This window comes from Hyphomonas sp. CY54-11-8, assembly GCF_000682735.1.
Taxonomy (GTDB): domain Bacteria; phylum Pseudomonadota; class Alphaproteobacteria; order Caulobacterales; family Hyphomonadaceae; genus Hyphomonas.
In genome coordinates, this window is the sequence record NZ_AWFD01000001.1 from 108,857 (window position 1) to 164,403 (window position 55,547).

Annotated in this window: 58 protein-coding genes (2 of these 58 running past the window's edge); 39 read left to right on the plus strand and 19 right to left on the minus strand. The window is 63.1% G+C overall.

The genetic code is table 11. The annotated features are described in order from the left end of the window. The 3 genes in view from HY17_RS00610 to HY17_RS00620 are tightly spaced (at most 19 nt apart) and all read right to left on the minus strand, a layout consistent with a single transcriptional unit that may run on beyond the window. Window positions 1-134, minus strand: partial view of a hypothetical protein gene (locus HY17_RS00610; RefSeq protein ID WP_139068749.1) — the 5' end (the start) only. The gene continues 388 nt to the left of window position 1, outside the view; 134 of the gene's 522 nt are visible here — the first part of the coding sequence; its start codon is at window positions 132-134; its stop codon lies off the left edge, out of view. 19 nt (window positions 135-153) lie between these two features. After that, the gene (locus HY17_RS00615) at window positions 154-684 is read right to left on the minus strand and encodes a phosphoribosyltransferase (protein WP_034761078.1); all 531 of its coding nucleotides are present in this window, start codon (window positions 682-684) and stop codon (window positions 154-156) included. Continuing rightward, window positions 681-1,412, minus strand: coding sequence for an MJ0042-type zinc finger domain-containing protein (locus tag HY17_RS00620; RefSeq protein ID WP_034761079.1), 732 nt, complete (start codon window positions 1,410-1,412; stop codon window positions 681-683). Before HY17_RS00620 ends, HY17_RS00615 begins: the two co-directional genes overlap by 4 nt. Before the next feature lie 62 nt (window positions 1,413-1,474). On the opposite strand from HY17_RS00620, the gene ftsE reads away from it, so the two are divergent. The 13 genes from ftsE to HY17_RS00685 all read left to right on the plus strand — a co-directional run bounded on the left by ftsE (window position 1,475) and on the right by HY17_RS00685 (window position 12,520). Beyond that, window positions 1,475-2,233 (plus strand): cell division ATP-binding protein FtsE, encoded by a 759-nt coding sequence (ftsE, locus tag HY17_RS00625; RefSeq protein WP_051599598.1) that lies wholly within the window; start codon window positions 1,475-1,477, stop codon window positions 2,231-2,233. Next, on the plus strand, window positions 2,233-3,102 hold the full coding sequence (locus tag HY17_RS00630; RefSeq protein ID WP_034761081.1) for an ABC transporter permease: 870 nt from the start codon (window positions 2,233-2,235) through the stop codon (window positions 3,100-3,102). The genes ftsE and HY17_RS00630 overlap by 1 nt, the downstream gene beginning before the upstream one ends. Continuing rightward, on the plus strand, window positions 3,099-3,689 hold the full coding sequence (locus HY17_RS00635) for a YdcF family protein (RefSeq protein ID WP_146740275.1): 591 nt from the start codon (window positions 3,099-3,101) through the stop codon (window positions 3,687-3,689). Before HY17_RS00630 ends, HY17_RS00635 begins: the two co-directional genes overlap by 4 nt. A 28-nt stretch (window positions 3,690-3,717) precedes the next feature. Next, complete coding sequence (locus tag HY17_RS00640) at window positions 3,718-4,464, plus strand: 1-acyl-sn-glycerol-3-phosphate acyltransferase (RefSeq protein WP_034761083.1); 747 nt, start codon at window positions 3,718-3,720, stop codon at window positions 4,462-4,464. Between the two features lie 13 nt (window positions 4,465-4,477). Continuing rightward, window positions 4,478-5,497 (plus strand): DUF2125 domain-containing protein, encoded by a 1,020-nt coding sequence (locus tag HY17_RS00645; protein WP_034761085.1) that lies wholly within the window; start codon window positions 4,478-4,480, stop codon window positions 5,495-5,497. Beyond that, window positions 5,494-6,135 (plus strand): DNA-3-methyladenine glycosylase, encoded by a 642-nt coding sequence (locus HY17_RS00650; protein ID WP_034761089.1) that lies wholly within the window; start codon window positions 5,494-5,496, stop codon window positions 6,133-6,135. Before HY17_RS00645 ends, HY17_RS00650 begins: the two co-directional genes overlap by 4 nt. A gap of 141 nt (window positions 6,136-6,276) precedes the next feature. Next, window positions 6,277-6,840 (plus strand): HNH endonuclease, encoded by a 564-nt coding sequence (locus HY17_RS00655; RefSeq protein ID WP_034761091.1) that lies wholly within the window; start codon window positions 6,277-6,279, stop codon window positions 6,838-6,840. A gap of 84 nt (window positions 6,841-6,924) precedes the next feature. Beyond that, window positions 6,925-7,746, plus strand: coding sequence for a UDP-2,3-diacylglucosamine diphosphatase (locus HY17_RS00660; protein WP_051599474.1), 822 nt, complete (start codon window positions 6,925-6,927; stop codon window positions 7,744-7,746). A 97-nt stretch (window positions 7,747-7,843) separates the two neighbouring features. Beyond that, entirely contained in the window at window positions 7,844-10,585 is a 2,742-nt protein-coding gene (locus tag HY17_RS00665) for a helicase-related protein (RefSeq protein ID WP_034761094.1), read from the plus strand. An 8-nt stretch (window positions 10,586-10,593) separates the two neighbouring features. After that, on the plus strand, window positions 10,594-10,878 hold the full coding sequence (locus HY17_RS00670) for an RNA-binding S4 domain-containing protein (protein WP_051599475.1): 285 nt from the start codon (window positions 10,594-10,596) through the stop codon (window positions 10,876-10,878). Then, the gene (locus HY17_RS00675; protein ID WP_034761099.1) at window positions 10,875-11,312 is read left to right on the plus strand and encodes a TerB family tellurite resistance protein; all 438 of its coding nucleotides are present in this window, start codon (window positions 10,875-10,877) and stop codon (window positions 11,310-11,312) included. The genes HY17_RS00670 and HY17_RS00675 overlap by 4 nt, the downstream gene beginning before the upstream one ends. Before the next feature lie 93 nt (window positions 11,313-11,405). Then, the gene (fdxA, locus tag HY17_RS00680) at window positions 11,406-11,747 is read left to right on the plus strand and encodes a ferredoxin FdxA (RefSeq protein ID WP_034761102.1); all 342 of its coding nucleotides are present in this window, start codon (window positions 11,406-11,408) and stop codon (window positions 11,745-11,747) included. Between the two features lie 251 nt (window positions 11,748-11,998). Beyond that, window positions 11,999-12,520 (plus strand): CarD family transcriptional regulator, encoded by a 522-nt coding sequence (locus tag HY17_RS00685; protein WP_034761104.1) that lies wholly within the window; start codon window positions 11,999-12,001, stop codon window positions 12,518-12,520. 66 nt (window positions 12,521-12,586) lie between these two features. Here the strand turns inward: HY17_RS00685 and HY17_RS00690 are convergent, their stop codons facing one another. Continuing rightward, on the minus strand, window positions 12,587-13,159 hold the full coding sequence (locus HY17_RS00690; protein ID WP_034761108.1) for a hypothetical protein: 573 nt from the start codon (window positions 13,157-13,159) through the stop codon (window positions 12,587-12,589). A 289-nt stretch (window positions 13,160-13,448) separates the two neighbouring features. On the opposite strand from HY17_RS00690, the gene HY17_RS00695 reads away from it, so the two are divergent. Continuing rightward, on the plus strand, window positions 13,449-13,718 hold the full coding sequence (locus HY17_RS00695) for a hypothetical protein (RefSeq protein WP_034761109.1): 270 nt from the start codon (window positions 13,449-13,451) through the stop codon (window positions 13,716-13,718). A 263-nt stretch (window positions 13,719-13,981) separates the two neighbouring features. Here the strand turns inward: HY17_RS00695 and HY17_RS00700 are convergent, their stop codons facing one another. Then, a complete protein-coding gene (locus HY17_RS00700; RefSeq protein ID WP_034761110.1) occupies window positions 13,982-14,389 on the minus strand; it encodes a hypothetical protein in 408 nt (135 codons plus the stop codon). 325 nt (window positions 14,390-14,714) lie between these two features. Next, window positions 14,715-16,283, minus strand: a complete 1,569-nt coding sequence (locus tag HY17_RS00705) for a long-chain-fatty-acid--CoA ligase (RefSeq protein WP_034761111.1) — start codon at window positions 16,281-16,283, stop codon at window positions 14,715-14,717. Between the two features lie 129 nt (window positions 16,284-16,412). On the opposite strand from HY17_RS00705, the gene HY17_RS00710 reads away from it, so the two are divergent. The 17 genes from HY17_RS00710 (at window position 16,413) to HY17_RS00790 (ending at window position 31,991) form a co-directional block, all read left to right on the plus strand. After that, on the plus strand, window positions 16,413-17,699 hold the full coding sequence (locus HY17_RS00710) for a glutamate-5-semialdehyde dehydrogenase (RefSeq protein WP_081812943.1): 1,287 nt from the start codon (window positions 16,413-16,415) through the stop codon (window positions 17,697-17,699). Then, window positions 17,696-18,292, plus strand: coding sequence for a nicotinate-nucleotide adenylyltransferase (locus HY17_RS00715; RefSeq protein ID WP_034761112.1), 597 nt, complete (start codon window positions 17,696-17,698; stop codon window positions 18,290-18,292). The genes HY17_RS00710 and HY17_RS00715 overlap by 4 nt, the downstream gene beginning before the upstream one ends. Continuing rightward, on the plus strand, window positions 18,289-19,032 hold the full coding sequence (locus HY17_RS00720; protein ID WP_034761114.1) for a ThiF family adenylyltransferase: 744 nt from the start codon (window positions 18,289-18,291) through the stop codon (window positions 19,030-19,032). Before HY17_RS00715 ends, HY17_RS00720 begins: the two co-directional genes overlap by 4 nt. 82 nt (window positions 19,033-19,114) lie before the next feature. Further along, entirely contained in the window at window positions 19,115-20,110 is a 996-nt protein-coding gene (locus HY17_RS00725; protein WP_051599478.1) for an alpha/beta fold hydrolase, read from the plus strand. A 60-nt stretch (window positions 20,111-20,170) separates the two neighbouring features. Continuing rightward, complete coding sequence (locus HY17_RS00730) at window positions 20,171-20,725, plus strand: lipocalin family protein (protein WP_034761118.1); 555 nt, start codon at window positions 20,171-20,173, stop codon at window positions 20,723-20,725. Between the two features lie 31 nt (window positions 20,726-20,756). Further along, window positions 20,757-21,218 carry a YbgC/FadM family acyl-CoA thioesterase gene (locus HY17_RS00735; RefSeq protein ID WP_034761121.1) on the plus strand — a complete coding sequence of 154 codons (462 nt, stop codon included), beginning with the start codon at window positions 20,757-20,759 and terminating at the stop codon, window positions 21,216-21,218. Beyond that, complete coding sequence (locus HY17_RS00740; protein ID WP_034761123.1) at window positions 21,215-21,847, plus strand: outer membrane beta-barrel protein; 633 nt, start codon at window positions 21,215-21,217, stop codon at window positions 21,845-21,847. Before HY17_RS00735 ends, HY17_RS00740 begins: the two co-directional genes overlap by 4 nt. Window positions 21,848-22,059: 212 nt before the next feature. Further along, a complete protein-coding gene (tolQ, locus tag HY17_RS00745) occupies window positions 22,060-22,773 on the plus strand; it encodes a protein TolQ (RefSeq protein WP_034761126.1) in 714 nt (237 codons plus the stop codon). A 4-nt stretch (window positions 22,774-22,777) separates the two neighbouring features. Then, the gene (locus tag HY17_RS00750; RefSeq protein WP_034761129.1) at window positions 22,778-23,215 is read left to right on the plus strand and encodes a biopolymer transporter ExbD; all 438 of its coding nucleotides are present in this window, start codon (window positions 22,778-22,780) and stop codon (window positions 23,213-23,215) included. A 16-nt stretch (window positions 23,216-23,231) separates the two neighbouring features. Next, complete coding sequence (locus HY17_RS19055) at window positions 23,232-24,149, plus strand: cell envelope integrity protein TolA (protein ID WP_051599480.1); 918 nt, start codon at window positions 23,232-23,234, stop codon at window positions 24,147-24,149. 22 nt (window positions 24,150-24,171) lie between these two features. Beyond that, window positions 24,172-25,533, plus strand: a complete 1,362-nt coding sequence (tolB, locus tag HY17_RS00760) for a Tol-Pal system beta propeller repeat protein TolB (protein ID WP_034761134.1) — start codon at window positions 24,172-24,174, stop codon at window positions 25,531-25,533. A gap of 228 nt (window positions 25,534-25,761) precedes the next feature. Next, window positions 25,762-26,307 (plus strand): peptidoglycan-associated lipoprotein Pal, encoded by a 546-nt coding sequence (gene pal / locus HY17_RS00765; protein ID WP_034761138.1) that lies wholly within the window; start codon window positions 25,762-25,764, stop codon window positions 26,305-26,307. A gap of 119 nt (window positions 26,308-26,426) precedes the next feature. Continuing rightward, entirely contained in the window at window positions 26,427-26,945 is a 519-nt protein-coding gene (gene pal / locus HY17_RS00770) for a peptidoglycan-associated lipoprotein Pal (RefSeq protein ID WP_034762258.1), read from the plus strand. Between the two features lie 110 nt (window positions 26,946-27,055). After that, complete coding sequence (ybgF, locus tag HY17_RS19060) at window positions 27,056-28,108, plus strand: tol-pal system protein YbgF (RefSeq protein ID WP_051599484.1); 1,053 nt, start codon at window positions 27,056-27,058, stop codon at window positions 28,106-28,108. Beyond that, entirely contained in the window at window positions 28,096-29,151 is a 1,056-nt protein-coding gene (gene tilS, locus HY17_RS00780; protein WP_197020204.1) for a tRNA lysidine(34) synthetase TilS, read from the plus strand. The genes ybgF and tilS overlap by 13 nt, the downstream gene beginning before the upstream one ends. A 94-nt stretch (window positions 29,152-29,245) precedes the next feature. Continuing rightward, complete coding sequence (gene ftsH, locus HY17_RS00785; RefSeq protein WP_034761143.1) at window positions 29,246-31,174, plus strand: ATP-dependent zinc metalloprotease FtsH; 1,929 nt, start codon at window positions 29,246-29,248, stop codon at window positions 31,172-31,174. Between the two features lie 202 nt (window positions 31,175-31,376). Continuing rightward, on the plus strand, window positions 31,377-31,991 hold the full coding sequence (locus HY17_RS00790; RefSeq protein ID WP_051599488.1) for a GNAT family N-acetyltransferase: 615 nt from the start codon (window positions 31,377-31,379) through the stop codon (window positions 31,989-31,991). On the opposite strand, the gene HY17_RS00795 is transcribed toward HY17_RS00790, so the two are convergent. From HY17_RS00795 to sdhC, 4 genes are read right to left on the minus strand one after another with little or no spacing between them, the layout of a single operon-like run. After that, window positions 31,988-32,770 (minus strand): succinate dehydrogenase iron-sulfur subunit, encoded by a 783-nt coding sequence (locus tag HY17_RS00795; RefSeq protein ID WP_034761147.1) that lies wholly within the window; start codon window positions 32,768-32,770, stop codon window positions 31,988-31,990. The genes HY17_RS00790 and HY17_RS00795 overlap by 4 nt on opposite strands. A gap of 15 nt (window positions 32,771-32,785) precedes the next feature. Continuing rightward, window positions 32,786-34,573 carry a succinate dehydrogenase flavoprotein subunit gene (gene sdhA / locus HY17_RS00800; RefSeq protein WP_034761152.1) on the minus strand — a complete coding sequence of 596 codons (1,788 nt, stop codon included), beginning with the start codon at window positions 34,571-34,573 and terminating at the stop codon, window positions 32,786-32,788. A gap of 24 nt (window positions 34,574-34,597) precedes the next feature. Next, entirely contained in the window at window positions 34,598-34,993 is a 396-nt protein-coding gene (gene sdhD, locus HY17_RS00805) for a succinate dehydrogenase, hydrophobic membrane anchor protein (RefSeq protein WP_034761155.1), read from the minus strand. 13 nt (window positions 34,994-35,006) lie between these two features. Continuing rightward, window positions 35,007-35,405 (minus strand): succinate dehydrogenase, cytochrome b556 subunit, encoded by a 399-nt coding sequence (gene sdhC, locus HY17_RS00810; protein WP_034761160.1) that lies wholly within the window; start codon window positions 35,403-35,405, stop codon window positions 35,007-35,009. A gap of 109 nt (window positions 35,406-35,514) precedes the next feature. Between sdhC and HY17_RS00815 the strand changes: the two genes are divergently transcribed. The 4 genes from HY17_RS00815 to HY17_RS00830 all read left to right on the plus strand — a co-directional run bounded on the left by HY17_RS00815 (window position 35,515) and on the right by HY17_RS00830 (window position 41,523). After that, window positions 35,515-37,257: a DUF885 family protein gene (locus HY17_RS00815; protein WP_034762269.1), complete on the plus strand. Its 1,743-nt coding sequence runs from the start codon at window positions 35,515-35,517 to the stop codon at window positions 37,255-37,257. A 71-nt stretch (window positions 37,258-37,328) separates the two neighbouring features. Then, window positions 37,329-39,188 carry an ABC transporter ATP-binding protein gene (locus tag HY17_RS00820; RefSeq protein ID WP_034761164.1) on the plus strand — a complete coding sequence of 620 codons (1,860 nt, stop codon included), beginning with the start codon at window positions 37,329-37,331 and terminating at the stop codon, window positions 39,186-39,188. Between the two features lie 6 nt (window positions 39,189-39,194). Further along, window positions 39,195-39,914 carry a type 1 glutamine amidotransferase gene (locus HY17_RS00825; protein ID WP_034761168.1) on the plus strand — a complete coding sequence of 240 codons (720 nt, stop codon included), beginning with the start codon at window positions 39,195-39,197 and terminating at the stop codon, window positions 39,912-39,914. Between the two features lie 94 nt (window positions 39,915-40,008). Continuing rightward, window positions 40,009-41,523, plus strand: coding sequence for a phosphomannomutase/phosphoglucomutase (locus HY17_RS00830; RefSeq protein ID WP_034762271.1), 1,515 nt, complete (start codon window positions 40,009-40,011; stop codon window positions 41,521-41,523). 14 nt (window positions 41,524-41,537) lie between these two features. On the opposite strand, the gene HY17_RS00835 is transcribed toward HY17_RS00830, so the two are convergent. Then, the gene (locus tag HY17_RS00835; protein ID WP_034761171.1) at window positions 41,538-42,176 is read right to left on the minus strand and encodes a glutathione S-transferase family protein; all 639 of its coding nucleotides are present in this window, start codon (window positions 42,174-42,176) and stop codon (window positions 41,538-41,540) included. A gap of 170 nt (window positions 42,177-42,346) precedes the next feature. Here HY17_RS00835 and HY17_RS00840 point away from each other — a divergent pair, with 170 nt between their 5' ends. From HY17_RS00840 to HY17_RS00855, 4 genes are all read left to right on the plus strand, one after another. Next, window positions 42,347-43,657, plus strand: coding sequence for a UDP-glucose/GDP-mannose dehydrogenase family protein (locus HY17_RS00840; protein ID WP_034761173.1), 1,311 nt, complete (start codon window positions 42,347-42,349; stop codon window positions 43,655-43,657). A gap of 33 nt (window positions 43,658-43,690) precedes the next feature. Continuing rightward, window positions 43,691-44,341, plus strand: a complete 651-nt coding sequence (gene fsa, locus HY17_RS00845) for a fructose-6-phosphate aldolase (protein WP_034761176.1) — start codon at window positions 43,691-43,693, stop codon at window positions 44,339-44,341. 5 nt (window positions 44,342-44,346) lie between these two features. Further along, a complete protein-coding gene (gene thiD, locus HY17_RS00850) occupies window positions 44,347-45,165 on the plus strand; it encodes a bifunctional hydroxymethylpyrimidine kinase/phosphomethylpyrimidine kinase (protein ID WP_034761179.1) in 819 nt (272 codons plus the stop codon). An 85-nt stretch (window positions 45,166-45,250) separates the two neighbouring features. After that, complete coding sequence (locus tag HY17_RS00855; protein WP_034761182.1) at window positions 45,251-46,069, plus strand: PhzF family phenazine biosynthesis protein; 819 nt, start codon at window positions 45,251-45,253, stop codon at window positions 46,067-46,069. A 6-nt stretch (window positions 46,070-46,075) separates the two neighbouring features. Here the strand turns inward: HY17_RS00855 and HY17_RS00860 are convergent, their stop codons facing one another. The 8 genes from HY17_RS00860 to htpX form a co-directional block, all read right to left on the minus strand. Continuing rightward, complete coding sequence (locus HY17_RS00860; RefSeq protein ID WP_034761186.1) at window positions 46,076-46,651, minus strand: hypothetical protein; 576 nt, start codon at window positions 46,649-46,651, stop codon at window positions 46,076-46,078. 10 nt (window positions 46,652-46,661) lie between these two features. Further along, window positions 46,662-48,263 (minus strand): bifunctional phosphoribosylaminoimidazolecarboxamide formyltransferase/IMP cyclohydrolase, encoded by a 1,602-nt coding sequence (gene purH / locus HY17_RS00865; RefSeq protein WP_034761190.1) that lies wholly within the window; start codon window positions 48,261-48,263, stop codon window positions 46,662-46,664. A 60-nt stretch (window positions 48,264-48,323) separates the two neighbouring features. After that, the gene (locus HY17_RS00870; protein ID WP_081812904.1) at window positions 48,324-50,216 is read right to left on the minus strand and encodes a polysaccharide biosynthesis protein; all 1,893 of its coding nucleotides are present in this window, start codon (window positions 50,214-50,216) and stop codon (window positions 48,324-48,326) included. Next, window positions 50,213-51,943 carry a heparinase II/III family protein gene (locus tag HY17_RS00875; protein WP_034761194.1) on the minus strand — a complete coding sequence of 577 codons (1,731 nt, stop codon included), beginning with the start codon at window positions 51,941-51,943 and terminating at the stop codon, window positions 50,213-50,215. The genes HY17_RS00870 and HY17_RS00875 overlap by 4 nt, the downstream gene beginning before the upstream one ends. Window positions 51,944-51,961: 18 nt before the next feature. Continuing rightward, the gene (gene rpe / locus HY17_RS00880; protein WP_034761198.1) at window positions 51,962-52,630 is read right to left on the minus strand and encodes a ribulose-phosphate 3-epimerase; all 669 of its coding nucleotides are present in this window, start codon (window positions 52,628-52,630) and stop codon (window positions 51,962-51,964) included. A 79-nt stretch (window positions 52,631-52,709) separates the two neighbouring features. Further along, window positions 52,710-53,207: a glycine zipper 2TM domain-containing protein gene (locus HY17_RS00885; RefSeq protein WP_034761203.1), complete on the minus strand. Its 498-nt coding sequence runs from the start codon at window positions 53,205-53,207 to the stop codon at window positions 52,710-52,712. 91 nt (window positions 53,208-53,298) lie between these two features. Continuing rightward, the gene (locus tag HY17_RS00890; protein ID WP_034761206.1) at window positions 53,299-54,642 is read right to left on the minus strand and encodes an RsmB/NOP family class I SAM-dependent RNA methyltransferase; all 1,344 of its coding nucleotides are present in this window, start codon (window positions 54,640-54,642) and stop codon (window positions 53,299-53,301) included. Between the two features lie 18 nt (window positions 54,643-54,660). Then, a protein-coding gene (gene htpX / locus HY17_RS00895) for a zinc metalloprotease HtpX (RefSeq protein WP_034761210.1) crosses the window boundary here: on the minus strand, window positions 54,661-55,547 show its 3' portion. The gene runs 13 nt beyond the window's last position; the window shows 887 of its 900 coding nt (coding positions 14-900); its start codon lies beyond the right edge, outside the window; it ends in the stop codon at window positions 54,661-54,663.

Here is a 55,547-nt window from a genome sequence, read left to right on the forward strand (position 1 = left end):
TCCGTGGACAGAACGACCAGTTCATTGAAATAGGCCTTTCCTGATCCGTGTGCCGCCGCAGCCTCGGTGAGGACGGAAGGGGACTTGCGGTCGAAGGCGGCAAGCTGGTCTCTCAATCCGTCGCTATTTGCCATTGCGATACCGGATGTCCGATCAGTCCAGCGCGCCGATATAGGGCAGGCCGCGATATTTGCCGGCATCGTCCATCCCGTAGCCGACGAGGTAGCGGCCCGGCGAATCGAAGGCGCAGAAATCGACGCCGTTCTCTCCGCGGGGCGCCCACGGCTTTTGCGTCAGCGTGCAGGTAATGACCTCTTTCGCGCCCTTGGCCAGAAGGTGTTGCTTGGCGAATTCGAGGGTGCGGCCGGTGTCGAACACATCGTCCAGCAGCAGCACGCCGCGATCCTTCACCTGCCGCGACAGGTCCGCCCGGACGACCACCCGGCCGGAGCTTTCGCGCGCATCGCGATAGCTCTCCAGCCAGATGACATCCAGCATCGGGTGCACGCCGCGCCGGGCGAGCGCCTTCATAAGGTCAGACGTGAAAGGCGTCGCGCCGATCAGGATGGAAACAACCGTCCAGTCTCCGGTCAGGCGCGGGGCCAGCCGGTCGGCCAGTTCGTCGATCCGCGCCATCAGCTGGTCTTCCGGCACGAGCACTTCGATCTTCTGGGCGTCGCTCATTCCGTCTCGTCTCCGGCGGGCAATTCAGGCGCCGCCTCATCGTCCGGCGTTTCAGGCGCCGGGGGTGTCAGCGCGCTCTGGGACACACCGGCCTTGTCCACCAGGGAGAGTTCGATCTGGAAGCTCTCCATCGGGGCCTGCTCCAGCACGATCTGAAAACTGCCCTGAGACCCAGCGGGCAGGCGGGCCGGCGTGATCGAGCCATAGCGGGTGGCGACCGTGCGGCCGCGTTCGTCTTCCAGGTCCACTTTCACCAGCGGTGTATCGACGGTGGAGCGTGCCACGTTCACGGCATGGCCCGAAACGGTGACGACCGGTACGGTGTCGTTGAAGGTGCGGGAGCGTTCGATGTCGGCGAATTCGATGCCGAACCGGTTCACATTGAAGCCGGCCATCTTGTAAGCCCCGGCGGCGCGCGGGAAAACCTTCACCACATCATTGCGGAACATGATGGCGGCCACACCCAGCACAAAGAACAGGACGGCCGTGCCGATCCAGGAGAGGAGAGCGACCGTGCGGCTCTTGCGGCGGCGCTGTTCGCGCACCCGTTGGCGGTAGATTTCATGGGCGGCGGCTGGATGGGCGCCAGCCTTTTCCATTTCCAGCCCCGGCGGGCCCACAAACCAGGAATGCCCGCAGGCGGCGCACTTCACGGTGCGGCCGCTTTCACCGATTGTTGAGTCATCGGCGAAATACTGTGTCTCACAATTCGGGCAGGTGAGGATCATGCCTTGGTCTTTCCCGCAATTCGCCCCAATAATCCAGCCATCCGGGCCAATCGATGGAGCCGATGACCCTTTCGAGACTCGACCCTTTTGACGATATTGCTGTGCGTCTGGATAACGTGTCGTTACGCTACGACACTTCGGATGACGTTCTTAGCGGTATTGATCTCAGCCTGAAACAGGGATCTTTCACATTCCTGACAGGCGCGTCTGGCGCGGGAAAATCCAGCCTTCTCAAACTCTTGTACCTGGCGCTGAAGCCGTCGCTCGGCGAAGTCTCGCTGTTTGGCCGGCCGACCGGGCGCCTCGCGCGCGATCAGTTGTCGGCCATGCGCCGCCGGGTGGGCGTCGTGTTCCAGGAGTTCCGCCTGCTGGAACACCTCTCCGCCTATGAAAACGTGGCCCTGCCGCTGCGTGTGGTTGGCCGCAAGGACGCCGATTACAGGGGGGATGTGGAGGAGCTGCTGGCCTGGGTGGGCCTCGGCAAGCGCCTGCACGCAAAACCGCCGACCCTGTCGGGCGGGGAACAGCAGAGGGTCGCCATCGCCCGCGCCGTAGTGACCCAGCCGGACATCCTGATCGCCGATGAGCCGACCGGCAACGTCGACCCGGAAATGGGCTCGCGCCTGATGCGCCTGTTCCTGGAGCTGAACAAGCGCCGGGGCACGACCGTGATCATCGCCACGCACGATCTCGGCCTGGTGCGGCAGGTGGAGGCGCCGGTCTACCGGCTGAACAATGGCCTTCTGGTGCGCGATGTCGAGTTCGGCGGAGACGGCGCAGCGGGCCGCCGGCGGACCGACCCGGCAAAGGCGGAAGACTGATGGCACGTGAAACGCCCCTCCTGCCCGTTGAGGACGCCCGCGAGGCGGCGCTGTTCTTTGTCGTTGCAGCGCTCTGTTTTCTGGCGGCGCTCGCGGCCTTGTCGGCCAAGTCGACCTATGGCGCCGCGCGGGCCTGGACGGCGGAAGTGGAAGGCGAACTGACCGTTACGCTGCAGGATGTCGACCGGAGGGCGGCGGAGGACGCCCGCAAACTGATCGAATCGACGGACGGCGTGGCGTCTGCGCACCTGTTGTCGAAGGATGAGATCGACGAATTGCTGGAGCCCAATTTCGGCAATCGCGGCCTGCCGGACAGCCTGCCTCTCCCGCAGCTGATCGCGGTGACCGCCGACCCTCATGTGCCGGACATGGGTCCGACCCTGCAGCGCGTGCTGACGCAGGCGGGCTATAACAGTGCCGTGGACGAACATGCCGACTGGGCGGGCGATGTCCGCCGCGTGCTGGCGATCACGCGGCTGATTGCGCTGACGGCGGTGGCGTTATTGGCCTCGACCGCTGTGGCGGTGATTGCCTTTGCGACCCATGCCGCGCTGCTGGCCCGGCGGGACATTGTCGATGTGCTGCACCTGTCGGGCGCGCGCGACCGGTTCATTGCCAGCCTGTTCGAGCGGCGCTTCTGGGTCCTTGGCCTGCGGGCAGGGGCGGTGGGCGCCTTGCTGGCGCTCGGCGCCGCGGCCGCAGCGATCTTCGCCGCAAAGGCCCATGGCGGGCACGCCGGCCTGCTGCCGGAGCTGAGCCTTGATTACCTTGACCTTGTCGTCCTCGTTCTGACCCCGGTGATCGCCGGGCTTGCCGCCCGCATCGCGGCCCGCATCACAGTGATCCGCGCACTCAAGAGCATGATGTGAGCAAGAACGGCCGTCCCCGGCGTGGAAAATCCCGGCTCGGCACGATGGTGGTCGTGTTCGTGCTGGGCCTGCTTGGCATCGACTTCCTGCTATTTGCCCAGCGCGCAGCGAACATGAAACCGGACACGGGCGTGAAAGGCGATGCCATCGTGGCGCTGACCGGCGGATCTGGCATTCGCATCGCGGAAGGGGTGAAACTGGTTTCCGAAGGGCGGGGCGGGCACCTGCTGATTTCCGGCGTGCACCCGGACGTCACCATGGAAGACCTGATCAGCCTTGCGGGCGGCGACCCGGAAGTCTGGGCCTGCTGCGTCACCATCGGCCATGCGGCGGAGACCACGCTCGGCAATGCCGAAGAGACCGCCGCCTGGGCCTATGAGAATGGTTATGACGACCTGATCCTGGTCACGTCCGACTATCACATGGCGCGCAGCATGCTGGTGCTGCAGGACGCGATGCCGGACATCACGCTCGAGCCTTGGCCCGTGCGGACCGTGATCGACCCATCGCGCCTGTTGACGGATTACAAGTCCCTCAAGGGCGTATTCCTGGAATGGGCGAAGTGGCGGGTAACGACGCTGGAATGATCGCGCGCGATTGGCTAAGCCAGCGGGCATGAGAGTCTTCACTTCCCTCCTGTTCGTGATCTGGCTGTACCTGTGGATGGCCATTCTCGGCATCTTGTTCCTGCCGGCACTGATCCTGCCGCGCTGGGCGACGATTTTCGGCATCCGCACATATGCGCGCACCATCCGCCTCGGCCTGCGCCTGATCTGCGGCATCAGCACCGAAATCCGCGGGCGCGAGAACATGCCGGAAGGTCCTGTGATCTATGCGGGCAAGCACCAGTGCATGTACGACGTGTTCATTCCCTTCCTGGTGATGCGCGACCCCGCCATCATCATGAAGAAGGAACTGCTCTGGTATCCCTTCCTCGGCTGGTACGCGCTGAAAGCCGCGATGATCCCGATTGACCGGGCGGGTACGACCAAGACGCTGAAGGCCATGGTCGCCGAGGCGAAGAAACGGGCGGAAAACTACCGACAGATCGTCATCTTCCCGGAAGGCACGCGCAAGGCGCCGGGCGCCCCGCCGGATTATCATGCCGCAGGCATCTCCGCGCTGGCAAAGGCCATCGAGGCGCCGATCGTGCCGGTGGCGACCAATGCGGGCCTCTGTTGGCCAGGCAGGGGCCTCCTGCGGCGGCCCGGAAAGGTGGTCTACGAGATCCTGCCGCCAATACCGGGTGGCCTGCCGCGCAGGGACATGATGGCAAGGCTGCAGGGCGAACTGGAACCGGCGACGGATAAGCTGGTGAAGGAAGGCCTTGCCGTACAGGGCCGCGAACTGCCGGCCACTTAGAGGAATTCCGGATATGGTGTCGTCTTCCACGCCGAAGAAAAAACCCCGCTTCGGCCTCTTCCTGCCGTTTGTCTTGCTGCTGCTTGTCGTTGGTGCCTGGTCGGCCTGGTGGCATGTCGCCAGTGGCCGGATCGATCAGGCCGTGGACGAATGGATCTCGGAACAGGAGGCTCAAGGCGCGGCGTTCACCTATGCCGGCCGCCACATGGGAGGATATCCATTCCGCTTCGAACTCGTGTTCGACCAACCGGCGTATTCCGGCAGGCCCGGGGAAGCGTCCTGGGAAGGCGACCGGGCCGAATTCGTGATGCAGGCCTGGAATTTGACCCACATGATCGGACGCATGCCGGGTCATCACGTCATCACCGGTGCAAACGGCATCCGCAACAGCGTCGATTTCGACGGGCATGCCGCCTTCAGCCTGTCCTGGAACAAGGCGGGGCTGAACCGGTTGGGCTTCCAGTCCGGCGAGGCGCAGGCGCTGGTTGGCGGGCAGGTCTACGAGATCAGCAATCTGTCCCTGAACCTTGCCCCTCGCCCGAAGAGCCCGGACGATCTGATGATCGCGGCGCAGTGGGACAAGCTGGCGCTGGAGGCGGCGCCTGTGGCTGCGCCTTATCTGGGTACGGAGCTTGGGCCCTCCCGCCTGATCGGGGAAGTGCGCAGTTTCTTTCCGGCCTATGAGGCGGCTGGCCGCGAAGTGGGCGGCGTCTGGCCCATGCTTCTGGAAGATGGCGAGGTGGAAGTTGCACAGCTCTTGCTGGACTGGGGCCCGCTGGACCTTGGCGCGCAGGCCAATCTGACGCTGGCGAATGGCCGCTCGAACGGCGCGTTCAAGGTGCGGATCGAGAATGCCGATGCGCTGAAGCAGGCCATGATCGATACGGGTCATTGGAATCAGCAGGAGCAGATCGTGTTCGGTACGTTGGCGCCAGCCTCACGCGATGGCGGCTTCCTGACCCTACCGGTGATCAACGATACGGTCTTTGTCGGCCCGGTGCCGCTGGGCAAGCTGCCCGGCAGCCGATCGTGACTGCGCCTTCCAGAGCGACTATCCAGTCGGCCTGCGAGGCCTTGTCTGTCATCGATCCGGCGCTCGCCCGCGCCTATGACATTGTCGGCGTGCCGGACTGGCGGACGCATGCGCCGAGCTATGCGCTGCTGGCGCGGACGGTGGTCTACCAGCTGGTCTCCACGCGCGCAGCCGATGCGATCTGGGTCAGGGTGGAGGGCTTTCTGGGTGAGGTGACACCGGAGCGTGTGCTTTCCTGCGACCAGGACAAGCTGCGCGCCTGTGGCTTGTCGCGTCCGAAACTCTCCCACATGAACACAATCGCCGACGCCATCGCGGAGGGCGCGCTGGATCTCGCCCGCGTCGAGGCGGCAGATGTGGACGCGGCCCGCGCCGAATTGCTGGCGGTGAAGGGAATTGGTCCGTGGACGGCAGACCTTTACCTGCTCTATGCCGCCGGGAAGGTGGACGCATTCCCGCATGGCGACGCCGCCCTGATGGAAGCGCACCGGCGCCTCGGCGGCTATGAGCAGCGTATGGCGAACAAGGCATTTTCCATGCATGCAGAGCGTTGGCGCCCGTACCGGGGCGTTGCGGCGCATCTTCTCTGGGGTTGGGTAAACACGGAGCGGGCGAAAGCGGGCATTCCGCCAGCCTGAGTGCCGGGCATTGCAAAACACCGTTCCTGTCATATTCTCTTGATAAGAATCGCCTAGATGAACAGGCGAAACCAAGAGGAGCGCACGCTTTCAGTCGGTTCGAACAACAGATTTCCAGTCTCTGTCGCATGGGGGGTCACCATGGCTGAGATACTTACGGCGCCGCCCAGCGGGCGGCCTGCACTGGTTCTGAATGCCGATTACAGGCCGCTTTCCTATTATCCGCTCTCATTGTGGCCGTGGCAGGAAGTCGTGAAGGCGGTTTTCCTCGATCGTGTCGATATCATTGCAGAATACGACTATATCGTGCGCTCTCCGAGCACGGAATTCCGCCTGCCGAGCGTCATCGCGCTGCGCGATTTCGTGCGCCAGGACCGTCCTCCAGCCTTCACACGCTTCAACGTGTTCCTGCGCGACGGTTTCCAGTGCGCCTATTGCGGCACGCACGACCAGCTGACGTTCGATCATGTCGTCCCGCGCTCGAAGGGCGGACGCACGACGTGGGACAATATCGTCGCCGCCTGTTCGCCCTGTAACCTGCGCAAGGGCAACAAGCTGCTGAATCAGACGGATATGCACCTGCTGCGCCGGCCTTTCCGGCCCAACAATTACCAGCTGCAGGAAACCGGCCGCCGCTTCCCGCCCAACCATTTGCATGAGACGTGGATGGACTATCTCTATTGGGATGTGGAGCTGGAAAGCTGATTAACCATCAGAGCGCTGTATTTGTTACATATTCGCACCTGAACTGTCATAAAAACTGTATGAAATCGGGCTATCCGCCAACGGATGTCCTTCTCGCGCGCGCAGCCGAAGCCTGATTACAAGGCGATTTTCATCTCCGATGTGCATCTCGGCAGTGCCGGGTGCCAGGCCGATGCGCTGTGCGCATTCATGAAAACGCATACATCCGAACAGCTTTATCTCGTCGGTGACATCATTGATGGCTGGCGCATGCGGAAGAAATGGTTCTGGCCGCAGTCGCACACCAACGTCATCCGCCGCATCCTGACCGCTGCGAAGCGCGGCACGGAAGTCACCTATATCATCGGCAATCATGACGAGTTCCTGCGGGCCTTCCTGCAGTTTCGGCTCGCCTTCGGCGATATCCGCGTGAAGAACCGCGCCCTGCATGATGGCGAGGACGGCAAGCGCTACCTCGTTGTGCATGGCGACATGTTCGACGGCATGATGCGGGCCGACCGCAAATGGATCATGCATCTCGGCGACCATGCCTATAATTTCCTGCTGTGGACGAACACGAAGCTGAACGCGATCCGCCGCCGTCTCGGCATGCCTTACTGGTCGCTCTCGCAGGCCCTGAAGAAGCGCACCAAGCGGGCGCTGAACCATATCCACAATTTCGAAGGCCATGTGGCGGACTATTGCCGCCGCAAGGGCTATGACGGAGCGATCTGCGGCCACATCCATGTCGCCGAAATGCGCGACATCGACGGCATAACCTACATGAACGATGGCGACTGGGTGGAAAGCTGCACCGCGCTGGTCGAGCATCATGATGGCCGCTGGGAAATCCTCCACTTCCAGCCCCACGCCGTGAAAGCGGACGAACCGGTGGCAAAAGAGGCCCGCATCAGGGCAGTGGCGTAAGCCCGTCCTTCCTTGTCACCCCGTGAGGAAGGGCGGGTCACAAACGCTGCTAACCGCGCCGCTTGACTTCCCGCGCGTGCCCGGCCACCTGACACCGATGCAATCCACCCTGAAGGCCATTCTGGGCCCCACCAATACCGGCAAGACGCACTACGCGATTGAACGGATGACCGGCTTCGGCACCGGCATGATCGGCCTGCCGCTGCGCCTGCTGGCGCGCGAAGTCTATGACCGGGTCGTGGAGCGCAAGGGCGAAGCCGCTGCGGCGCTGATCACAGGTGAGGAGCGGATTGTTCCGTCCACGGCGCGATACTTCATCTGCACGGTCGAGGCGATGCCGGTGGAGATGCGCACGGACTTCGTGGCCATCGACGAGATCCAGCTCGCCCAGGACGAGGATCGCGGCCACATCTTCACCGACCGCATCCTCAATTTGCGCGGCAATCACGAGACGCTGCTGCTCGGCTCCGACACGATGCGCGGCCTTCTGCGAGAGCTGAAACTGCAGGCGGAGACCGAGCCGCGCGAGCGCTTCTCGGAATTGCGCTATATCGGCCATACCAAGATCACCAAGCTGCCGAAGCGCACGGCGATTGTCGGCTTCAGTGCTGAGGAGGTTTACGCCATTGCGGAGCTGCTGCGCCGGCAGAAGGGCGGGGCGGCGGTGGTGATGGGTGCGCTCAGCCCCCGCACCCGCAACGCGCAGGTCGAGATGTTCCAGTCCGGCGAGGTGGATTATATCGTCGCGACCGATGCCATCGGCATGGGTCTGAACCTCGATGTCGACCGGGTGGTCTTTTCCTCGCGCTCGAAATTCGACGGGCGGCGCCACCGCCCGCTGACACTGGCCGAATGCGGACAGATCGCCGGCCGGGCCGGGCGCTTCCGGCAAGACGGCGAATTCGGCGAGACGGCGGACTGTCCGCCTTTCGAAGAAGAACAATGGCGCGCCATTGAGGCCCACCGGTTCGATCCGGTGGACGCGATCCAGTGGCGCAATTCCGATCTCGACTTCTCGTCGCTGAAATCGCTGATCCGCAGCCTGGAAAAGCCGTCGGGCAATCCGGTGCTGATCCATACGCCGCATGCGCTGGACGAATGGGTGCTGCGTCGGATGGGGGAGGATGGCCATATCGGGCCGGATGTGTCCGGCGCCCGGCAAGTGCGCCGCCTTTGGGATCTCGCCCGCCTGCCGGACTTCCGAAAGCTGGGGCCCGAAGGCCATGGCCGGCTCGTGCTGGGTCTTGCCGAGACGCTGATGGATCCGGATGCGCGCCTGTCTAATGCCGGCATGGAGCGGCGGCTGGACGATCTGTCCTCCACCGAGGGCGATATCGCAAAATTGCAGCAGCGCCTTGCCAGCATCCGCACATGGACGTATGCGGCCAACCGCCCCGATTGGTTGGAGAACCCTGCTTATTGGCAGGAAAAGACCCGCACGATAGAAGACGCCTTGTCGGACGCGCTACACCAGGCGCTGACAGCAAGATTCGTGGACCGAAGAACAACAGCGCTGCTCGCCAGCCTGAAAAAGGAAGATGCACTCGTGACTGACCTGACGCCGGAAGGCGACGTGACCGTCGAAGGCCACATCGTCGGCCGCCTGAAAGGCCTGACCTTTGAACCGGTCCTGGACGCCCGAACCCTGGAAGGCAAGGCTGTGCGCGGCGCGGCCGCGGCTGCCATCCGCCCGATGCTGCTTCAACGCCTCGGCCAGATTGCGGGGGCGGCGTCGGATGCGTTCACGCTGGCTGATGATGGCTCGATCGTACATGGCGGCGCCGCTGTGGCGCGCCTGTCGAAAGGCGCAAGCTGGATGACCCCGCGTGTCGACCTGGTCGGCGCGACCGAGACAGAACCACACGACCGCGAACCGGCCCGTGCCCGGATCGAGGAATGGCTACGCAGCGAAATCGCGCGCGTCCTGCCGGTCCACTGGAAACTCTCCGAGGAGAAATCCGGCGAGACGCTGGATGGCCTGCCGCGCGGCCTCGCTTTCCGTGTGCTCGAAAGCGGCGCGGCGGTGGACCTGCGGGGTGACGACCAGTCCGTCCGCCTGACCCCGGAACAGCGCGAAGCCCTGAAAGGCATCGGCATCCGCGCCGGCCGTGTCGCCGCCCATGTGCCGGATGCGCAAAAGCCTGCTGCCCAGCGCATGATCGCCATCCTGCGCGCCGTGTTTGCCGACGAAGCCTTCCCGCTCGCGCCGGAAGGGGCTGGATCGTTTGCGCTGGACGGCACCTGGCCGGAAGAGGCGCTCGCCGCCAACGGCTATCTCCGCTTCGGCAAACGCGCCGTGCGGGCAGATCTCGCCGAGCGTCTCGGCTGGGAACTGTCCAAACGCCGCCGTGAGGCCGGCAAGAACGCATTCGCCATCCCGATCGATCTGGCATCCGTCGTGTCCTGTCCGGCCGATGACTGGCCGGCCGTGCTGAAAGGCTTCGGCCTTGCCCCGGCTGAGAAGGACCCGGAAACCGGTGCCGTGACGCTCTGGCGCTATGGCGCCCGCTCGCGCCCTGAAGAGGGCGGTGGCCGCCCGCCGCGCCGTGAAGGCGGGCATGGGCAAGGTAAACGCTCGGACAATCGTGGCGGCGGAAAAGGCGGTCCCCGCCCGGGCGGCAAGGGCGGTTCACCGCGCCGGTCTGCCCCGCAAAGCCGCCAGCCGGATCCGAACAGCCCCTTCGCTGCGCTGGCCGCCCTGTTGCCGCCGGAACCGCCGCCGAAAAAGAAGCGCAAGCCCAAGAAAAAGGGCGGCGCGAAACAGGGATCTGCCGGTGGACCGGCTGGAAATGACGCTGCTGGATCAAAAGGCGGTTTCACTTACACGCCGTTCAGCTGAGCGCGCGCATGGACGACACGCTGCGCCTTGATGTCTGGCTGTGGCGGGCGCGCTTTTTCAAGACACGGTCCCTGGCAGCCGGCCATGTGCGTGGACGCGGGGTGCGCCTGTCGCACAACGGACAGACCCGCCGGATCGACAAACCGGGCCAGGTGATCACACCGGGTGATGTTGTAACCATTGCGCGTGGGGCGCATATAACCAGCGTTGAGATCCTCGAGCTCGGCACACGGCGTGGCCCGCCTGCCGAAGCCCAGGCGCTCTACAGATTGTTGGAAGGCGGACCTGAATGAATATTCTCCGAAATCTCTTCCGGTCCCGCACGCCGGCTGAGCGCGACATGGATCCGAAACTGGCGGCAGCTGCGCTTCTGGTCGAAGCGGCCCTGGTCGATGGCGTATATGTGAACATCGAAAGCGACATGATCGCGGAGATTCTGCTGGACGCCTTCGATCTGGAAGCCGAGCAGGTGGATGAGCTGATTTCCGAAGGCGAAACCCTCGCCGAAGAAGCCGTCGATTCCTTCAATTTTACTCGCCACGTAAAAAAACTTCCCATGGAAACAAGGGTGTCCGTGATCGAGGGGCTCTACCGCGTAGCCCTTTCCGACGGCGAACGGTCTGACGAGGAGGATGCCTTCATCCGCCATGTCGCCTCGCTCCTTTATGTCGACGATGTAGCCCGCGCAGGCGCCCGCCAGCGCGCCGAGGCCCGTCGCACTGCGTAAAGCTAAACACACCGTGCAGGACGCCGCATTGACAGGGCCCGCTACGCGCGCCATTTCGCCCCTGCAAAAATCCTCTGAAGAGGCCTCCCGCCCATGACCTATATCGTTGTCGACGCCTGTATCCGCTGCAAATACATGGATTGCGTCGAGGTTTGCCCCGTCGATTGCTTCTATGAAGGCGAGAACATGCTCGTCATCCATCCGGAAGAATGTATCGACTGCGGCGTGTGTGAGCCGGAATGCCCGGTCGAGGCGATCAAGCCCGACACGGAGGACGATCCGGACGGCAAGTGGCTGAAACTCAATTCCGAGTATTCGAAGACCTGGCCAAACATCACGCGAATGAAAGAGCCGCCGGCGGACCGTGAAGAGTTTGCGCAGGAAACTGGTAAACTTGAGAAATACTTCAGTGCCAATCCGGGGGCCGGAGACTGACCGGCTGATCCCTCCGGGGGCGCTGCAACTGCTGCAGGACTGAGGAAAAGTTAACGATTTCCGGCGCTTCGTTAACTTCATACATGGTTAACGGTTGCGCAGACCTGTTGAAAAAGCTGCAGATTTGTGATACTGTTCAGACTTGAGCAATAAATGAAAAGAGCTGCGACTTCCTAACTCAGACCGTACATATAGCGGACTGGGGTGGGTTTCTTCGGCTCTTATACGCGTAGAAAAGGGCGATAACCGACATGGCGAAAAAAACAGATGCCTCACTGACGTTCGGGGTGGGTCAAAGCGTCGTTTACCCGGCACACGGGGTCGGCAAGATCACCGGGGTAGAGAAGCAGACTGTCGCCGGGATGGAACTGGAAGTTTACGTCGTCGCCTTCGATCAGGACAAAATGATCCTGCGCGTGCCGACCAATCGCGCCGAAGCCTCCGGTATGCGCGCGCTGGCCGGCTCCAAGCTGGTTGACGATGCCCTCAAGACGCTGGGCGGCAAGGCCCGCATCAAACGCACCATGTGGTCGCGCCGAGCCCAGGAATATGAAGCCAAGATCAATTCCGGCGACCTGATCTCGATCGCTGAAGTCGTGCGCGACCTGCACCGCGGCGAAGACCAGCCGGAACAGTCCTACTCCGAGCGCCAGCTCTATGAGAGCGCGCTGGACCGTATGGCCCGTGAACTGGCCGCCGTCGAAAATATCGACAAGGGCGACGCCATGGAAAAGCTGGCCAAATCGCTGGCCAAGAAAAAAGTGGCCGCCTAAGCGACCACTTTACAGAATTCATCATGCAGAAACCCTCGCGAAGCTCCGGCTTTGCGGGGGTTTTTTCTATGCGGCAGCGGCTTTGGCTTTCGCCCGGCCGGAATCGACGATCACGATCGCAGCCGTGATGAGATAGGCGGCCACAACGACCAGCGGCAGCAGGGTGTAGCGCCCCTCCGGCACGAACCACCAGACCATGAACACGGCGACGGCGCGGACCAGGGCATGGTTCATGTAGAGCCAGGTGCGGTTGTAGCTCCAGCCGATCACAGGGAAGTGGAGGGAGAGACCGACCGCCAGGATCAGCGGGAAGAGATCCTTCGCGGTCCAGAGGGCCCCGATCGCCATGGGCCAGAACAGCAGCATGGCGATGAAGGCCGGCAGCAGCACGCTGGTGACCGGCGAGCGGTCCTTCAGGAAATTGTTTCCGAAGATCGCGCCATACATCACGGCGAGGGGGAAGATCGTACCGCTGCCGAACAGGGCGATGGGAAACCAGAAGCGCAGCTCCAGCAGGTACCCGGCCGCGGCGAGACCGGCCCAATAGGTCGCCCCAGCCAGTAGCACGGGGAATCCGCCCCGCAGCCGTACATAGCTTGCCTCGCGCGCATCGCGCAGCGCGGTTTCCAGATCGCTCATAAAGGTATTTCCTGTCTTGCTGGCTCCGCCTGGCGGGGCTGTTTTTCTTTTTAAGGCCCCCAATTCGGTATGATAGACCGTCAATTCAAGGTGTATTTCGAGGGAAACTTAACCGCAACACGCCCGGCATTAACGAAGCCGGGCTGCTCGCCATTTCCTGTTAACCTTAACGAAAACCTGAAGGCGCACTCTTTTCTCCGTCGCCGGACATTCCGGTGACCCTTGGGTTGATCCCGGAAAGTACGGAGAAAACTCCGGCTGAAGGGAAAATGGGTGACAGGAGAACGAGATGCCCTATTCAGATATGCCTTTGCCGCCAGGAGCCCTGCTGGGCGCTGATGCCTGCGCAGAAGACCTTTATCAGGCTGGCCTTGTCTGCGCCGCCGGGATCGATGCCGACATCGATCTGGTCGCCGCACACAAATGGTTCAACCTCGCCGCATCGCGCGGACATGAGGAAGCCAAGTTCCAGCGCCAGGAAATGGCCGAGCTTCTGACTTCGGAAGAAGTGAAGATCGCCCTGTCCGCCGCACGCGACTGGCTGAAACTCGCCCACTAAGACCCGTTCGGGCAGAGAGGGGCGGCAAACACCCCCGATGGCTGAGTGGCTCTTCTCGGCTGCTGCGTGACGCATGTCCGCCGCATAGGGACGTATGCGGACGGTGGGTGTCGCTGGCGACTGCCGGATCTGGCCCGGAAAGCGATTAGGCTCCGGCATGCCTGCAGGGAAGCAGGACACACCGGAGACCGTTCAAAATGCAGCAGGCTGCAAATAATTGCCGGGGCCGTGGGGATGGAACGCCGGCAAAAGGGTGGGCGGCGTTACGAACTCGCCGCGCGGCTGGCCTGGAACCCGGTTTTCTTCTGGGTCGGCCGGAGAAGGAAATAGAGGAACGCGGCGATGAAGCCCAAATCCATCAGCACGATCAGTGTCGTGGTGAAGGGAATGGTGCCGTGGTACCAGTCCGGCAGGTAGACATAGGCAATGCCCAGCTTGCCGAGCAGGCCCGCCCACACAACCGGGCGGTAGCGCTTGGGGTCCCCGCCGACAATCGCGTAAACGACACCGAAACAGAGCACGAGCGCGCCGGTCACTTTCATGAGTGCCGGATCGACCGCTTCTACCGTGCCGGTCATGGCGACCATCGTCTCCGGAGAGATGAAAAGTGGCGCGCCGATTGCAAAATTGAAGAAGGCTGCGGTCCAGAAAAAGATCTGCCAGTCTTTCATGTTCGTCTCCCTCTGCGGCGTAACGGACGGATCCGGACCCGCCGCTTCTCTGAACATTACCCCCAGAATTCCCCGGAAACCTTTATGGCTGTTTTCGCCGATCGATCGAATTGATCGGAACAGCACCAATTTGCTGGGTTTTTCTCATTATATACGTGTGCGGAGTGGCAGAATGGCCACGCCCGACAGCAATCTGGTGTGCTTTGTGCCGTTCAAGTTACACATGCGGTAACCTTGATCCTGGTAACAGACGGCAGGTCTCCCCGTTCCAGACCGGGACGCGGCCGCCGGGGAGCGCCTGTCTCCCCGCGGCACAATCCCGGCCTCAGCCGATCCGTCGATCCATGTCTTTCCAGTAGGGTTCTCTCAGATCCTTGCGCAGGATCTTGCCCGAGGGATTGCGGGGCAGGGTCTCGATGATATCGACCGACTTCGGACATTTGTATCCGGCGATGCGTTCCTTCGCCCAGGCGATCACGCTTTCCGCCGTTGGGGTCTCGCCCGGCTTCGGCACCACGATGGCCTTGACCGCTTCGCCCCATTTCTCGTCCGGCACGCCGATCACGGCGACATCCGCGACGGCCGGGTGGCCGAAGATCGCATTCTCGACTTCCGCCGGATAGACGTTCTCCCCGCCGGACACGATCATGTCCTTCACGCGGTCGTGGATGTAGAGGAAGCCATCTTCGTCGAAATAGCCCGCATCGCCGGTATGGAAGAAGCCGTCGCGGATCGCCTCTTCGGTCGCCTCCGGACGGTTCCAGTATCCCTTCATGACGAAGCCCGCCTTGATGACGATCTCGCCGACTTCGCCAGTGGGCACCGGCGCGCCGGTCTCGTCCACGCAGCGGATCACGGCGCCTGGATAGGCAACGCCGCAGGAGCGTAGCTTGCCCCAACTGGGGTCATGCGCTTCCGGCGGCAGGAAGGTCGCCGCGCCGACCGTTTCCGTCAGGCCATAGAGCTGGGTGAAATTGGCACCCGTGATTTCCTTCGCTTCCAGCAGCAGGCTCTCTGCAATGGGGGAGGCGCCGTAGAAGATCTGCTTCATCCTGCTCCAGTCGATCTCGCGCACATTCGGCTGCTGGGTCAGCATCAGGATGACTGCAGGCACCCAGAAGGCATGCATGATCTCCTGCTCTTCGATCAGGCTGAGGATGACCTGCGGATCGATTTCGCGCAGCACGACGGTTTTTGCGCCCTGGATCGTGGCAAGCAGGCCGATGTTGACACCCGCCACATGGAAAAGCGGCATGGCGTTCATGACGGCTTCGCCGACGCCGTAAGTTGACCATTCCAGCCTGCTGGCCTGTTCGAACATGGAGCGGTAATTGGCATTGGTCAGCTGCACGCCCTTGGGCAGGCCGGTCGTGCCGGACGTGTAGAGCTGGATCACGTCATCTTCCGGCTTTGGCGTCAGGCCGGGCAGGGCGGCGCTCTGGCTGTCGCGCCACTCGCGATAGTCCGGCCATTCGGGGTGGCCGCCATCGACGGCGATGATCTGCACTAGGTCCGGCAGCTCGGCGCGGATCTGCTCGGCCATTTCGTAGAAATCGCGGCCGACGAACAGCACCTTCGCCCTGGCATCTGACAGGATGAACTTCACTTCCGGCGCAGCGAGGCGTGTGTTCACCGCGGTCATCACGGCGCGGGCCTTCGCCGCGCCGTACAGCATCTCATAATATTGTGATGTGTTCTTTCCGAGGTACCCCACGCGGTCGTCCGGTTCCACGCCCAGCGCGACGAGGCCATTGGCGACCTGGTTGGAATAGATATCCAGCTGGCGATAGGTCGTCGTCTCGCCTTCGAACCAGAAGGCTGTGTCTTCAGGGCGCATCTGGGCCTGCACACGCGGGACATCCGCCAGAAAAGGCATTGCCTCTGTGTCGATCATGGGTTCCTCCGGCATGTCTTTTTATCGGGCCTGACTGTAGTCGCTTCTGGCTATATGTCAGCCCATCACTGCTTTGCAGCTGCAGGCGGAACCCTTGCGGTCCGCCTGCGTTTACGGCACTTGATGCCCATGACTATTCAAACACCCGCCCCGAACGCCGAACTCGCCGAAACCATGCTGCAACTGGGCCGCAACGCCCGGGCAGCGTCGCGCGCGCTCGGTAAACTGACCGCTGATGACCGTACCCGTGGCCTGAAAGCCATTGCGGCCGCCATTCGCGACGCCGCGCCGGACATTCTGGCTGCGAACGCCGAGGACATGGAAGCTGCCCGCGAAAAAGGCCTCGACGCCGCGATGCTCGACCGGCTGGCGCTGGACGAGGCGCGCGTCGAAGGCATTGCCAGCGGTGTCGAAGCCGTGGCTGGCCTGCCGGACCCGATTGGCCGCGAACTTGCTCGCTGGACGGTGCCGTCCGGGCTGGACATCGCCCGGGTGTCCGTGCCGCTCGGCGTGATCGGCATCATCTATGAGAGCCGCCCGAATGTGACGGCAGACGCCGGTGCGCTGTGCCTGCGCTCCGGCAATGCCGCGATCCTGCGCTGCGGCTCGGAAAGTGCCTTGTCGTCCCGGGCGCTTGTCAGCGCCATGCGCGGCGCGCTTGAGAAGGAAGGCCTGCCGCAGGCCGCAATCCAGCTGGTACCGACACAGGACCGCGAAGCCGTCGGCCACCTCCTGTCAGGCCTTGAAGGCGATGTCGACGTGATCGTGCCGCGCGGCGGACGCGGTCTTGTCGAACGCGTGCAGATGGATGCCCGCGTGCCGGTGATCGGCCACCTCGAAGGCCTCTGCCATGTCTATGTCGACGGCGCAGCCGATCCGGAAAAGGCGATTGCCATCGTCGTCAATGCCAAGATGCGCCGGACCGGCATTTGCGGCTCCGCCGAAACGCTTCTGGTGGATTCGGCGATTGCCGACACGCTGCTGCCGAAACTCGCGGATGCCCTGAAAGAGGCCGGCTGCGAACTGCGCGGTGACGAACGTGCCCGCGCCATCGTGCCGGACATGAAGACCGCAACCGAGGAAGATTGGGCCACGGAATATCTAGCGCCGATCCTGGCTGTGGCCATTGTCGACGGCATTGACGGAGCGCTCGCGCACATCTCCCACTGGTCGTCGGGCCATACCGAAGCCGTGATCACCGAGGATCAGGCCGTGGCCGACAAGTTCTTTGCAGATGTCGACAGCGCGATCCTGCTGCACAATGCCTCCACCCAGTTTGCGGATGGCGGTCAGTTCGGCATGGGCGCGGAAATCGGTATCGCCACGGGCCGCATTCATGCGCGCGGGCCGGTCGGGGCGGAACAGCTGACGACCTATAAATACCTCGTCCGCGGCAAGGGGCAGGTCCGTCCTTGAGGCCAGTCCGGTTACCGGGTCCTGTAAAGGGGCTACGCATCGGCCTGTTCGGTGGCAGCTTCAATCCGGCCCATACCGGCCACCTCCATGTTGCCGAGACGGCGATGAAACGGCTCCAGCTCGACTGGGTCTGGTGGCTCGTCGCGCGCGGGAACCCGCTGAAGACCGATCATGGCGATTTCAGTAGCCGCTTTGCGTCGGCGGAAGCTGTCGCCGGACATCATCCGCGTATGATCGTCACCGACATCGAAAAGCAGCTCGGCTATACCTATTCCTGGCAGACGCTGCTGACGCTCGCCGCCCATGCGCCGCAAGCCCATTTCGTCTGGCTGATGGGCGCGGACAATATGGTCGGCTTCCATTACTGGCAGCGCTGGCAGGACATTGCTCGGCTGATGCCGATTGCGATCATTGCCCGTCCGGGTGTCGGCCCCGGCGCGCGCAATTCGAGATTCGCCCGCACCTTTGCGAAAGACCGTATCCCGGAAGCCTATGCGCCGCTGCTGCCGGGCATGGTGCCACCCGCCTGGGTCTACCTGAAAGGCCCGTTGGACAAGTCGTCCTCCACCGCGATCCGCGAGGCGAAGGCATGAGCCTGACGCCGGAAGAGCTGGATCGCCACCGCCGCCATATCCTGCTGAAGGAGATTGGCGGGCCGGGCGTGCAGAAGCTGCGCGCCGCCCGTGTTTCCATCATCGGGGCAGGGGCCCTCGGCGGGCCCTGTGCGCTTTACCTCGCCGCGGCCGGTGTCGGCTGGATCGAACTCTGGGACGACGACCGGGTCGAGCGGTCGAACCTTCAGCGGCAGGTTCAGTTCACGGATAAAGACGTTGGCGCGCCGAAGGTGGAGACTCTCGCGGCACGCCTGCGGGCGATGGATCCTTCTATAAATGTTGAGATCAAAGCCGAGCGCTTCGGCGATGGTGCGACGCCGTCAGGCAATATCCTGATCGATGCGTCCGACAATTTCCCGACGCGCTATGCGCTGAACCGGCTGGCACACGAGACCGGCCGCGCGATGGTGCATGGGGCGGCGGCGGGTTGGAACGGGCAGGTCAGCGTCTTCGCCTCGGGTCTGCAGGCGGACGCGCCCTGCTATCAGTGCTGGGTGCCGGAAACGCCGCCCGATGCAGAGGCCTGCGACGAAGTAGGCGTTGTCGGTGCGCTGACCGGCATGACAGGTGCCGCCATGGCGATGGAAGCCGTGAAGCTGATCACCGGCGCAGGCAAGCCACTGATCGGCCGGGTCCTGTTGATCAATGGTCTTGGCGGCGAATCGCGTACTGTCATGTTGCGGCGCGATACGGCTTGTCCGGTTTGCGCCATCAGGTGAGTCCCGGAATTGACAGGGCAGGACCGGGGGCGCTTACTCTGCGCACCTGATTCAGAAATCAACCGGGAGGAAGGAAACGGGTATGCGCCGTTTTCTGGTGGTTCTGCTTACCTTTGCAGCAATATTGGCGGCTGGCTGGTTTGCACTCCAGCGCGCCGACATCGGCTATGACAGGCTCGAACTCGTCTATGCCAATTCCGACAGCCGTATCCTTCCGCTCGAGAATGGCCTGCGCGTTCATTACCGTGATGTCGGCCCGCGTGACGCACCGGCGATTGTGTTGGTGCACGGATTTTCGTCCTCGTTGCACACATGGGAGCCCTGGGTTGCAAACCTGAAGCGCAACTATCGCGTGATCTCGCTGGACCTGCCGGGGCACGGCCTGACGAACTGCCTTGATGGCGAGCGGATCGGCACCGAACAATTCGTAGAAACGGTGGATGCGGTGACGCGCGCACTGGACGTCGAGACATTCACCCTTGCGGGCAATTCCATGGGCGGCGGCGTGGCCTGGGCCTATGCATTGGCGCATCCTTCACGGCTGGACGGGCTGGTGCTGGTCGATGCCTCCGGCTGGCCGGAAAACGCGCAGGAGGAAAAATCGGACCCACTCGTCTTCAAGCTGCTGTCCAACCCGGTCGCGCGGCGCCTGATGAAGAATACCGACATGACCTGGCTGGTGCGTGACGGCCTGCGTAACAGTTTCGCCGATCCGGATCTTGCGACCGATGACATGGTCAATCGCTACACCGCGCTCGCCCGCGCGCCTTGTCATCGCGACGCCCTGATGGCGCTGACGTCCGGTGGAAAAGGCCGCGTCTGGGCGACAACGGATGCCCTGGACGACATCACCACGCCGACGCTGATCCTTCATGGCAAACAGGACAATCTGATCCCGGTCGCTGCGGCCCGGAAGTTTGCCGATGCCATTCCAGGCGCGAAGCTCGTCATCTATGCCAACGCCGGCCATCTGCCGCAGGAAGAGCTGGCCGAGGAGTCCGCTGCCGACCTCCACGCCTTCCTGATGAGCCTGAATGCCCCTGAAACCGCATCGACGGAGCCAACCGAGGACGGTTGATGCTGTGGCCGGGAAACCGGCAGGGGGCTTCGCGCGTATCAGGGGAGAAGGAGAATTCCAATGCGCCTCACCTTGCCCGCCATCGCCGCCTTGTTCCTCGCAGCCTGTACCAGCCAGCCTGACTATCGCGACGAAACAAACGCGCCGTCGACCGTGTCTTCGGTGGATCTCACCCGTTATGCCGGTCTCTGGTACGAGATTGCCCGCTATCCGAACTGGTTCGAGCGGGACTGTACCGGCGTCACCGCGGAATATGGCCTGAAGGAAGACGGCACCGTCTCGGTCACCAATACCTGTTTCAAGGACACGCTGGACGGCAAGAAGAAGGTGGCCAACGGCCGCGCCCGTGTCATCGAAGGCTCCGGTAACAGCCAGCTGAAGGTGAAGTTTGCGCCGTCCTGGGTGCCGTTTGCGGAAGGCGACTACTGGATCCTCGCGCTGGAGCCGGACTATTCCGCCTCGCTCGTCGGCAGCCCGGACGGAAAGTATCTCTGGATCCTCTCGCGCACGCCGCAGCTGGCACCGGCGAAGCTGGAAGCGTTGAAGCAGCGCGCCGAAGATCTCGGCTATGACTCGGCCCCGCTGGAGATGACGGTCCAGGCGCAACAGGGGTGACGGGTCACGCCGGCTCTGATACGGCGACTTCATGAGCCTGCCTGCCCTTGATGACCGCAATTTCGACGCCGATCGCCAGCACTGGATCGAGGTCCGTGTCTATTACGAAGATACCGATTTCACCGGCATGGTCTATCACGCGAACTATCTCCGCTTCTTCGAACGGGGGCGGTCCGACTGCCTGCGGGATGCGGGCGTGTCGCATCAGGACCTGCTGAATCGCGAAGACCCCGCCGCCTTTACGCTGACCCGCGTGGCGGTCGACTACAAGCGCGCCGCGAAAGTGGACGACCTGCTCCAGATCCGGACGCGCTATCTCGGCCTCGACGGGCCGCGCTTCCTGTTCCGGCAGGCTTGCCTACGGGATGGAAACCTGATTGCCGAGGGCGAGATCACGGCCGTGATGATCCATGCCGATGGCCGCCCGCGCCGTCCGGTCCGCGAGATGATGGACACGCTGGCCGCCTTCCGCTGGACGGGAGCGGATGGATGAAGCGCGCGGCCGTATTGGGACTGGCTACTGTCTCTCTGGCGGCTGGCGCGTTGGCGGACGAGCCGTTCGATAACGCGCGCGGCTTCTACGTGGCGATGCGGGGTTATGGCTCCATTGCGGACCAGAACAACATCCTGTTCGAAGATACCGGTGAAGTTGCCGGTGCCGTTGGCTACCGGATCAGTGAATCCTTCCGCGTGGAAGGGGAGTACGGCTTTCGTTGGTCAAACGTTGCCGGCCTGAACGGCGCACGGGATGCACATGGCAATTTCACCAGCCGGTCCCTGGGCGCCCACGTTTTCTATGACTTTAGGAAAGGGAAGAAGTTTCGCCCCTTCATTGGGGGAGGCGGCGGGGCCGGCGTGCAGGACTACGAATTTTCCGGCCCTGCGGACATCAATCGAGCGTTCATTGTTGAAGTGAAGGACACAAATTCCAGCGCATACTGGAATGCGCTGGCTGGGACGAGCTACCACTTTTCCCCGCGGTTCCGTCTGTCGGCAGGGATGGAGTACGTCACGTACACCGATCAGGCGGTGGCTTCGAATATCGGCGGCATCGACGGCATCAACCGGGCATACAATTTCTATGTCGGCGCCCGATGGTTCTTCGGCCGCACGCACGAATGATCTCCTGCTGCTTTCCCGTGCAAGGTTAATAAAATCGAACAAAATCTTAACCCTTCCCACCTAGCCGGGAGGCAAGCTGCGGAATCAGGGCGCTCTGCCGTGTTTCTGCCGGAATTGTTGTTGAAACAGGGGCACAACGCGCCCGTTCTCACGGGACGCTAGCCTTATCTGCGGGCTGCCGGCCTGCCATCTTCAAGGAGCACATTCGTCCTATGGAATCGGAAGCGATCGGCACAGCGGCCAGTAATACCGACTTTTCCCTGATTGCCCTCATCTTCGAGGCCGACCCGGTCGTCAAACTGGTCATGCTCATGCTGTTCCTGGCCTCGATCTGGTCCTGGATCGTGATCGGCGAAAAGCTCTTCTCGCTGGGGTCCGCCCGCAAGAAGGCGCGCCAGTTTGAAGACGCCTTCTGGAACGGCCGGACCGAAGACCTCGACCTGCGCCCCGGCTCCGGCGGCGTGGATGCGGCCAGCCGCGTGTTCCAGGCTGCGGCCCGGGAATGGTCGGATGCGCGCCGCGTGACGCCCGGCTCCGGTGAGGCAACGGCCCTCGTCAACCGGGCGGAGCGATCCATGCGCGCCACGATCGACCGCGAGCTTGGCCGCGCCGGGAATGGCCTCGGCGTGCTTGCCACGATTGGTTCGGCATCGCCCTTCATCGGCCTGTTCGGCACAGTCTGGGGCATCATGAATGCCTTCCTCAACATTGCGGCTCAGCAGGACACCAGCCTCGGCACCGTGGCCGGTCCGATTGCCGAAGCCCTGTTCGCCACGGGCATGGGCCTCGTCGCCGCTATCCCGGCCGTGATCTTCTACAACAAGTTCACCGGTGACCTGACGCGGTTCGCCGACCAGCTCGACGCCTTCTCGCAGGACGTGCTCGTGCGCCTGTCGCGCCGCGCGTCGGATCCGGGACGGGATTGATCGCATGGGCATGATCCTTGGCTCTGGCGGCAAGGGAGGACGGCGCGGCCGCAGGTCCCTGAATGCCGAAATCAACGTGACGCCCTTTGTGGACGTCATGCTCGTCCTGCTGATCGTGTTCATGATCACTGCGCCCATGCTGGTGCGGGGTGAGGACATCAGCCTGCCCAAAACGAAATCCGGCCCGATCCAGACCGACCCGAACGATGCCCCGCTGGCCATCACGATCAAGGCGGACGGCGCGGTGTTCATCCAGAACACGGAAGTCCAGGTCGACACGCTGGGACCGCAGCTGCAGGCCATCATCGGCGAAGGCTATGACAAGCCGATCTATGTGCGCGGTGATGAAGCGACGCCTTACGGCATCATGATGGAAGTCATGTCCGAGATCCGAGCCGCCGGCTACACGCGCGTCTCGCTCGTGACGGAACAGAAGAAATAAGGAGCGGCCGGCAGGAATGCTTCGCGGCCTGACAGTCTCCACGATCGTGCACGCGTCCGTCCTTGCGATGGCGGTCTTGTCATGGCCGCACCAGAAGTCGGATTGCGACAAGATGATCGAGCGCCTCCAGAAGGAGGAACCGGGCCTCGCCCCGGTCGATATCCTGATGCGTATCCCGCAATGCGCCAGCGCAATCGACGTGCCGATCGACTTTGTCGAGATTGGCCTCGTGACAGACATCGCCCCGGTCCAGAAGGCCGAGGAGCCGCAGGAAGAAGAAGAGGCCGTCCCCGAAGAGGTGGAAGAGGTGCCGGAACCTCCGCCTGAGGAGGAATCGGCCCCGGAAGAGGAAGAAGTCGTCATTCCGGACGAGGAAGCCGAACCGGAACCGGAGCCTGCGCCAGAACCTGAAAAGAAAGAGCCGCCGCCCAAGAAGGAAGAGCCCAAGCTGATCGAGAAGCAGAAGCCCGAGGCCTCTGACGATCTCGACTTCCTGAATGAGTTCGAGGACATCCTGAAGGACAAGGCGCAGGACGAACGCCGCAAGCCGCGCGAGGAAGTTCCACCGCAGATCAACAAGCCGGTTCTGCGCGATGCCCAGGAAACCCGCCCCGGTGCAGGGGAGCGCCGCGGCAATACCGCTTCGCTCCAGGCCGCCATGCGCCGTCAGATCTATGCCTGCTGGCGCGGCGTGTCCGACCTTCCGAAGGAAGACCAGATTGACGTCCAGATGCGCGTCACGCTGAACCTCGATGGCACGCTGAAAGGCAATGTTGAGCTGATCAGTCCGCGGTCCCGCCCGATCGGCCGTTCCGGCATTGCCGTGGACGTGGCGTTGCGTGCGGTCCGCAAATGTGCCCCTTACCAATTGCCCGAAGACGATTATGACCTGTGGAAAGACATCAATGTCACCGTCAGCCCGACCCAGCCCTAACCCCGTTCAAAGGAGGAATCCCATGACCCGCCTGCTGCTTGCCCTGGTGATGGCCTTCACCGCCGCCATCGGACTTGCGCCGAACGCCTCGGCCGAACTCAAAGTGCTGGTTGAAGGCAGCGGTAATTTCAAACCGACGCCGCTGGCCATTCCGGACTTTGAAGTCCGCGGCGGCACCAATGCCGACCTCGCCCGCCAGATTGCTGACGTTGTGCGCAACGACCTCGAATCGACCGGCTTGTTCGAAATGCAGAACCCGGCCTCCTTCATCCAGAAGGATCTGTCGATCGACGTTCAGCCGCGTTTCGCTGACTGGAAGATCATCAAGACCGACGGCCTTGTCGTTGGCGCCTTCGAGGAACTGCCCGATGGCAAGATCGCCGTCTCGTTCCGCCTTTGGGATGTCTATGCCGGCGATGTCATGCGCATCAACGGCCAGCCGGGTCGCCGCCTGACCACGACGCCGGACAACTGGCGTCGCATCGCACACAAGATTGCCGATTCGATCTACACCCGCCTGACAGGCGAAGACCCGTATTTCGACACGCGGATCGTCTACATTGCCGAGACTGGCCCAAAGCTGAACCGTGTGAAGCGCCTCGCCATCATGGATTCCGACGGTGCCAACCAGCAATACCTCACGCCCGGCACGAACACGGTGCTGACGCCGCGCTTCAGCCCCTCGGCGCAGGAAATCACCTACATGTCGTACGAGGGCGGACGGCCGCGCATCTATCTCTTCAACATCGAGACGGGCCGCCAGGAACTGCTGGGCAATTTCCCGGGCATGACCTTCGCCCCGCGCTTCACGCGCGATGGCGAGAGCGTGCTGCTGACCCAGGCAGAGCGAGGTAACTCCGATCTCTACATCATGAACCTGCAGACACGGCAGTCGCGCCGCCTGACCGACCACCCGGCGATTGATACCTCGCCGTCGATGTCGCCGGACGGCCGCGCCATCGTGTTCACGTCAGACCGCGGCGGCAGCCCGCAGCTCTATATCATGAACACGGACGGATCCCCGCGCACCTGCCCGTCGGGGGGCCGCGATGTTGCCTGCCGGATCACCTTCAACAAGGGCCAGTATTCGACTCCGGTGTGGAGTCCGCGCGGCGACCTCGTCGCCTTCACCAAGCAGCTGGGCGGCAAGTTCTATATCGGCGTGATCGGCACAGATGGCACCGGCGAGCGCCTGCTGACCGAAGCCTATCTGGACGAAGGTCCGGACTGGTCGCCGAACGGCCGTGTGATCGTTTATTTCCGCGAAAGCCGTCCCGGCGCAGGCCCGCAGCTCTGGTCGGTCGACCTTTCCGGCCGCAACGAGCGCCGCCTGCAGACCCAAACCGAGGCATCTGACCCGGCCTGGTCGCCGCTTCTGCAGTAATCTGCTGATTATTCTACAGGTTTCGCCCCCGATTCTTCGGTCGGGGGCGTTGCTTTAGGGAGACAGCACGAAAATCTTTGTGTAAAAGGCCACACGCAGCAGCTTGCGCCCGATTGTTGCCGGAATTCGGCCCGATTGTGGAAGCACCACCGGTCGTTCGCCGGCTGCTGGTAATACAGAGGCCGCAAGGCGTCACCAAGCTCAGGACATCCAGGGGAGTCTGACTGAATGAAATCTTATCTCAAAATCTCCACAGCAGCCGCTGTGCTTATCGCCCTCGGCGCCTGCGCATCGCAACCCGAGCCGCCGCCGCCGGTCGAAGAAGCACCGCCGGTAGAACAGCCAGCACCGCCTCCGCCGCCTCCGCCGGCACCGGTGGTCGAAGAACCGACTGGCCCGGCACCGGGTTCGCTTGAAGATTTCCGCGTGAACGTGGGTGAGCGCGTCTATTTCGATCTCGACGAATACCGTCTGGACCCCGACGATCAGGAAATCCTGAAGCTGCAGGCCGCATGGCTGCAGTCCTATCCGTCGGTCCGCATCATGGTCGCCGGCAACTGCGACGAGCGCGGCACGCGTGAATACAACCTCGCCCTTGGCGAGCGCCGCGCTTCGGTCGTGAAGGATTATCTGGTCTCGCTCGGCGTTGATCCGTCGCGCATCGACACGATTTCCTACGGCAAGGAACGTCCGATCGCTGCCGGTTCGGACGAAGCTTCCTGGGCTCTGAACCGTAACGGGTTCACGCAGATTGTTTCGGGCACCACCAGCTAACGAAACATTTCAAATCAGCAATACGCAGCCGGGTGCCACATTGTGGCCCCGGCTGTTTTGTTAGGAGCAGGGAATTTGTGCGCCCCCCTGTCTCTGTTTTCATCATGAAAGGCATGTCCATGAACATCCGCACCGCATCTGTTCTCGCAGGTGCATCGCTCATCCTGCTCGGCGCCTGCGCGTCCAAGCCGGCCCCGATCACCGAAGGCACCACCGAAACCGTGGTCGAAGACGTCCAGACCGTCGATACCGGCGATGTCGATGACGGCACCGTTGGCCAGATGGCACAGGCTCCGGCCCTCGGCGACCGCGTTTATTTCGACCTGGATGGCGATTCGCTCGACGGCGACGACCAGTCCCTGTTGAAACAGCACGCCCTGAAATACACGCAGGACCCGTCGGTCCGCGTCCTCGTTGCCGGCAACTGCGACGAGCGTGGCACGCGTGAATACAACCTCGCCCTTGGCGAGCGCCGCGCCGCCACCGTGAAAGACTATCTTGTCAGTCTCGGCATCTCGCCGAACCGCATTGACACGATCTCCTACGGCAAGGAACGTCCGATCGCGGCCGGCTCCGATGAGGCTTCCTGGGCCATGAACCGGAACGGGTTCATCCAGGTCGTTTCGCCGAACAGCTGAAGCCGGTTGCCCTTTCAGGGCACCTGATTCACAAAGAATTTGCAGCCGGGTGCCATATTTTGGCCCCGGCTGCATTACTATGGTCGCGCAAAATCCGGAGACATTTGCTCATGTTCAAGACCCCGGCCCTGGCACTTGCCAGCTTCCTGCTTATTGCTGCGCCCGCTGTTGCCCAGCGTGGCGCCCCGATCACGCAGGGCACGACAAGCCTCGATCTGGCTGACCAGATTGCCCAGGCTCGCCAGCTGAGCGCGGACACCAAGGTACAGGTCAATGCCGTGTCCAGCGACCTGATGACCCTGACGGGCCGGGTCGAGACGCTGGAATTCCAGCTGCAGCAGGCCCGCAACGACAATGAGACGCTGGTCAATGACAATGAGGCCCTCGCCCGCGAGATCAACGCCCTGAAGAATGAGCTGCGCGCCCAGTCGCGCGCCATTCAGGACCTGCAGGCCCGGTCGCTCGGCATGGATCCTCCGGAAGGGGAAGCGGCCTCCAGCCTGTCCGATTATCCGGGCGCGGCTTCATCGGATCCGTACGCGGCGTCGGCCGCGCCAGCTGCGACTTCACCGGCGCCGCAATCCATGACCGGCAGCATGTCCCGCACCGCGACCGTGGAACCGGAAACCTCCGGCCCGAAACGTCTCCTGCCGCGCTCAGGCGCCACGGAAGCCGCAGAAGGCCCGGCCGCGATCGACACGACGCCCGCCAATGCCGTCCCGCCCGGCGCACCGCAGGGCTCGCTCGGCACCCTGCCGGCCAGCGCCCTTCCGGGAGAAGCCGGTCCGCTGTTTGCCGCCGCCAAGGCGAAACTGGTCCAGTTCGACTATGCTGGCGCCGAACAGGCTTTCCGCGCCTTCCTCGATGATTTCGGCAACGATCCGCAGGCCGGCGAAGCGCATTACTGGTTGGCCGAGTCGCTTTACCAGCAGAAGGCCTATGCCGAATCCGGTGCGGCCTACACAACGATGATCCGGTCGTATCCGGATGATCCGCGTGCCCCGGACGCGCTGGTGAAACTTGCCCGGTCGATGCGTCTCATTGGCGACAAGGACAAGGCTTGCGTGGCCCTCGATACGCTGCCGAAGCGCTATCCGAACGCTTCCGGCGTGACGCGGGATCTGGCCGCCGTCGAACGGACCCGCTCAGGTTGCGACAATTAGAGGCCCCCTCAGTCCCGGAGGGCCTGACGGAGTCATTTGACCAGCTATGCCGCTTTGCTGCGGGGCCTGTCTGCGTTGCGGTCTCCGGGGGAGGGGACTCGCTTGCCCTCCTGCTGATTGCGGCGGACTGGGCCCGGAAAAGCGGACGCAGCGTCCTTGCATTCACCGTGGATCATGGCCTGCGCCCCGAAGCCGCCGATGAAGCCCGTTTCGTCGCCGGTGCCGCCGCCCGGCTGGGCGTTGCGCACCGCATGCTGCGCTGGCAGGCGCCCCGCGCCGGTCAGGCAAAGGCCCGGATGGCCCGCCACGACCTGCTTTCCGCTGCTGCCCGTGAAGCAGGCAGCGTGATGATCCTCACCGCGCATACAGAAGATGATCAGGCAGAAACCTTTCTGATCCGCGCCCGGGCTGGTTCCGGCTGGTACGGGCTGGCGGGCATCCAGCCGCTGTCCCTGTCGCCTGCAGAGACGCATGGCGTGCCGGTTTTCCTGGCCCGCCCGCTGCTAGCCATACCGCGCGCTGCCCTGCGGGACCTGCTGCGTGCCAACGGGCAGGACTGGGTCGAGGATCCGTCGAATGACAATCCGGCCTATGAGCGCGTCCGCATGCGCCGTCTGCTGGCTGCTGACCCGGTCCTGCGTACGCGGGTGCTGGCCATCCAGGACAGACTGCAGCTGTTGCGGCAGGTGCAGGACCGGGCGCTGGCCCGCTGGCTGTCGGAAGAGGTCGAGACCCGCCCGGACGGGACGCTGAGAGCGCCCCTGCCGCTGCCGCCGGGCGAACGGGGAGACCGGGCGCTCGCCGCCCTGATCACGCTCGCCAGCGGCCGTACACGGCCTGTGCGATCCGATGCCTTGTCCCGGCTCACACACCGCATTGCGCACCCCGATACGTTGCGGCCGGCAACCCTCGGCGGTGCGGCCGTCTGGATCAAAAACGGGAACCTCAAAGCGGTCGCGGAACACAAGCTGCCGCCAGAGCAGGTTAACGCAATCCCTGCGCGACTTTCGGCCATGGTCACCGCCTGTTTAGGTGAAATGTGAGATAAAATGTCCACGGCGCAGCTAAAGAGTCGTTTTTCGGCCCCGGTGGCCCTATGTTATCTGTCGAGAAGCTTTCCAAACTGAGAGAGATGAAATGAACGTTCGGAACCTGGCCATTTGGGGTGCAATCGCGCTGCTCGTCATTGGTATGGCGGTCGCGATGGGCGGAAATCCCGAAACCGCCAGTGCCAAGCGCGCGAAACTCTCCGAAATCTACACACTCGTCGACAATGGCCAAGTGGCGGAAGCCACGCTGGGCGATGACCAGATCATCGTGAAGACCACCGATGGCAACACGATGGTCAGCGAGCTGCGCGCTCTCGACATGAGCACGCAGGACTATCTGCGCGACCACAATGTGCCGTTCACGGTGGATGCCGACAGCGGGCGCAACAATTTTGCCTCGCTCCTGTTCTCGATCCTGCCGATCCTGCTGATCGTCGGTTTTGTTTTCTTCATGATGCGCCAGATGCAGGGTGGCGGTGGCCGCGGTGCGATGAGCTTCGGCAAATCGCGCGCCCGCCTGCTGACCGAAAAGCATGGCCGCGTTACCTTTGACGACGTCGCAGGCGTCGATGAAGCCAAGGAAGAGCTGCAGGAGATCGTCGAATTCCTGCAGGATCCGTCCAAGTTCCAGCGCCTCGGCGGCAAGATCCCGAAAGGTGCGCTGCTGGTCGGCCCGCCCGGGACCGGTAAGACGCTGCTGGCCCGCGCCGTGGCCGGTGAAGCGGGGGTACCCTTCTTCACGATTTCCGGTTCGGACTTTGTCGAAATGTTCGTCGGCGTCGGTGCCAGCCGTGTGCGCGACATGTTCGAACAGGCCAAGCGCTCCGCGCCGTGCATCATCTTCATCGACGAGATCGACGCGGTCGGCCGCTCCCGTGGTGCCGGCCTCGGCGGCGGTAATGACGAGCGCGAGCAGACGCTGAACCAGCTGCTGGTCGAGATGGACGGCTTCGAAGCCAATGAAGGCATCATCCTGATCGCCGCCACCAACCGTCCGGATGTTCTGGACCCGGCGCTGCTGCGCCCCGGCCGTTTCGACCGTCAGGTCACCGTCGGCAATCCGGACATCATGGGCCGCGAAAAGATCCTGCGCGTTCACATGCGCAATGTGCCGCTGGCCAAAGACGTCGACGCGAAGACGATTGCGCGCGGTACGCCGGGCTTCTCGGGCGCCGACCTTGCGAACCTCGTCAACGAGGCTGCGCTGCTGGCCGCCCGCCGCGGCAAGCGCGTGGTTGCCATGCAGGAATTCGAGGATGCGAAAGACAAAGTCCTGATGGGACCGGAGCGCCGCTCCATGGTCATGTCCGAGAAGGAAAAGGAACTCACCGCTTGGCACGAGGCCGGTCACGCCATCGTGGCCATGAAAGTGCCCGCCGCGGATCCGGTTCACAAGGCGACCATCATACCGCGCGGCCGCGCGCTCGGCATGGTCATGCAGCTGCCGGAAGACGACAAGCTGTCCATGTCCAAGGTCGAGATGACGTCACGCCTCGCCATCATGATGGGCGGCCGTGTTGCGGAAGAGCTGAAATTCGGCGACGACAATGTCACCGCCGGGGCCGCTTCCGACATCCAGCAGGCAACCCGTCTGGCGCGCGCCATGGTCACCCGTTTCGGCCTGTCCGACACGATCGGTCCGGTGGATTACGGCTCGGACCAGGGCGATGTGTTCCTGGGCCAGCAACTCGTGCAGGCGAGCCACGTCTCGGAAGAGACGTCCCGCAAGATCGAGGAAGAAGTCCGCAAGCTGATCCAGACCGGCATGGACGATGCCCGCCGCATCATGACCGAGTGTCATGATGAATGGTCTGCCATCGCCAATGGCCTGCTCGAATACGAGACGCTGACCGGCAGCGAGATCACCGATCTCCTGGACGGCAAGCCGCCGACCCGTCCGGACCTTGGCGCCGAAGACATCGGCCCGTCCTCTGCTGTCCCGGCCATCGGCAAACGCCGCAAGCCGAAGGATGAGGGTGGCGAGCCCACGGGCGACCCGGAACCGAACCCGGCCTGATCTGCAGGAAAATCCTGAATTGAGGCGCTGCCATGCCGGCAGCGCCTTTTTTCGTCGCCTGGCCCGGGTTCGAATTGTCGCGGGGGTAGACTGGCGCAATCGAAATACAGTCTTGCTGTACCTCAAGGATTGCTGCACTGCAGCATTTTGGTTTCTAAAGGGCATCATTCGGTCGGAACAGTCAGGCAGGCGGGAGGGCGCAATGCCCATCAAACCGGTAGACATCGTCCTCTCCAACGGGGTGGAAGTCATTCTGCGCCCGGCCGGGCCGGAGGATGAACCGCGGTTCGAGCATATCGTGGCGAACATGTCGGAAGAGTCGCGTTACCTGCGCTTCTTCTCAGGCGCCAAGGTCATTCCGAAATCGATTATCCACGCGCTCGCCGATGCGGACGGGCACCGCCACATCGCCTGGGCGGCGGCACTCAAGAACGAGCCGGGCCAGCCTTTTATCGCCGCGGCCCACGCGATCCGCACCACGAATGAACTGGAAGAAGCCGAGCTCGCCATGGGCGTACTGGACGCCTATCACGCGCAGGGTCTGTCCCGCATGCTGATCGCTTGCGTGGCGCTCTGCTGTCATGCTGAAGGGATCATCACGCTGGAAGCGGAGACGCTGCCGGAGAACCGCAAGGCCAACAGCCTGTTCAAGGCGCTCGGCGGGCATGTGATCCGGCCGATGCCACCGACCACGATGTGGCAGTTCCATGTCGGCGAACTGATCAGCGTGCTGCGCGCCATGGAAACCCCGCGAGGGCTCCGCGAGGTGTTCCGGATCAATGGCGCGGAAGACGAAGGCCTGACGGACGAGTCTTAAGAGACCCGTTCCACCATCATGTGCTTGATCTTGGCGATGGCCTTGGCCGGGTTCAGGCCTTTCGGGCAGACCTGCGCACAGTTCATGATCGTGTGGCAACGATAGAGCTTGAACGGGTCTTCCAGATCGTCGAGGCGCTCGCCGGTGGCTTCGTCGCGGCTATCGATCAGCCAGCGATAGGCCTGCAGCAGGGCGGCCGGGCCGAGATACTTGTCGCCATTCCACCAGTAGGACGGGCAGGACGTCGAGCAGGAGGCACAGAGGATACACTCGTAAAGGCCGTTCAGCTCTTCGCGGTCAGCCTCGGACTGTTTCCATTCCTTCTCCGGCGCCGGCGTGTCCGTTTTCAGGTACGGCTGCACATAGGCGTGCTGGGCGTAGAAATTGGTCAGGTCCGGGATCAGGTCGCGCACCACCGGCTGCGAGGGCAGGGGGCTGATCGTGATCACGCCCTTCGGCAGGTCGTCGAAGCCCTTGGTGCAGGCGATCGTGTTGCGCCCGGCAATGTTCATTGCACAGGAACCGCAAACGCCTTCCCGGCATGAGCGGCGGAAGGCCAGCGTCGGGTCGATATTGTTCTTGATGTAGAGCAGGACGTCCAGGATCATCGTCCCGGCCTTGTCCATGTCCACCCAATAGGTGTCCCAGCGCGGATTGCCGCCTTCTTCCGGATTGTAGCGATAGATCCGGAACTGGCGGAGATTGGTCGCGCCCTGCGGCTTCGGCCAGGTCTTGCCTTTGCGGACCGTGGAATTCTTGGGAAGCGTAAGCTGTACCATGTTCGTGCGGTCCTCTTAGTAAACCCGGGCCTTCGGCTCGATGTAGCTGATTTCGTTCGACATCGTGTAGTCGTGCACAGGGCGGTAATCGAGCGTCACCTTGCCGGTGCCATCGTTCCACGCCAGCGTGTGCTTCATCCAGTTTTCGTCGTCGCGGTCTGCAAAGTCCTCGCGGGCATGGGCGCCGCGGCTCTCTTCGCGCGTTGCCGCGCCATTCACAGTAACGGCCGCCTGGGCGAGGAGGTTGTCGAACTCGAGCGCTTCGACGAGGTCGGTGTTCCACACCATGGTGCGGTCCTGGACATCGATGCCCGGCAGTTTCTTGTAGACTTCCTCGATCGCGTCGACGCCTTCCTTGAGAACGTCGCCGGTGCGGAACACGGCGCAGTTGCTCTGCATGGCGCGCTGCATTTCGAGGCGCAGCTTGGCGACCGGCTGGTCACCGGATGCGTTGCGGAACTTGTCGAGGCGGGCGAGGTGGCTGTCGGTTGCGCCTTTCGGCAGTTCCGGCTGCGTGGCACCGGCAATCGTCGTCTCACCGCAGCGCAGGCCTGCTGCGCGGCCGAACACGACCAGATCGATCAGCGAGTTGGAGCCAAGGCGGTTGGCGCCATGCACCGACACGCAGGCCGCTTCGCCAACGGCCATCAGGCCCGGCACGACCGAATCCGGATCGCCGTTTTTCTTGGTCAGCACTTCGCCGTGATAGTTCGTCGGGATGCCGCCCATATTGTAGTGGACCGTCGGCAGGACCGGGATCGGTTCCTTGGTGACGTCGACACCGGCGAAGATTTTCGCGGTTTCGGAAATGCCCGGCAGACGCTCGGCCAGCACTTCGGCGCCGAGGTGCTCGAGGTGCAGGTGGATGTGATCCTTTTCCGGGCCGACGCCGCGGCCTTCTCGGATTTCCACGGTCATGGCGCGGGAGACGACGTCACGGGAGGCGAGGTCTTTCGCGCTGGGGGCGTAGCGCTCCATGAAGCGTTCGCCTTCGGAGTTGGTCAGGTAGCCGCCTTCACCGCGGGACCCTTCAGTGATCAGGCAGCCCGACCCATAGATGCCGGTCGGGTGGAACTGCACGAATTCCATGTCCTGAAGCGGCAGGCCGGCGCGCAGCACCATGGCGTTGCCGTCGCCCGTACAGGTATGGGCGGAGGTACAGGAGAAGAAGGCGCGGCCATAGCCGCCGGTGGCCAGGATGACTTTCTGGGCACGGAAGCGGTGCAGCGTGCCGTCATCCAGCTTCCAGGCTGTAACACCGCGGCAGGCGCCTTCCTCGTCCATGATCAGGTCCATGGCGAAATATTCGATGAAGAATTCGGTCTCTTCACGCACGCACTGGCCGTAGAGCGTGTGCAACATGGCGTGGCCGGTCCGGTCTGCGGCGGCGCAGGTGCGCTGCACCGGGCCCTGGCCGAAGTCGCGGGTCATGCCGCCGAAGGCACGCTGGTAGATCTTGCCTTCCTCGGTCCGCGAGAAGGGCATGCCCCAGTGCTCAAGTTCGTAGACAGCCTGCGGGGCGTTCCGCGTCAGGTATTCGATGGCGTCCTGGTCGCCCAGCCAGTCAGACCCCTTGACGGTGTCGTACATGTGCCAGCGCCAGTTGTCCTCGCCCATATTGCCGAGAGAAGCGGCAATGCCGCCCTGCGCTGCAACTGTGTGCGAGCGGGTCGGGAAGACTTTGGTGATACAGGCGGTGCGCAGGCCAGCCTGGGCCGCGCCGAGGGCGGCGCGCAGGCCGGAACCGCCCGCGCCGACAACCACGACATCGTATGTATGATCGATCCAGTTATAGGTGCTCATGTTCTAACTCTCCCGCGGCGTCGCTTACGCGCCCGCGCCAATCCACAGTTTCAGGACCGAAAGGGCGATGGCCGCAAACAGTGCGATACAGGCGAAGCTGTTCAGGATCAGCAGCGCCGAGCGCATCCCCGTCTTCGCAATATAGTCTTCAATGACCACCTGCATGCCGAGGCGCATATGGTATACGGTCGCGCCGGCCGTAAGGATCAGCAGGATCGCCGGCAGCGGCTGCGAAATCCATTCGATCGCAGCCTTTTCACCGCCCTGGACGGCGTTGATGATCGAGAACAGGAACCACGGCACCAGAAATATGAGGGCAATGGCCGATACGCGCTGGCCGATATGGTGATGGGTGCCGGATTTGGCGGAGCCGAGGCCGCGGGCGGCTTTGGTCGGGGTCAGGAACTGGCTGTTCGACATGGGTCTCTGCCTCCTACAGTCCGGCGGCGGCGAACCAGATGGCGGCCGCGCCCAGAATGGCAAATGCGTAGTTGAAGACGGAAACGGCGCTGGCACGGCCCGGATCGAAGCCGATATTTGGGCCGTCCCAGAGCAGGTGGCGGATGCCGTTCACGAGGTGGAACAGGACAGCGACCGCCCAGAGATAGAGGATGACGCTTCCGAACCAAGAGAAGAGGATCCCCTCGATGGCATCGTAACACTCGGCACCGGTGGCCAGAGCGATGATCCAGCCGGCGATCAGGAAGGTGCCGAAATAGAGGGCAACGCCAGTGATGCGGTGGGTGATCGAAGCGGCCATGGTGACATGGGGGCGCCAGACCTGGAGGTGAGGCGACAGCGGGCGGGCATCAGCCCCGGACGATCCTGACATGCGAAGGACACCTTCCGATGAATGGTAAGAGTTTCACTCAAGTGCTTGGCTTGCGGTTCTAGGAGTCTCTATGATCCTGTCAACGCACGGCGCGTCATGGAGTGACAATATGAAACGATTTCTGTGGGTTGTGGCCCTGTTTCTGATCACACCTGCGGCACTGGCGGATCCGATGGATGCCTTGGTCGCCGAATATGAGGTGTATGTGCGTGACGTTTACCCAGAGGAAGCGGCACGTGCCGCTGGGGAAGCGCCATCGGCCTGGGGAAAAGTGACACCCGAAGCCATATCTGAGCGGGCGGCGAGGGCGCAGGCGCTGCGCGATTCGATTGCGGCCCTCGAGACGGACCGGACCACCGATCAGGCCATTCTCGAACGTCTCCTGTCGGCCGATATCGATGATGCGCGCTTCGACACCCCACGCATCCCGTTCACCGGTGACTGGGGCTTCCAGGCCGAACCCATCTTTGCGGCGATGCAGACCACGATCACCAGCGAAGCCGAAGGCGAGGCGTGGATTGCGCGCCTGAACGATGTGCCGCGCTATTTTGCCGAAAACGTCGCGAACATGCGCCGGGGGCTCGCCACTGGCTGGGTGGCCCATGCCGATCCTTTGAAAGTGTCGACCGACCAGATCCGCGAACAGATCTCAGATGATCCGAGTGCGAGCGGACTGTACGTTCCGTTCCTGAACCTGCCTGCGGGCATGGACCCGGCCGTTGCCTCCCGGCTGAGAACGGATGGGCTGACCGCCGTTGCCAATGCGATCTCGGCCTATCGCAAGACACTTGCCTTTATCGAGGAAGACTATGCGCCTCACACACGGGCAGGGGCCGGTATCGCGGAATTGCCGGGCGGCCTGGACGCCTATGCGGCGGCAGTCGAGCATCACACGGCCGGCGCCGGTTATTCCCCGGAAGAGATCCACACGCTCGGCGAGGCCGAAGTCGCCCGTATCCGCGCCGAAATGGAGGCCATCCTTCAGGAAATCCATTTCGAAGGCGATTTCCAGGACTTCCTCGATTTCCTGCGCACCGATCCGGCCTTCTATGCAAAGACGCCTGAGGAACTGATGAGCCGGGCGAAGGAAACAGCGGCGAAGCTGGACGCGATCCTGCCCGACTATTTCGGCAAGCTTCCGGAGCATTGGTATGATGTGGAGCCGGTACCGGCCACGATTGCGCCGGGCTACACGTCCGGGCGGTACGTGGAAGGCGATCCACAGGAAAACCGGCCCGGCATCTATCTGGTCAATACGTACGCGCTGGACCAGCGGCCGCTCTATGAGCTGCCAGCCCTTTCGGCGCATGAGGCTGTGCCGGGGCACCATCTGCAGATCATGCTGGCGATGGAAATGGAAGGCCAACCGCGTTTCCGCCAGCAATACTACGCTACCGCCTTCGGCGAAGGCTGGGGACTCTATGCCGAACACCTGGCGATGGAGGCAGGCCTGAACGAGACGCCCTATGAACGTTTCGGCGGCCTTTCGATGGAAATGTGGCGCGCCTGCCGGCTGGTCGCCGACACAGGGCTGCACTGGTATGGCTGGACCCGGGAAGAGGCGGAGAAATGTTTCAACGAAAACTCTGCGCTCGCGCCACTGAACATCCAGAATGAAGTCACCCGCTATATGGGCTGGCCGGGGCAGGCGACGGCCTACAAGATCGGTGAACTGAAAATCCTGGACCTGCGTCATCAGGCCGAAGAAGCCCTTGGTGATCAATTCGACATCCGCGCATTCCACGATGCGGTACTGTCGCAGGGCGCTGTTCCGCTGGACGTGCTGGACCGCCAGATACATGACTGGATCGACGCGCAACTGGCGCCTGCACCTGTCGCGCTCGTGCCCTGATTGCGACAGCCATTTAAATTTGTTCCGGGCAGGCTTGTCTCGCCCTGACCGGCACGCCAAATGGGCGGGCCATGTTCCGCTTCTTTGAACACCGCCTCGCTCCTTTTCCGGACCAGCTTCTGGAAGTGCCGCCGGACGGCTTCTGGCCTTTCGTCCGGTATTACATCCGTGATGCTGTGCCGTGGCTGGCGGTCACGGCAGCCCTGACTGCGCTCATCGCCGTGGGAGAGGTAACCCTGTTCGGTTTCCTTGGCGGGATCGTCGATTGGCTGTCCTCCGCTGACCGGGAGGGTTTCCTTCAGCGCGAAGGCCCCCGGCTCGCCTTCATGGCGGGTGTGGTGCTGGTTGCCCTGCCGCTCGCGACACTGATCCATGCACTGATCGTCTACCAGGGCCTGATGGGCAATGTGCCGATGAGCGCGCGCTGGCGAATGCACCGGCAGATGCTGGGCCAGTCGATGAACTTCTTCGGCAACGAATTCGCCGGCCGCGTCGCAACCAAGGTGATGCAGACCGCGCTCGCTGTACGCGAGGCGGTGATGAAGATCCTCGACGTTTTCGTTTTCGTGGTTGTCTATTTCATCTCGGCACTGGTTCTGGTGGCCTCGTCCGACTGGCGCCTGATGCTGCCATTCCTCCTGTGGGGCGGGCTCTACTGCCTCGTCATGGCCTGGTTCGTTCCGCGACTCGGCAAGGTGGCGGAAGAGCAGGCCGATGCGCGCTCTGTCATGACCGGGCGTATTGTCGACAGCTACACCAATATCCAGACCGTCAAACTGTTCGCCCATGCCGGACACGAGGAAGCCTATGCGAAGGACAGTATGCAGGGCTTCCTGCAGACGGTGTACCGGCAGATGCGCTACGTCACTGGTTTCAATGTGGTCGTCTATCTCAACAATTCGCTGCTGGTTTTCCTGGTCGGCGCGATAGGCATATATTTGTGGATGGGCAATCTGGTCGGGGCAGGCGCCGTGGCAGCGGCGATCGGTCTGACGCTGCGGATCAAGTCCATGTCGCAATGGATCATGTGGGAAGTCGCAGGCCTCTTCGAGAATATCGGCGTGGTCTATGACGGGAAGGCCATGCTCAACCGTCCGGTTGCCGTGGCCGATGCGCCGGATGCGGAAGACCTGCCGCACGGCGTGGGAGCAATCGAATTCCAGGATGTCTCCTTCCACTATGGCAAAGGGTCAGGCGTGATCGAGAACTTTTCCCTCTCCATCCGGCCGGGCGAGAAAATCGGCCTCGTCGGCCGCTCCGGCGCAGGCAAGACGACGCTGACAAACCTGCTGCTACGCTTCTATGAAACCGAAAGCGGCGCCATCCTGCTGGATGGGCACGATGTCTCTCACGTGACGCAGGATTCGCTCCGGGCACAGATCGGTGTGGTGACGCAGGATACCTCGCTCCTCCACCGGTCGATCCGCGAGAACATCGCCTATGGCCGGCCGGGCGCCAGCGACGCCGAGATCCTGGCAGCGTGTGAGAAAGCCGCCGCGCTGGATTTCATCAACGATCTTGAAGATTCAAAGGGCCGGCGCGGTCTCGATGCGCATGTCGGCGAGCGCGGCGTGAAACTCTCCGGCGGCCAGCGCCAGCGGATCGCCATTGCGCGTATCTTCCTGAAGGATGCCCCGGTGCTGATCCTCGACGAGGCGACCTCGGCGCTCGATTCCGAGGTCGAGGCCGTGATCCAGGAAAAACTGTTCGAACTCATGGAGGGCAAGACGGTGATCGCCATTGCCCACCGCTTGTCGACCATCGCCGCGATGGACCGGCTGATCGTGCTGGATAAAGGCCAGATCGTGGAGCAGGGGAGCCACGCCGATCTTGTCGCCGCCGGCGGGCTCTATTCCGAGCTCTGGGCGCGCCAGTCCGGCGGGTTCCTGGTCGAACCGGGTGAGGCAGATAGCGAAGTTGCGGCGGAGTAGGGCCTCATGAAACTGACCATTATCGAAACCGGCCTCGTGCCGGAGCCGATCCGCGGCGACTTCGAGGATTATCCGGCCATGTTCCGCCAGATGATGGCAGGCGTCGGCCAATATGAATTCGAGACCGTCTCGGTTATCCAGAACCAGCCTTTGCCAGCGCTGGACACGCTGGAAGCGGTGATGATCACAGGGTCTCCCGCCGGCGTTTACGACGACGAGGCATGGATCGGTCCGCTGGCCGATTTCGTTCGTGCGGGCGCTGCCGCGGGTGTGCCGCAGGTCGGCATTTGTTTCGGTCACCAGATCATGGCCGAAGCGCTGGGCGGCAACGTCGTGAAGTCTGAGAAAGGCTGGGGCGTCGGGCGGCACACTTACGATGTCGTGGCCTGTCCGGGCTTTATCAAAGAGGCGTGCCCGCCCACCGTTTCAGCGGCTGTCAGCCATCAGGACCAGGTCGTGTCCCTGCCGCCGGGCGCGGAAGTGATCGCGGCGTCGGATTTCACGCCGTTCGCAGGTCTGTACTATCCGGAGGCGCCAGCGCTCAGCTTCCAGTGTCATCCGGAATTCGCCGATCGCTACTCTGCGGCACTTTATTCCCTGCGCCGCCCGCGCCTCGGCGAAACCTTAACGGATCAGGCGCTGGAATCCCTTGAAATCGAAGGCGATCACACCCGTCTGGCGCGCTGGACGGCGGAATTCCTGAACGCACACCGGCGCAGGCGTTAACGATTTGAATTTGGTGTGAAACCTGCATCCGGTTGCGGAAACATGTGCAACAGTGTTCAACACGCGCACACAATCCGTGGAGATATCCGACATGATGCCGAAACCGCTCGCCAACATCGCTCCGAATACGTTCGAGTTCGAAGTGCTGCCACTGGTGAAACCGACAGGTTTTCGCGAATATGATGCCCGTTGGTGGTTCAACGGTATCGGCAAGGAAAAAGCCCCGGAGCTGAACCTCACGGGTGTTCAGGCCCTCGGCCTGGGCATGGCGACGCTGTTCCACGAACTGGGTGTCGAGCCGAAAGTGGTCACCGGCCATGATTTCCGCTCCATCAGCCAGCCGATCAAGAATGCCCTGATCCTGGGCCTGACGCAGGGCGGCTGCGAAGTGATGGATGTCGGCCTCGCGCTTTCACCGATGGTCTACTGGAGCCAGTTCGAACTGGATGCACCCTGCTGCGCCATGGTCACCGCCAGCCACAATGAGAATGGCTGGACGGGCGTAAAGATGGGCGCGAACAAGCCGCTCACTTTCGGCCCTGAAGAAATGGGCCGCCTGAAGGAAATCGTCATGGGCGGCGCCTTTGTCGAACGCGAAGGCGGCAAGCACTACCGTGTCGAAGGCATCCGCGAGAAATATATCGCGTCCGTCTCTGATGGCGTGAAACTGTCCCGTCCGCTGCGCGTGATCGCAGCTTGCGGTAACGGCACGGCAGGTGCCTTTGCGCCGGACGCACTGCGCGCCATGGGCGCTGAGGTCATCGAGATGGACTGCAATCTCGACATGACCTTCCCGAAATACAATCCGAATCCGGAAGATTCCGAAATGCTGCACGCGATGGCCGCAGCCGTGAGGGAGCATGGTGCAGACGTTGCGCTCGGCTTTGATGGCGACGGCGACCGCTGCGGTGTTGTCGACAATACGGGCGAGGAAATCTTCGCTGACAAGATCGGCCTGATGCTGGCCCGCGATTTGTCGAAACAGTATCCGAACGCAAAATTCGTGGTCGATGTGAAATCGACCGGCCTCTACAAGACTGATCCTGTACTGAAGGAAAACGGTGCCACCGTCGATTATTACAAGACCGGACACTCCTACATCAAGCGGCGCACGAACGAGCTTGGCGCGCTCGCGGGCTTCGAGAAGTCCGGCCACTTCTTCTTCCGTCCACCGATCGGGCTCGGCTATGACTGCGGCCTCGTTGCTGCCAAGGCCGTGCTGCAGATGCTGGACCGCAACCCGGGCAAGACGATGGCGGAACTGAAAGGGGAACTGGGCACGGCCTGGACCTCGCTCACCATGTCGCCGCACTGCGATGACGAGACCAAGTATGGCATCGTCGACAAGATGGTCGAAGAATATCAGGGCCTGAACGGCACGGAGATTCTTGGCCGGAAAGTGGTCGACGTGAATACTGTCAACGGTGCCCGCGTGACACTGGAAGACGGCTCCTGGGTTCTGGTGCGGGCGTCATCCAACAAGCCGGAACTGGTCGTCGTGGTCGAATCCATGGCCAGCGAAGCTGACATGAAGGACCTCTTCCACAAGGAAGTGAAACCCCGCCTCGGCAAGCACCCGGAAGTTGGCGCCTACAACCAGGAAATCTGATCGGCCGTCTCTGATCAGCTGCCAGCGGGCGGCATGCCCATTTTGGCGCCTGCGGCGTCGTCGATTTCTTCGGCGCGCTTCCAGGCGGGACGGGATTCGAGCCGGCTCCAGTATTCCGCCAGCGCGTCATGCGGCGGGACGGAGCCGAACTGCAGTCCCCAGCCGATCTGGGCGCCGAGGTATACATCCGCTGCGGTAAACTGGTCGCCGCACAGATAAGGCGATGCGTCAGAAGCGGCCTTCACCAGCACGTCATACATGGCGTCGAAATCGCCATAGCCAGCCATTATCTTCCGGTCTTCAGCGACCGTAAAGCCGAGCGCCCGGTTGGTCACGGCGGATTCGACGGGGCCCGCTGCGAAGAACATCCAGCGGTAATAGGCCCCGCGCTTGTCCACCGGCGGCGCAAGCCCGGCTTCCGGGAAGGCATCCGCCAGATAGGCGCAGATCGCGGCGCATTCAGTCACCACCTGGTCGCCATGAACAATCGCCGGGACCTTGCCCATCGGATTGATGGCAAGGTATTCCGGCGCCTTCATCGTGCCGCCATAGGTGAGGTATTCCACGTCATAGGGTGCGCCGACTTCCTCCAGCATCCAGCGGGCGATCCGGCCGCGGGACATCGGGTTGGTATACAGTTTCAGACTGGTCATGCGCCCCTTCCATTTGTTCACGTTTTGATCCTGCCCTCTCGAGGGAGCTCAGTCAATGCGGATTCGTTCTGACTGAAACTACCTGACGTACAGTCATGACCCCTTGACCAGTTGGCACAAAAATCGCACCCCTCCGGCCAGTTTGAACAGGCAGGATTGAGGGTTTCCCCATGCGCGTTGCAATGATTGGCACAGGCTATGTGGGGCTGGTTTCCGGCGCCTGCTTTGCGGACTTCGGCCATACCGTTACCTGTGTCGACAAGGACGCTTCCAAGATCGAGAAGCTGGAAGCCGGCATCATGCCGATCTACGAGCCAGGCCTCGATGATCTGGTTGCGAAGAATGTCCAGGAAGAGCGGCTGTTCTTCACGACCGACCCGGCGGAAGCCATTCGCGATGCCGATGCGGTGTTCATTGCTGTCGGCACGCCGTCCCGCCGCGGCGACGGCCATGCCGACCTCTCCTATGTTTACGGCGCCGCAGAAGAAATCGCCCAGCTGATGGACGGCTTCACTGTTGTCGTGACCAAGTCGACCGTGCCGGTTGGCACCGGCGACGAGGTGGAAGAAATCATCCGGAAGGCGCGCCCCGATGGCGACTTCGCCGTTGTGTCAAATCCGGAATTCCTGCGCGAAGGCGCTGCCATCAAGGATTTCAAGATTCCGGACCGCGTCGTCGTCGGCACCGAGGACGAGCGAGCCCGCGAGGTGATGAAGGAACTCTACCGTCCGCTGTTCCTGAACGAGACGCCGATCCTGTTCACCGCCCGCCGGACTTCCGAGCTGATCAAGTACGCGGCCAACGCTTTCCTCGCAGTGAAGATCACCTTCATCAACGAGATGGCAGACCTTTGCGAGAAGGTCGGTGCGAACGTGCAGGAAGTGTCCCGTGGCATCGGCCTCGATGGCCGGATCGGCAGGAAATTCCTGAATGCCGGGCCGGGCTATGGCGGTTCCTGCTTCCCGAAGGACACGCTGGCACTGACCAAGACGGCCAACGACTATGACAGCCCGGTGCGTATCGTCGACACGGTTGTCGAGGTGAATGCGGCCCGTAAGAAAGCGATGGCTGGCAAGGTGATTGCGGCCATGGGCGGCGATGTCAGCGGGAAGACGATTGGCGTTCTTGGCCTCGCCTTCAAGCAAAACACCGACGACATGCGCGACGCGCCGAGCCTCGATATCCTGCCGGCGCTTCAGGCGGCCGGCGCAACGATCAAGGCCTACGATCCCGAGGCGATGGAAGAAGCCAGCCACCTGCTGAAGGATATCCAGTTCGCGAAGAATGCCTATGAGGCGGCCCAGGATGCCGATGCACTTGTCATCGTGACCGAATGGGACCAGTTCCGGGCCCTTGACCTTGAGCGTATCAAGGCTGCACTGAAGAGCAATGTCGTGGTAGACTTGCGGAACATCTATTCGCCGGAAGACATGGCCGCGAAAGGCTTCGCTTACACCTCCATCGGCCGCCCGGCCGTTTGATCTGCCCCGTCGCTGCACACAAGGACAGGACACATGAAATTCTTTGTAGATACCGCGAATATTGACGATATCGCGGAGCTCGCCGCGACAGGTCTGATCGACGGTGTCACCACGAACCCGTCGCTGGTCGCCAAGTCTGGACGGCCTTTCACTGAAGTGATCAAGGAAATCTGCGACCTGGTCGAAGGCCCGGTCAGCGCCGAAGTGGTCGCCACCGACTATGACGGCATGATCACCGAAGGCCGCAAGCTGGCGGCGATTGCTGAAAACGTCGCCGTGAAACTTCCGCTCACCTGGGACGGCCTGAAAGCCTGCAAGACACTGACCGGCGAAGGCACGATGGTGAACGTCACGCTGTGTTTCTCGGCCAACCAGGCCTTGCTGGCTGCCAAGGCCGGCGCGACCTTTATCTCGCCTTTCATCGGACGCCTCGACGACATCAATCTGGACGGCATGGAACTGATCTCCGACATCCGCCAGATCTATGACAACTACCTGTTCGACACCGAGATCCTGGCGGCCTCGATCCGCACGGCGAACCATGTGAAGGAGTCGGCCCTTGCCGGGGCAGACGTCGCAACCATGCCGCCGAACGTGATCAAGACACTGGCGGCTCATCCGCTGACGGATAAAGGCCTCGCAGCCTTCCTCGCCGACGCTGAGAAGGCTGGCATCAAGGTCTGACCCGCATGACCGAGTCGCAAGGCCCGCAGGGCAGGGTCCTCATTATCGCTGGATCCGATTCCGGCGGTGGGGCCGGCATTCAGGCCGACATCAAGGCCGTCGCCATGCTGGGTGGGTATGCCATGACAGCAGTGACGGCGATTACGGTGCAGGACACAACCGGCGTGCACGGCGTATGGCCCTTGCCGCTTCAGGCCGTGACCGACCAGATGCGCGTCACGCTGAAAGACATTGGCGCCGATGCGATTAAGACCGGCATGCTCGGCAGTGCAGCGCTGGTCGAAGCGGTCGCCGAATGCCTTTCCGAAAATGCGCAGATGGTGCCGCGCGTGATCGACCCGGTCATGATCTCCACGTCTGGCCACCGGCTGGTCGACGCGAAGGGCGTTGATGCCATCCGGTCCGAACTTGTGCCCCATGCTCGGTTGGTCACGCCGAACGCGCCGGAAGCCGAAGTGTTGACCGGCAAAGCTGTCGAGACGGTCGATGGCCAGCGCCGGGCCGCAGAACAGCTGCTCGAGCTTGGCGCAAATGGGGCTCTGGTCAAGGGCGGGCATATTCCGGGCAGCAAGATTGTCGATGTGTTGCAGACGACGACCGGCGAATGGATCTTCGAAAGCCCGCGGATCGATACGACGTCCACGCATGGAACCGGGTGCACGCTTGCGTCCGCGATTGCCGCTCTGCTGGGGCAGGGCGCTAGCGTTCCGGAAGCGGTCGAGCAGGGACGCGAATACCTGCTGGGGGCCATCCGGACTGCCAAGGGGTTCGGCAAGGGTGCCGGGCCGGTCCATCATGGCTGGGTGCTGGACGACGAGGAATAGCCGGCCTTAACAATCGATCAGAAATGATCGATTTGCCGTCTTCTGAGAGTGTGGCAAAGGATGCGCCCCGAAACAGGAGGCGCCCATGCCGAAATTGCCTTTCTATCAGGTCGATGCCTTTGCCTCGCGGCCATTCGAGGGAAACCAGGCGTGCGTGATGCCGCTTGAGGACTTCCTTCCCGATGCCGTGCTGCAGACGATTGCGGCAGAGAACAACGTCGCCGAGACGGCCTATCTGGTTCCCAAAGGCGGCAACACCTGGGCGCTACGCTGGTTCACCCCGGCTGTGGAAGTGCCGCTCTGTGGTCATGCCACGCTGGCGAGCGCGCATGTCCTGTTCGAAGAGCAGGGCTTCAAAGGTGAAGCCATTCATTTCGAGACAGTCCATGCCGGCCGCCTGGTCGTGCGCCGGCTGGCGGACGGCCAGCTGGAAATGGATTTCCCGTGCGGTCCGGTGCAGGAAATTCCGGTGACAGATGATGTTGCCGACGCGCTTGGCGCCCGTCCAGTGCAGGCATGGGGCGGCATGTTCTATGCGGCGCGGTTCGAAACGCCGGACGATGTCAAAGCCCTCAAGCCAGACCAGAAAGCCCTGAAAGACCTTGGCGTGCCGGGGGAAGGCTGGGACCGCGGCAATTTTGGTTGTTTCGCGACAGGTGGCGATGGTGTGGACGTTACCAGCCGTTTCTTCGCGCCGGGCAGCGGGATCGATGAAGACCCGGCCACCGGCAGCTGGCACACAATGCTCGCCCGCGTGATGCACGAGCATACCGGGAAGACCGAGCTCAAATGCCATCAGGCCTATCCGGGCCGCGGCGCCTTCATCGATACCAAACTGAGCGGTCACCGCGTAAAACTCATCGGCACGTCGGTGACCGTGATCGAAGGCAGCTTCACGCTCTAGACGCGGTTACTCCGCGCCCCAGGGGGCGGGCGGAGCCTCCACCGGGTGGGCCGTGTCGAATTCGATGCGGAAGAATCGGCCGGGGCGTTCCAGTTCGTAGGCGAACAGGCTGTGCGAGGGGCGCACTTCCACGGCCCAGACGTTGTCTTTCGACTGCGGAATGCCGGACGCGTCGAACAGGACTTTCGTCGCCTCGTCCGCCGGGAAGTTCAGGCGGCTGCCGCTGAAGCGGTCGTCGCGCGCACCGCCATAGCCGGTCAGCGTATCGAAGCTGCCGTCTTCGTGGCGATGCTCGTGATGCAGGGCGAGGCGGTCGCCTTCGCGGTGGATCACCCAGACGCGGGAACGGTCTTCGCCGACATGCAGCGGAATGCGGATCTCGTCCTTCGTGCAGGAGCGGACATGCATGACAATGCGCTGCGCGCGCCAGGGATCATCCTGCAGATCATCGCTGACGATCTTGCCTTCGAACGCCCTTCCGCAGAGGGCGGACAGGCGCTGCATGAACTCCGACTCCTGAAGGGTCGGCTGGCTGCAGGCGGTCACCAGTAGCAGCGCGGCGGCGAGAAGACGGGCACGCATCGAGTCTGGCCTAGTGGCGGAAGTGGCGCATGCCGGTGAAGACCATGGCGAGGCCGGCTTCGTCGGCTGCGGCGATCACTTCGTCGTCACGGATCGAGCCGCCCGGCTGGATCACGGCGCTGGCGCCAGCGGAGGCTGCCTGCAGCAGGCCATCCGGGAAGGGGAAGAAGGCGTCGGAGGCTGCGACGCAGCCCTTGGTCTTCGGCTCGGCCCAGCCGGCGACTTCGGCGGCGTCCTCGGCCTTGCGGGCCGCAATGCGGGCAGAATCGATGCGGCTCATCTGGCCAGCGCCGACACCGACCGTCGCGCCGTCTTTGGCATAGACGATGGTGTTGGATTTCACGTGCTTCGCGACGCGCCAGGCGAAGAGCAGGTCGTCCAGCTGCTGGTCGGTCGGGGCGATCTTGGTGACGACTTTCAAGTCTGCCTTCGTGATGCGCCCGAAGTCGCGGTCCTGCATCAGGAATCCGCCTGCGACGGTTTTCACAAACCGGCCGGCAGCGGCGGGGTCGGGCAGACCGTCGGTGATCAGGAGGCGGAGATTTTTCTTCTTGGCGAAGACGGCTTCTGCTGCCGCATCGGCGCCGGGGGCGATGACGACTTCAGTGAAGATCTGGGAGATCTCTTTTGCCGTCTCTTCGTCCAGCGCGCGGTTCAGCGCCACGATCCCGCCAAAGGCAGAGGTCGAGTCGCAGGCGAGCGCCGCGCGGTAGGCTTCGATGATGCTGGACCCTTGCGCGACGCCGCACGGGTTGGCGTGCTTGATGATGGCGACCGCGGGGACGTCTGCGCCGAGCTCACCGATCAGCTCATAGGCGGCGTCGGTGTCGTTGATGTTGTTGTAGGAGAGTTCCTTGCCTTGCAGCTGTTTCGCCGTGGCAACGCCGGGGCGCTTCTCGCCGGTGACATAGAACGCGGCTTTCTGATGTGGATTCTCGCCATAGCGCAGTGATTGCTGCAGCTTGCCACCGATGGCGGCCCAGTCCGGCGCTGTCTCGCCCAGCTGGTCCGCATACCAGCTCGAGATGGCCGCGTCATAGGCGGCGGTGCGGGCATAGGTCTTCGCGGCGAGCTTGCGGCAGAGCGCAACGCTGACTTCACCATCATTCGCGTCCATTTCTTCCAGCACCTTGTCGACATCGCCGCCATCGGTACAGACCGCGACGAAGGCGCCATTCTTGGCCGCCGCGCGCAGCATGGCCGGGCCGCCGATGTCGATGTTCTCAATGCAGGTCTCGAAGTCCGCGCCGGAAGCGACCGTCGCCTCGAACGGGTAGAGATTCACGTAGATCAGGTCGATCGCGCCGATGCCGTGGGTCTCGGCGTCCTTCACGTGGGAGGGGTTGTCGCGCAGGTAGAGCAGGCCGCCATGCACGGCCGGGTGCAGCGTCTTCACGCGGCCATCCATCATTTCCGGGAAGCCGGTCAGGTCCGCGACGTCTTTCACTTCGAGCCCCGCTTCCTTGAGCAGTTTCGACGTGCCTCCGGTGGAGACAAGTTCAACGCCTTTTTCAGCGAGCTTCTTCGCCTGCTCCACAAGGCCGGTCTTGTCGGAAACGGACAGGAGGGCACGGCGAATACGGACGGGAGCTCCGCTGGCGGCGTCGGACATGAGAGGTTCTCCAGGAAGGACAATTTGTTGTCGCGCGGGGTAGCACGGCAGGGCAGGGCGTCAAGCAATGTCCTTGAAGGCTTTTGCAGCCCTTTCCACGCCATACTCCGGTACCATCATGCCCAGCATGCGCAGCGCTTCAGATCGTTCACGGCGGCTGGCAGCCTCAATGAGGACGGAAAGCTGCTTGTCAAACAGTTCCGATGTGGGCGTCCGGCTGACAACGCGCAGGACGCCATCGACATCGGTGCGGACCACGGTCTCGTGCTCGTAGGTCAGCGCTTCATGCATCTTTTCGCCTGCCCGCAGGCCGGTCTGGGTGATTTCAATATCAACGCCGGGAATCAGGCCCTTCAGGCGGATCAGCGTTTCGGCCAGCTGCAGGATGGGCATCGGCTCGCCCATGTCGAGGACGTAAATGTCCGAATGCCCGCCCGTATGCTGCAGGACACCGGCCTGCAGGACGAGGGAAGAGGCTTCCTCCACCGTCATGAAATAGCGGGTCACGCCCATATCTGTGATGGTGACCGGACCGCCATCCGCGATCTGCTTTTCGAACAGCGGCACCACGGATCCCGACGAGCCAAGCACATTGCCGAACCGGACCATGGCGGCCGCCATGCCGGATTCCTCGGCGATGCGGGAAATGGCGATCTCGGCGAGGCGCTTGGTGGCGCCCATGACATTGTCCGGGTCCACGGCCTTGTCGGTCGAGATGAAGACGAAGCTGCCTGCGCCGACGGCTGCAGCGGCCCGGGCACAGTTCACGGCCCCTTCGACATTGGTCAGGATGGCTTCGCAGACATTGCGTTCCATCAATGGCACATGTTTCAGCGCGGCGGCGTGGATCACGACTTCGGGCTGGGCCGTCTGGAAGATGTCGCGTACGCGCTGGGCGTCACGCACATCACCGAGACGCGAACAGATCGCCATGTCTGGGAACTGTTTCGTCAGTTCCATGTCGATGCTGTAGAGATTGAATTCGCAGGAATCGATGATGGTCAGCTGGCTGGGTTTCAGGCCTGCGACCTGGCGGGCAAGTTCGGACCCGATCGTGCCGCCGCCGCCAGTGATCAGGACGCGCGACCCTTCGATCCTGTTGCGGACCGGGGCGATGCTCAGGCGACGCTCAGGCCGGGCCAGAAGGTCCGCCGGGCGCACCTTCTCCAGGAGCTGGGCGGTTTCTTCCCCGGAAAGCGCCATGATCTGCGTGCCGTGCGCAGAGGTCGTTTCCAGGATCTGCATCATGGTCTTGCGGTCACGGGCTGCGCCCGTGACCGCGACCCAGGGCGTATGCCCGTAACGGACCGACAGGACATCGAGCACGTTCGACAATTCATCCAGGCCGCCCATGATCGGCACACCGCGAATGGCCCGGCCGGGATCATTGCCGTCCGTATCGATCAGGCCCAGCAGCCGGAAGTTCTGGGTCTCCGTCGGTGTCTGCAGGCGCCGGATCACGCCGATACAGCTTGGCACGTCGCCGATCAGCAGGATCTGCCGGGCATCCCTCGCGACGGGGCTGAAAATCTGCAGCGGCTTGCGGGTCGAGCGGGAGAGCGCAACCATTCGCCCGGTGAACAGGCCAATCGTCCAGATCAGCAGGGCGGTAAGCAGGATGCCCCAGGGCTGGGACAGCGCGCCGTTGAGCAGGCCGGCTATCGGCAGGTAGATCAGGCCCGACAGCGCGATGGCCTGCATGATCCGAACGGCATCCGGCCAACCGATATGCCGCCACACTTGTGTTTGGATGCGCAGTACGAGGAAACCGGCAGCGACGGCGGCTGTGAAACAGACGGTGCTGAGCAGGGTGGAGCTGACCGGGAATTCCCCCCGCGGTTCCCCGGTCCACCAGAACAGCACATTGGACAGGATCATGGCCGCAGCGGCCGCGCTGAGGTCGAACCCCAGGGTCAGGTACATGGCTCTGCGTGCGGCACGTTGAGGCGTCATGCACTCGGTTCCTTCACAAAGGCCCAGCGGACGCAGTTTGGCGGTTCGGTTCCGTCGCTATTCGGATCCGCAAAGCCAGCGATCACAATTTGCTCGGGGCGTTCAACTACGCCTCGGGCGAGATAGGCCGTCCGTTCGAGTCTTGCCCCTTCATGACTCGTTTTGAAGCGCCATACAGCCCCATTTTCGCATATTAAGCGAATCGCATCTTTTCCCATCACCGCCTCCACGGTTGGGTGCAGATGGAAGCGAATTTCGAAATTTATGAATTTCCGGTCTTCCGCCGGGGCCTGGGAAATCGGCCGTACCAGCGAATCCTCACCCGCAAGGCGCCGTCCGTTACCCGCCATGAACAAGCGCCGCCGGTGCAGCAGGCCGTGGGCCGGCTTGTAGCCGCCGTGCTGGGCATCCAGCCAGATTTCATCCGCCTCTTCGAGCCGTTTGGCCGAAATGCCATCCGGCCCGCTGGCTGACAGGAGGCGCGTCGCCTCGTTCAGCGAAAATGTTGCAGAATCCCGGCCGGACAGAATGAGCGTCGAGTGCGCGCTGGTGCGGCGCACAGCGGCCTGCCAGTCGATGTTCACCTCGGCGCTGAACCCGCAGGAAGTCACGATGCGGGAATTGCTATCTGACAGCTCAAACCCCAGTGCCCCGGCATGGGCCTGGTCGCCGAACGGCAGGCCCGGTGCCTCACCGCAATCAAGCACAAGGCGCAGCCCTTGTTTCTCGAGCTTCTGAAAGCCGGATTTCGGGGCGAAGGTGAAACGCCGCGGCGGCGCGGGCAGGCGGGCGAGCGCCGCTTCGACCACTTCCGGGCGGGACTCATCGCCGTCATTGAACGGGTTCAGTGCGCCGTCACCGGTCTGGAAGAAGGCCAGCATGGCGCCCATCCGCGGGATCCATTTGGCGAAATAGTCGGGCGGCTCGACCCCGGCCCGGTTCAGCAATTCCTCCAGGGCCTGCAATTGCAACAGGCAGAACAGGAGGCGCGAGGGGGCCCGGCTGACATGCCCGCCATCTGGCAGGATCTGCGCGGTGCATTCCGCATCCAGCCGATCGAGGGCAAGGCCCAGGGCCGGCCGGTTGTTGAAACACAGCGCCCCGGCGACCAGTACGATTGCGGCCATCCAGCGGGCCTTCGGGTCGACGGCAGCATCGGATTGGCTCTCAAGGTAGCGCAGCTGGTGCAGCAGGCAGGCAAGACGCGCCTGACGGGCCGGTTCCGGGCCTTCCTCGAACAGGTCTTCACCACAGCGCAGCCAGTGCCAGAGGCGCGCAGCCGTCGGATCGATACGCCAGGCAAAGCCGTTGAACCCGCCAAACATCTCGATCCAGGAATCGACATGCGCCCGCGCCCGGACCGCGCCTTCTTCGCCCTGCGAGAAAAGGTCCGGCAGCCAGGCAAACCGGTGCAGCCTGTCGGCGACATGTTTGGATGGCATGGGTACCGACCATGGGCTTTGTCCCGGTTCTAGCGTCATGCGCGACATGCCGATTCGCCATACATCGCGCATCAGCGCTTCGCCGCGCAGCGTGTCGGGCGGGACGATATCGGCCAGGTGAAGCGTGAAGCCCTGCGGGACGGGGCCGGTCTGTTTCAGGCGCTGGACGGCGCCGATCTTGGCATCCTCCCCGCCAACGCCCCGGAAGCGCCGCCAGAGCGCAGCATCGTCCGCTCCCGATCGCGGGGCCCGTTCAGCAGCGTATTGGCTGTCTCCACCTGACACGGGACGCGTCCAATCCTGTTAAGCGTGCACGCTGGGTCTCAGGGCTCGGATATTATCGGCATAGGCCGTTGGGCCGCCCTTGAACACGGCAGACCCGGCAACGATGGCCGTGACTCCGGCGGCGATCGCGCGGGGAGAGGTTTCGGCGTTCAGGCCGCCGTCGATTTCGAGAATGATATCGCGCCCGGTCTGGTCGATCATCCGGCGCAGCTGCTCGACCTTGCGCAGCTGGCTTTCGATGAAGGCCTGCCCGCCAAAGCCGGGGTTTACCGACATGACCAGCACAAGGTCGATATCGTCGATGACCGGCTCAATAATGCTGGCCGGCGTGGCCGGGTTGAGCGCGACGCCCGGCTTCATGCCCGTGGCGCGGATCGCCTGCAGCGTCCGGTGCAGGTGCGGGCCTGCCTCCGGATGCACGGTCAGGATGTTGGCGCCCGCCTTGGCAAAGGCGTGGATGAATGGATCCACCGGTGCGATCATCAGGTGCACATCGAACGGCTTCTTCGTATGCGGACGGAGCTTCTCTATCACGGGCGGGCCGAAGGTCAGGTTCGGCACGAAATGGCCGTCCATGACATCGATGTGGATCATGTCGGCGCCAGCATGGTCGATGGCCCGGATTTCCTCACCGAGACAGGCAAAGTCTGCGGAAAGAATCGAAGGTGAAATCAGTACGTCGCGCATAGAGACTCCCTAAATGGGAAACGCCGGGCACACAAGGCGCCCGGCGTTCCGCATCTGCTTCCGATTGAACGGGTTGCGCTTAGTATGCCGCCGCCGGGATCAGCTTCCAGCCGTCGGCACCGGCGATGATATCAACCGGCGTGCCGGGGGCGATGTAGACGTCTGCGCCCTGGATGATTTCCTTGCTCTCGCCGCTGGAGAAGCGGACGATGTAAGCGAAGGCTTTCGACGTGCCGACAGCCTTGCCGGCTTCGTTGCCGACGATGCCGCCGAGGACTGCGCCGCCAATGGCGCCAGCCGTCTGGGCCTTGTCGCCACCGCCAAGCTCAGAACCTGCAAGGCCGCCAAGCACGGCTCCGGTGGCTGTGCCGATGATCGAGCTGTCACGCTTGATAGTCACTTCGCGGACCGAGGTGACGGTGCCGTGATAGACGGTGGACGCCTGGCCGACAGCGCCCGGGCTGGCCGTACCAACGCCGGATGTCGAGGCGCAGCCTGCCAGAGACAGGCTGAGCGCCAGGAAGGCACCGGCGGCCAGCTTACCGGTCGAGGTGCGGATGGAAGAAACAACGGTCATTTTAGTGCTCCCTGCACAATGTATGGGGACTTTCTGGCATGTATTCGCTGAATGGCAGATGAACCTTCAGCGGCAATTTCAGGGCGTTAACTTACCTTAGCGTTGCCGGGGTGAGCCGTGACATGAAGAATGCGTCATGTTCGGAATTCGTCGCCGGGAGGGTGACGAGATCGCCTTTCTCGGTAATGCAGGTCTCGAATCCCGGCGCTTCTTCCGGTTTCACGGGCAGGCGGGTGACGAAGCCGTTGGCGATGGCGCGGTCCACGACATCGGCGCCTTCGGCCTTCAGCGGGGTGCAGACGCAGTAGAGGATCGTGCCGCCGGGGCGGACCATCTCTGTGGCTGCTTTCAGTAGTCGGTACTGCACATCCGGGAAGCGGGCGATGTCGTCCGGGCGCTTGATCCAGGCGCCTTCCGGGTGGCGGCGCAGCGTGCCGAGGGCGGAACACGGCGCGTCCAGCAGCAGCAGGTCGGCAGGCGTCTCCGGGCGCCAGGTTTCGGCGTCTGCTGCAATAATTTCAGCAGAAAGCCCGGTACGGGCGAGGTTCTCTTCGAGCCGTTTCAGACGCGGTTTCGACCGGTCGACCGCGATGACGTTCAGGCCCGCCGCGCAGAGTTGCAGCGTCTTGCCGCCGGGGGCCGCGCAGAGGTCAATCGCCGTGACTTCGGACGACTTGCCCATGACCATATCGGACTTGTCCATGATCATGCCGGACTTGGGCGGACTATCCGATGGGCATGCCATGAGCAGTTTTGCGGGGAGAGCGGCGGCCGGGTCCTGCACCCACCAGTCTCCGCTACCATACTCCGCCAGGGTCTCGACCGGCCCGCCCGGCGCACGGACCGAGCCATTGCCCAGCAGCTCCCCGCCGGTCACTTCGGCGACGGCGGCGGCGCTGGTCTTCGCGGTGAGGTAAATGCCGGGTTCACCAAGCTGGGCGGCGGCGAGCGCGGCAGCGCCATCGGCCCCGACGCTTTCCTCGAAGGCCGCAGCCAGCCAGTCCGGCCAGATCGCGGTGAGCGGCAGGGCGTCCAGATCCGGGCGCTCGGCGGCGGCCCGGCGCAGCACGGCATTCAGGAAGGCGCCGCCTGAGCGGGCATCCGGCCAGTCCTTTGCCGCTTCCACGGTTTCGGAGACAGCGGCGTGTTCCGGCACATCCATCCGCCAGAGCTGGACCGCGCCGACGCGGAGCAGTGCTCGGATCGCCGGGCTCGCGGCCTGCAGCGGACGTGAGAGGAGGGGGGCGAGGGCCATGTCGATCCGGCCAAGCTCGCGCAGGGCGGCGGAGGCGATGGCGCGGGCAAAGCCGCGGTCCGGCCCGTCAAGGTCGTTGAAGGGCGGGGACTCGGCCATGGCCTGGTCCAGCGTGCGGCGCTTCTCGAGTGTCAGGAACAGGAGATCGGCGGCTGCCCGCCGCACCAGTGCGCCGCTCATTGGTTCACAGTCTTCCCTTTAGCCCCACGGTCCCGCTTCGCGGCGCATGGCCGGAGAAGCCTGCGGCGCAGTTACGCCCATGTCCGCCGCAAGACGGCGCAGGGCTTCAATCCGGTTAGCCGTTGCCGGGTGGGTTGAGAAGAGATTGTCCGCACCGCGCCCGTTCAGCGGGTTCGCGATGTACATGTGCGCCATGGCCGGGTTGCGCTCGGCGGCGACATTGATCGTGGAGCGCGCGCCGCGTTCGATCTTGGCGAGGGCAGAAGCGAGCCAGAGCGGGTTGCCGCAGATTTCCGCGCCCATCCGGTCGGCTTCGTATTCGCGCGAGCGGGAGATCGCCATCTGCACAAGAGCGGCAGCCAGTGGCGCAAAGATCATGATCGCGATGGAGCCGATCAGTCCCGTGCGCTCGCGCCCGAAGAAGAGGGCGAAGTTCGCCAGCATGCCGATGGCACCGGCAATCGTGGCGGTGACGGTCATGGTCAGCGTGTCGCGGTGTTTTACGTGGGCGAGTTCGTGCGCCATCACGCCGCGCACTTCGTCGCGGTTCAGCATGCCCAGAAGGCCTGTCGTGGCGCAGACGGCCGCATGTTGCGGGTTACGGCCAGTGGCGAAGGCATTCGGCTGGGGCGTTTCGATGATGTAGACGCGCGGCGGCGGCAGGCCGGCACGGTCCGCCATGATGGCAACGTCATTGGCGAAGGTACGCAACATGGGGGAGGCGGTCTTCGGGTCGATCTCTTTTGCGCCCTGCATCGTCAGGACGATCTTGTCGGAATTCCAATAGGAGAAAATATTCATCGCGGCGGCCACGACGAAAGCCACGGCCATGCCGGGCACGCCGCCGATGAGATAGCCGACGCCCATGAAGAGCGCGGTCATCGCCGCGAGAAGGATGAAAGTTT

Excerpts from the sequence above, each read along its gene's own strand:
- HY17_RS00615 (WP_034761078.1), bottom strand. The coding sequence starts at position 684 with ATGAGCGACGCCCAGAAGATCGAAGTGCTCGTGCCGGAAGACCAGCTG.
- HY17_RS00620 (WP_034761079.1), bottom strand. The coding sequence starts at position 1,412 with ATGATCCTCACCTGCCCGAATTGTGAGACACAGTATTTCGCCGATGAC.
- ftsE (WP_051599598.1), top strand. The coding sequence starts at position 1,475 with ATGACCCTTTCGAGACTCGACCCTTTTGACGATATTGCTGTGCGTCTG.
- HY17_RS00630 (WP_034761081.1), top strand. The coding sequence starts at position 2,233 with ATGGCACGTGAAACGCCCCTCCTGCCCGTTGAGGACGCCCGCGAGGCG.
- HY17_RS00640 (WP_034761083.1), top strand. The coding sequence starts at position 3,718 with ATGAGAGTCTTCACTTCCCTCCTGTTCGTGATCTGGCTGTACCTGTGG.
- HY17_RS00645 (WP_034761085.1), top strand. The coding sequence starts at position 4,478 with ATGGTGTCGTCTTCCACGCCGAAGAAAAAACCCCGCTTCGGCCTCTTC.
- HY17_RS00655 (WP_034761091.1), top strand. The coding sequence starts at position 6,277 with ATGGCTGAGATACTTACGGCGCCGCCCAGCGGGCGGCCTGCACTGGTT.
- HY17_RS00660 (WP_051599474.1), top strand. The coding sequence starts at position 6,925 with ATGTCCTTCTCGCGCGCGCAGCCGAAGCCTGATTACAAGGCGATTTTC.
- HY17_RS00665 (WP_034761094.1), top strand. The coding sequence starts at position 7,844 with ATGCAATCCACCCTGAAGGCCATTCTGGGCCCCACCAATACCGGCAAG.
- HY17_RS00670 (WP_051599475.1), top strand. The coding sequence starts at position 10,594 with ATGGACGACACGCTGCGCCTTGATGTCTGGCTGTGGCGGGCGCGCTTT.
- HY17_RS00675 (WP_034761099.1), top strand. The coding sequence starts at position 10,875 with ATGAATATTCTCCGAAATCTCTTCCGGTCCCGCACGCCGGCTGAGCGC.
- fdxA (WP_034761102.1), top strand. The coding sequence starts at position 11,406 with ATGACCTATATCGTTGTCGACGCCTGTATCCGCTGCAAATACATGGAT.
- HY17_RS00685 (WP_034761104.1), top strand. The coding sequence starts at position 11,999 with ATGGCGAAAAAAACAGATGCCTCACTGACGTTCGGGGTGGGTCAAAGC.
- HY17_RS00690 (WP_034761108.1), bottom strand. The coding sequence starts at position 13,159 with ATGAGCGATCTGGAAACCGCGCTGCGCGATGCGCGCGAGGCAAGCTAT.
- HY17_RS00695 (WP_034761109.1), top strand. The coding sequence starts at position 13,449 with ATGCCCTATTCAGATATGCCTTTGCCGCCAGGAGCCCTGCTGGGCGCT.
- HY17_RS00700 (WP_034761110.1), bottom strand. The coding sequence starts at position 14,389 with ATGAAAGACTGGCAGATCTTTTTCTGGACCGCAGCCTTCTTCAATTTT.
- HY17_RS00705 (WP_034761111.1), bottom strand. The coding sequence starts at position 16,283 with ATGATCGACACAGAGGCAATGCCTTTTCTGGCGGATGTCCCGCGTGTG.
- HY17_RS00710 (WP_081812943.1), top strand. The coding sequence starts at position 16,413 with ATGACTATTCAAACACCCGCCCCGAACGCCGAACTCGCCGAAACCATG.
- HY17_RS00720 (WP_034761114.1), top strand. The coding sequence starts at position 18,289 with ATGAGCCTGACGCCGGAAGAGCTGGATCGCCACCGCCGCCATATCCTG.
- HY17_RS00725 (WP_051599478.1), top strand. The coding sequence starts at position 19,115 with ATGCGCCGTTTTCTGGTGGTTCTGCTTACCTTTGCAGCAATATTGGCG.
- HY17_RS00730 (WP_034761118.1), top strand. The coding sequence starts at position 20,171 with ATGCGCCTCACCTTGCCCGCCATCGCCGCCTTGTTCCTCGCAGCCTGT.
- HY17_RS00735 (WP_034761121.1), top strand. The coding sequence starts at position 20,757 with ATGAGCCTGCCTGCCCTTGATGACCGCAATTTCGACGCCGATCGCCAG.
- HY17_RS00740 (WP_034761123.1), top strand. The coding sequence starts at position 21,215 with ATGAAGCGCGCGGCCGTATTGGGACTGGCTACTGTCTCTCTGGCGGCT.
- tolQ (WP_034761126.1), top strand. The coding sequence starts at position 22,060 with ATGGAATCGGAAGCGATCGGCACAGCGGCCAGTAATACCGACTTTTCC.
- HY17_RS00750 (WP_034761129.1), top strand. The coding sequence starts at position 22,778 with ATGGGCATGATCCTTGGCTCTGGCGGCAAGGGAGGACGGCGCGGCCGC.
- HY17_RS19055 (WP_051599480.1), top strand. The coding sequence starts at position 23,232 with ATGCTTCGCGGCCTGACAGTCTCCACGATCGTGCACGCGTCCGTCCTT.
- tolB (WP_034761134.1), top strand. The coding sequence starts at position 24,172 with ATGACCCGCCTGCTGCTTGCCCTGGTGATGGCCTTCACCGCCGCCATC.
- pal (WP_034761138.1), top strand. The coding sequence starts at position 25,762 with ATGAAATCTTATCTCAAAATCTCCACAGCAGCCGCTGTGCTTATCGCC.
- pal (WP_034762258.1), top strand. The coding sequence starts at position 26,427 with ATGAACATCCGCACCGCATCTGTTCTCGCAGGTGCATCGCTCATCCTG.
- ybgF (WP_051599484.1), top strand. The coding sequence starts at position 27,056 with ATGTTCAAGACCCCGGCCCTGGCACTTGCCAGCTTCCTGCTTATTGCT.
- ftsH (WP_034761143.1), top strand. The coding sequence starts at position 29,246 with ATGAACGTTCGGAACCTGGCCATTTGGGGTGCAATCGCGCTGCTCGTC.
- HY17_RS00790 (WP_051599488.1), top strand. The coding sequence starts at position 31,377 with ATGCCCATCAAACCGGTAGACATCGTCCTCTCCAACGGGGTGGAAGTC.
- HY17_RS00795 (WP_034761147.1), bottom strand. The coding sequence starts at position 32,770 with ATGGTACAGCTTACGCTTCCCAAGAATTCCACGGTCCGCAAAGGCAAG.
- sdhA (WP_034761152.1), bottom strand. The coding sequence starts at position 34,573 with ATGAGCACCTATAACTGGATCGATCATACATACGATGTCGTGGTTGTC.
- sdhD (WP_034761155.1), bottom strand. The coding sequence starts at position 34,993 with ATGTCGAACAGCCAGTTCCTGACCCCGACCAAAGCCGCCCGCGGCCTC.
- sdhC (WP_034761160.1), bottom strand. The coding sequence starts at position 35,405 with ATGTCAGGATCGTCCGGGGCTGATGCCCGCCCGCTGTCGCCTCACCTC.
- HY17_RS00815 (WP_034762269.1), top strand. The coding sequence starts at position 35,515 with ATGAAACGATTTCTGTGGGTTGTGGCCCTGTTTCTGATCACACCTGCG.
- HY17_RS00820 (WP_034761164.1), top strand. The coding sequence starts at position 37,329 with ATGTTCCGCTTCTTTGAACACCGCCTCGCTCCTTTTCCGGACCAGCTT.
- HY17_RS00825 (WP_034761168.1), top strand. The coding sequence starts at position 39,195 with ATGAAACTGACCATTATCGAAACCGGCCTCGTGCCGGAGCCGATCCGC.
- HY17_RS00830 (WP_034762271.1), top strand. The coding sequence starts at position 40,009 with ATGCCGAAACCGCTCGCCAACATCGCTCCGAATACGTTCGAGTTCGAA.
- HY17_RS00835 (WP_034761171.1), bottom strand. The coding sequence starts at position 42,176 with ATGACCAGTCTGAAACTGTATACCAACCCGATGTCCCGCGGCCGGATC.
- HY17_RS00840 (WP_034761173.1), top strand. The coding sequence starts at position 42,347 with ATGCGCGTTGCAATGATTGGCACAGGCTATGTGGGGCTGGTTTCCGGC.
- fsa (WP_034761176.1), top strand. The coding sequence starts at position 43,691 with ATGAAATTCTTTGTAGATACCGCGAATATTGACGATATCGCGGAGCTC.
- thiD (WP_034761179.1), top strand. The coding sequence starts at position 44,347 with ATGACCGAGTCGCAAGGCCCGCAGGGCAGGGTCCTCATTATCGCTGGA.
- HY17_RS00855 (WP_034761182.1), top strand. The coding sequence starts at position 45,251 with ATGCCGAAATTGCCTTTCTATCAGGTCGATGCCTTTGCCTCGCGGCCA.
- HY17_RS00860 (WP_034761186.1), bottom strand. The coding sequence starts at position 46,651 with ATGCGTGCCCGTCTTCTCGCCGCCGCGCTGCTACTGGTGACCGCCTGC.
- purH (WP_034761190.1), bottom strand. The coding sequence starts at position 48,263 with ATGTCCGACGCCGCCAGCGGAGCTCCCGTCCGTATTCGCCGTGCCCTC.
- HY17_RS00870 (WP_081812904.1), bottom strand. The coding sequence starts at position 50,216 with ATGACGCCTCAACGTGCCGCACGCAGAGCCATGTACCTGACCCTGGGG.
- rpe (WP_034761198.1), bottom strand. The coding sequence starts at position 52,630 with ATGCGCGACGTACTGATTTCACCTTCGATTCTTTCCGCAGACTTTGCC.
- HY17_RS00885 (WP_034761203.1), bottom strand. The coding sequence starts at position 53,207 with ATGACCGTTGTTTCTTCCATCCGCACCTCGACCGGTAAGCTGGCCGCC.
- HY17_RS00890 (WP_034761206.1), bottom strand. The coding sequence starts at position 54,642 with ATGAGCGGCGCACTGGTGCGGCGGGCAGCCGCCGATCTCCTGTTCCTG.